The sequence below is a fragment of the Cupriavidus sp. SS-3 genome (genome assembly GCF_035818815.1).
GTDB lineage: Bacteria > Pseudomonadota > Gammaproteobacteria > Burkholderiales > Burkholderiaceae > Cupriavidus > Cupriavidus taiwanensis_C.
Window position 1 is genome coordinate 56,086 of record NZ_JAYLVT010000005.1, and the last position, 55,610, is coordinate 111,695.

Annotated in this window: 54 protein-coding genes, 1 other RNA gene and 1 pseudogene (1 of these 56 running past the window's edge); 22 read left to right on the plus strand and 34 right to left on the minus strand. The window is 68.1% G+C overall.

Going from position 1 to position 55,610, the window contains the following annotated elements; all coding sequences use genetic code 11:
- The 3 genes in view from pdxA to U9J39_RS09855 are tightly spaced (at most 49 nt apart) and all read right to left on the minus strand, a layout consistent with a single transcriptional unit that may run on beyond the window.
- Positions 1-855, minus strand: the 5' portion of a protein-coding gene (pdxA, locus tag U9J39_RS09845) for a 4-hydroxythreonine-4-phosphate dehydrogenase PdxA (protein WP_116312161.1). Its footprint begins 234 nt before the window's first position; only the first 855 of its 1,089 coding nucleotides appear in the window; the start codon lies at positions 853-855; its stop codon lies beyond the left edge, outside the window.
- 49 nt (positions 856-904) lie between these two features.
- Entirely contained in the window at positions 905-2,377 is a 1,473-nt protein-coding gene (locus U9J39_RS09850) for a peptidylprolyl isomerase (protein WP_116312160.1), read from the minus strand.
- A gap of 9 nt (positions 2,378-2,386) precedes the next feature.
- On the minus strand, positions 2,387-4,828 hold the full coding sequence (locus tag U9J39_RS09855) for an LPS-assembly protein LptD (RefSeq protein WP_116312159.1): 2,442 nt from the start codon (positions 4,826-4,828) through the stop codon (positions 2,387-2,389).
- A gap of 250 nt (positions 4,829-5,078) precedes the next feature.
- Between U9J39_RS09855 and U9J39_RS09860 the strand changes: the two genes are divergently transcribed.
- The 17 genes from U9J39_RS09860 (at position 5,079) to U9J39_RS09940 (ending at position 20,507) form a co-directional block, all read left to right on the plus strand.
- Positions 5,079-6,113 (plus strand): aminoglycoside phosphotransferase family protein, encoded by a 1,035-nt coding sequence (locus U9J39_RS09860; RefSeq protein WP_115708210.1) that lies wholly within the window; start codon positions 5,079-5,081, stop codon positions 6,111-6,113.
- Between the two features lie 4 nt (positions 6,114-6,117).
- Positions 6,118-6,921 carry an AzlC family ABC transporter permease gene (locus U9J39_RS09865; protein WP_116312158.1) on the plus strand — a complete coding sequence of 268 codons (804 nt, stop codon included), beginning with the start codon at positions 6,118-6,120 and terminating at the stop codon, positions 6,919-6,921.
- Positions 6,918-7,244 carry an AzlD domain-containing protein gene (locus U9J39_RS09870; RefSeq protein ID WP_012351792.1) on the plus strand — a complete coding sequence of 109 codons (327 nt, stop codon included), beginning with the start codon at positions 6,918-6,920 and terminating at the stop codon, positions 7,242-7,244. The genes U9J39_RS09865 and U9J39_RS09870 overlap by 4 nt, the downstream gene beginning before the upstream one ends.
- Positions 7,241-7,966 (plus strand): N-acetylmuramate alpha-1-phosphate uridylyltransferase MurU, encoded by a 726-nt coding sequence (gene murU / locus U9J39_RS09875; RefSeq protein ID WP_115679406.1) that lies wholly within the window; start codon positions 7,241-7,243, stop codon positions 7,964-7,966. The genes U9J39_RS09870 and murU overlap by 4 nt, the downstream gene beginning before the upstream one ends.
- 83 nt (positions 7,967-8,049) lie before the next feature.
- Positions 8,050-9,450, plus strand: coding sequence for an aminopeptidase P N-terminal domain-containing protein (locus tag U9J39_RS09880; RefSeq protein WP_326346986.1), 1,401 nt, complete (start codon positions 8,050-8,052; stop codon positions 9,448-9,450).
- Positions 9,447-9,926, plus strand: a complete 480-nt coding sequence (locus U9J39_RS09885) for a hypothetical protein (protein WP_326346987.1) — start codon at positions 9,447-9,449, stop codon at positions 9,924-9,926. The genes U9J39_RS09880 and U9J39_RS09885 overlap by 4 nt, the downstream gene beginning before the upstream one ends.
- Entirely contained in the window at positions 9,907-11,145 is a 1,239-nt protein-coding gene (locus tag U9J39_RS09890) for a UbiH/UbiF/VisC/COQ6 family ubiquinone biosynthesis hydroxylase (RefSeq protein WP_326346988.1), read from the plus strand. Before U9J39_RS09885 ends, U9J39_RS09890 begins: the two co-directional genes overlap by 20 nt.
- Before the next feature lie 322 nt (positions 11,146-11,467).
- Positions 11,468-12,529: a tRNA dihydrouridine synthase DusB gene (gene dusB / locus U9J39_RS09895; protein WP_115711549.1), complete on the plus strand. Its 1,062-nt coding sequence runs from the start codon at positions 11,468-11,470 to the stop codon at positions 12,527-12,529.
- Positions 12,526-12,759, plus strand: coding sequence for a Fis family transcriptional regulator (locus U9J39_RS09900; protein ID WP_010813887.1), 234 nt, complete (start codon positions 12,526-12,528; stop codon positions 12,757-12,759). Before dusB ends, U9J39_RS09900 begins: the two co-directional genes overlap by 4 nt.
- A 22-nt stretch (positions 12,760-12,781) precedes the next feature.
- Complete coding sequence (purH, locus tag U9J39_RS09905; RefSeq protein WP_116312154.1) at positions 12,782-14,356, plus strand: bifunctional phosphoribosylaminoimidazolecarboxamide formyltransferase/IMP cyclohydrolase; 1,575 nt, start codon at positions 12,782-12,784, stop codon at positions 14,354-14,356.
- A 165-nt stretch (positions 14,357-14,521) separates the two neighbouring features.
- A complete protein-coding gene (gene ruvC, locus U9J39_RS09910; protein ID WP_115663009.1) occupies positions 14,522-15,067 on the plus strand; it encodes a crossover junction endodeoxyribonuclease RuvC in 546 nt (181 codons plus the stop codon).
- Positions 15,068-15,153: 86 nt separating this feature from the next.
- Positions 15,154-16,398: a glycerophosphodiester phosphodiesterase gene (locus tag U9J39_RS09915; RefSeq protein ID WP_115708200.1), complete on the plus strand. Its 1,245-nt coding sequence runs from the start codon at positions 15,154-15,156 to the stop codon at positions 16,396-16,398.
- Positions 16,399-16,467: 69 nt separating this feature from the next.
- A complete protein-coding gene (gene ruvA, locus U9J39_RS09920) occupies positions 16,468-17,049 on the plus strand; it encodes a Holliday junction branch migration protein RuvA (RefSeq protein ID WP_018008807.1) in 582 nt (193 codons plus the stop codon).
- A 58-nt stretch (positions 17,050-17,107) separates the two neighbouring features.
- Positions 17,108-18,172, plus strand: coding sequence for a Holliday junction branch migration DNA helicase RuvB (ruvB, locus tag U9J39_RS09925; protein WP_115679399.1), 1,065 nt, complete (start codon positions 17,108-17,110; stop codon positions 18,170-18,172).
- Between the two features lie 198 nt (positions 18,173-18,370).
- Positions 18,371-18,964, plus strand: coding sequence for a hypothetical protein (locus U9J39_RS09930; RefSeq protein WP_115679398.1), 594 nt, complete (start codon positions 18,371-18,373; stop codon positions 18,962-18,964).
- Between the two features lie 44 nt (positions 18,965-19,008).
- Complete coding sequence (locus U9J39_RS09935; protein ID WP_115705914.1) at positions 19,009-19,593, plus strand: BPSL1445 family SYLF domain-containing lipoprotein; 585 nt, start codon at positions 19,009-19,011, stop codon at positions 19,591-19,593.
- 188 nt (positions 19,594-19,781) lie between these two features.
- Entirely contained in the window at positions 19,782-20,507 is a 726-nt protein-coding gene (locus U9J39_RS09940; protein ID WP_115708199.1) for a queuosine precursor transporter, read from the plus strand.
- Between the two features lie 7 nt (positions 20,508-20,514).
- Here U9J39_RS09940 and U9J39_RS09945 read toward each other — a convergent pair whose 3' ends face one another.
- The 4 genes from U9J39_RS09945 to tyrS all read right to left on the minus strand — a co-directional run bounded on the left by U9J39_RS09945 (position 20,515) and on the right by tyrS (position 23,695).
- Positions 20,515-21,189, minus strand: a complete 675-nt coding sequence (locus U9J39_RS09945) for a histidine phosphatase family protein (RefSeq protein WP_326346989.1) — start codon at positions 21,187-21,189, stop codon at positions 20,515-20,517.
- Positions 21,190-21,272: 83 nt separating this feature from the next.
- The gene (locus U9J39_RS09950; protein ID WP_115708197.1) at positions 21,273-21,932 is read right to left on the minus strand and encodes a YbhB/YbcL family Raf kinase inhibitor-like protein; all 660 of its coding nucleotides are present in this window, start codon (positions 21,930-21,932) and stop codon (positions 21,273-21,275) included.
- Between the two features lie 52 nt (positions 21,933-21,984).
- Positions 21,985-22,446, minus strand: coding sequence for a D-aminoacyl-tRNA deacylase (gene dtd, locus U9J39_RS09955; protein WP_115708196.1), 462 nt, complete (start codon positions 22,444-22,446; stop codon positions 21,985-21,987).
- A 7-nt stretch (positions 22,447-22,453) separates the two neighbouring features.
- Positions 22,454-23,695, minus strand: coding sequence for a tyrosine--tRNA ligase (gene tyrS, locus U9J39_RS09960; protein WP_116312152.1), 1,242 nt, complete (start codon positions 23,693-23,695; stop codon positions 22,454-22,456).
- A 261-nt stretch (positions 23,696-23,956) separates the two neighbouring features.
- Here tyrS and U9J39_RS09965 point away from each other — a divergent pair, with 261 nt between their 5' ends.
- On the plus strand, positions 23,957-25,348 hold the full coding sequence (locus tag U9J39_RS09965; RefSeq protein ID WP_115708194.1) for a M23 family metallopeptidase: 1,392 nt from the start codon (positions 23,957-23,959) through the stop codon (positions 25,346-25,348).
- Between the two features lie 50 nt (positions 25,349-25,398).
- The gene (locus U9J39_RS09970) at positions 25,399-26,487 is read left to right on the plus strand and encodes an anhydro-N-acetylmuramic acid kinase (protein ID WP_240991284.1); all 1,089 of its coding nucleotides are present in this window, start codon (positions 25,399-25,401) and stop codon (positions 26,485-26,487) included.
- On the opposite strand, the pseudogene U9J39_RS09975 reads toward U9J39_RS09970, so the two are convergent.
- Positions 26,475-27,387: pseudogene (locus tag U9J39_RS09975) on the minus strand (LysR substrate-binding domain-containing protein). The gene U9J39_RS09970 and the pseudogene U9J39_RS09975 overlap by 13 nt on opposite strands.
- Positions 27,388-27,477: 90 nt before the next feature.
- Here U9J39_RS09975 and U9J39_RS09980 point away from each other — a divergent pair.
- Positions 27,478-28,275: a phytanoyl-CoA dioxygenase family protein gene (locus tag U9J39_RS09980; RefSeq protein ID WP_115708189.1), complete on the plus strand. Its 798-nt coding sequence runs from the start codon at positions 27,478-27,480 to the stop codon at positions 28,273-28,275.
- A 60-nt stretch (positions 28,276-28,335) separates the two neighbouring features.
- Here U9J39_RS09980 and erpA read toward each other — a convergent pair whose 3' ends face one another.
- The 4 genes from erpA to rplM form a co-directional block, all read right to left on the minus strand.
- Positions 28,336-28,704, minus strand: coding sequence for an iron-sulfur cluster insertion protein ErpA (gene erpA / locus U9J39_RS09985; RefSeq protein WP_010813904.1), 369 nt, complete (start codon positions 28,702-28,704; stop codon positions 28,336-28,338).
- A gap of 100 nt (positions 28,705-28,804) precedes the next feature.
- Positions 28,805-29,281, minus strand: coding sequence for a bactofilin family protein (locus tag U9J39_RS09990; protein WP_115708187.1), 477 nt, complete (start codon positions 29,279-29,281; stop codon positions 28,805-28,807).
- A gap of 258 nt (positions 29,282-29,539) precedes the next feature.
- Entirely contained in the window at positions 29,540-29,932 is a 393-nt protein-coding gene (rpsI, locus tag U9J39_RS09995; RefSeq protein ID WP_012351769.1) for a 30S ribosomal protein S9, read from the minus strand.
- A gap of 12 nt (positions 29,933-29,944) precedes the next feature.
- Entirely contained in the window at positions 29,945-30,373 is a 429-nt protein-coding gene (rplM, locus tag U9J39_RS10000; protein ID WP_010813907.1) for a 50S ribosomal protein L13, read from the minus strand.
- Positions 30,374-31,090: 717 nt separating this feature from the next.
- Here rplM and U9J39_RS10005 point away from each other — a divergent pair.
- Positions 31,091-31,513 (plus strand): OsmC family protein, encoded by a 423-nt coding sequence (locus U9J39_RS10005; RefSeq protein ID WP_115679386.1) that lies wholly within the window; start codon positions 31,091-31,093, stop codon positions 31,511-31,513.
- Positions 31,514-31,568: 55 nt separating this feature from the next.
- On the opposite strand, the gene rnpB is transcribed toward U9J39_RS10005, so the two are convergent.
- The 5 genes from rnpB to U9J39_RS10030 form a co-directional block, all read right to left on the minus strand.
- Positions 31,569-31,909: RNase P RNA component class A (rnpB, locus tag U9J39_RS10010), an RNA gene on the minus strand.
- 23 nt (positions 31,910-31,932) lie between these two features.
- A complete protein-coding gene (locus U9J39_RS10015; RefSeq protein ID WP_442784895.1) occupies positions 31,933-32,778 on the minus strand; it encodes a DUF3025 domain-containing protein in 846 nt (281 codons plus the stop codon).
- A 5-nt stretch (positions 32,779-32,783) separates the two neighbouring features.
- Positions 32,784-33,818 carry a dihydroorotase gene (gene pyrC / locus U9J39_RS10020; protein WP_326346990.1) on the minus strand — a complete coding sequence of 345 codons (1,035 nt, stop codon included), beginning with the start codon at positions 33,816-33,818 and terminating at the stop codon, positions 32,784-32,786.
- 45 nt (positions 33,819-33,863) lie between these two features.
- A complete protein-coding gene (locus tag U9J39_RS10025) occupies positions 33,864-35,168 on the minus strand; it encodes a glycerate kinase type-2 family protein (protein ID WP_326346991.1) in 1,305 nt (434 codons plus the stop codon).
- Positions 35,165-36,238, minus strand: a complete 1,074-nt coding sequence (locus U9J39_RS10030; RefSeq protein WP_115708179.1) for a tartrate dehydrogenase — start codon at positions 36,236-36,238, stop codon at positions 35,165-35,167. The genes U9J39_RS10025 and U9J39_RS10030 overlap by 4 nt, the downstream gene beginning before the upstream one ends.
- Before the next feature lie 157 nt (positions 36,239-36,395).
- On the opposite strand from U9J39_RS10030, the gene U9J39_RS10035 reads away from it, so the two are divergent.
- Positions 36,396-37,226, plus strand: a complete 831-nt coding sequence (locus tag U9J39_RS10035; protein WP_115679381.1) for a class II glutamine amidotransferase — start codon at positions 36,396-36,398, stop codon at positions 37,224-37,226.
- 64 nt (positions 37,227-37,290) lie between these two features.
- Here U9J39_RS10035 and U9J39_RS10040 read toward each other — a convergent pair whose 3' ends face one another.
- From U9J39_RS10040 to U9J39_RS10120, 17 genes are all read right to left on the minus strand, one after another.
- A complete protein-coding gene (locus tag U9J39_RS10040) occupies positions 37,291-38,025 on the minus strand; it encodes an amino acid ABC transporter ATP-binding protein (protein WP_115708175.1) in 735 nt (244 codons plus the stop codon).
- Positions 38,022-38,705, minus strand: coding sequence for a glutamate/aspartate ABC transporter permease GltK (gene gltK / locus U9J39_RS10045; protein ID WP_018008787.1), 684 nt, complete (start codon positions 38,703-38,705; stop codon positions 38,022-38,024). Before gltK ends, U9J39_RS10040 begins: the two co-directional genes overlap by 4 nt.
- 9 nt (positions 38,706-38,714) lie before the next feature.
- The gene (locus U9J39_RS10050; RefSeq protein WP_112773771.1) at positions 38,715-39,443 is read right to left on the minus strand and encodes an amino acid ABC transporter permease; all 729 of its coding nucleotides are present in this window, start codon (positions 39,441-39,443) and stop codon (positions 38,715-38,717) included.
- A gap of 63 nt (positions 39,444-39,506) precedes the next feature.
- The gene (locus tag U9J39_RS10055; RefSeq protein WP_111518361.1) at positions 39,507-40,406 is read right to left on the minus strand and encodes a glutamate/aspartate ABC transporter substrate-binding protein; all 900 of its coding nucleotides are present in this window, start codon (positions 40,404-40,406) and stop codon (positions 39,507-39,509) included.
- 267 nt (positions 40,407-40,673) lie between these two features.
- Positions 40,674-41,981, minus strand: a complete 1,308-nt coding sequence (locus tag U9J39_RS10060; RefSeq protein WP_115679377.1) for a Glu/Leu/Phe/Val family dehydrogenase — start codon at positions 41,979-41,981, stop codon at positions 40,674-40,676.
- A 118-nt stretch (positions 41,982-42,099) separates the two neighbouring features.
- Entirely contained in the window at positions 42,100-43,044 is a 945-nt protein-coding gene (locus tag U9J39_RS10065) for a LysR family transcriptional regulator (RefSeq protein WP_115679376.1), read from the minus strand.
- A gap of 8 nt (positions 43,045-43,052) precedes the next feature.
- Positions 43,053-43,565 carry a nuclear transport factor 2 family protein gene (locus tag U9J39_RS10070; protein ID WP_326346992.1) on the minus strand — a complete coding sequence of 171 codons (513 nt, stop codon included), beginning with the start codon at positions 43,563-43,565 and terminating at the stop codon, positions 43,053-43,055.
- Between the two features lie 89 nt (positions 43,566-43,654).
- Positions 43,655-44,911, minus strand: coding sequence for a DUF1329 domain-containing protein (locus U9J39_RS10075; protein ID WP_326346993.1), 1,257 nt, complete (start codon positions 44,909-44,911; stop codon positions 43,655-43,657).
- Between the two features lie 25 nt (positions 44,912-44,936).
- Positions 44,937-46,544, minus strand: coding sequence for a DUF1302 family protein (locus U9J39_RS10080; RefSeq protein ID WP_326346994.1), 1,608 nt, complete (start codon positions 46,542-46,544; stop codon positions 44,937-44,939).
- 50 nt (positions 46,545-46,594) lie between these two features.
- Positions 46,595-48,988, minus strand: coding sequence for an efflux RND transporter permease subunit (locus tag U9J39_RS10085; RefSeq protein WP_116312144.1), 2,394 nt, complete (start codon positions 48,986-48,988; stop codon positions 46,595-46,597).
- Between the two features lie 44 nt (positions 48,989-49,032).
- Positions 49,033-49,959, minus strand: a complete 927-nt coding sequence (locus U9J39_RS10090) for a WD40/YVTN/BNR-like repeat-containing protein (protein ID WP_326346995.1) — start codon at positions 49,957-49,959, stop codon at positions 49,033-49,035.
- 152 nt (positions 49,960-50,111) lie between these two features.
- Positions 50,112-50,447 (minus strand): YciI family protein, encoded by a 336-nt coding sequence (locus tag U9J39_RS10095; RefSeq protein WP_326346996.1) that lies wholly within the window; start codon positions 50,445-50,447, stop codon positions 50,112-50,114.
- Positions 50,448-50,492: 45 nt separating this feature from the next.
- Positions 50,493-51,551, minus strand: a complete 1,059-nt coding sequence (locus tag U9J39_RS10100; protein ID WP_326346997.1) for a maleylacetate reductase — start codon at positions 51,549-51,551, stop codon at positions 50,493-50,495.
- A 20-nt stretch (positions 51,552-51,571) separates the two neighbouring features.
- Positions 51,572-52,231: an alpha/beta hydrolase gene (locus U9J39_RS10105; RefSeq protein WP_115708162.1), complete on the minus strand. Its 660-nt coding sequence runs from the start codon at positions 52,229-52,231 to the stop codon at positions 51,572-51,574.
- A 53-nt stretch (positions 52,232-52,284) separates the two neighbouring features.
- Positions 52,285-53,244, minus strand: coding sequence for a VOC family protein (locus U9J39_RS10110; RefSeq protein WP_115708160.1), 960 nt, complete (start codon positions 53,242-53,244; stop codon positions 52,285-52,287).
- 42 nt (positions 53,245-53,286) lie between these two features.
- Positions 53,287-54,075 carry a citryl-CoA lyase gene (locus U9J39_RS10115; protein WP_116312143.1) on the minus strand — a complete coding sequence of 263 codons (789 nt, stop codon included), beginning with the start codon at positions 54,073-54,075 and terminating at the stop codon, positions 53,287-53,289.
- Positions 54,072-55,571 carry a class I adenylate-forming enzyme family protein gene (locus U9J39_RS10120; protein WP_326346998.1) on the minus strand — a complete coding sequence of 500 codons (1,500 nt, stop codon included), beginning with the start codon at positions 55,569-55,571 and terminating at the stop codon, positions 54,072-54,074. Before U9J39_RS10120 ends, U9J39_RS10115 begins: the two co-directional genes overlap by 4 nt.
- Positions 55,572-55,610 lie beyond the last annotated feature (39 nt).

Genomic DNA, 55,610 nt, shown 5'->3' on the forward strand with positions numbered 1-55,610 from the left:
CGGCGCCAGCCCCTGGTCATGGTACATCGCCAGCACGCAGTCGGCATCGCGCAGGTGGCGCGGCTGGAACAGCGTGTCGGCCGGGAACGGCCCGCGCGCGTCGATGCCGGCATCCTTGGCCTGCGCCAGCGCGGGCGCGATGATGTCGATCTCTTCGCGGCCCATATGGCCGCTTTCGCCGGCGTGCGGGTTCAGGCCCGTGACCAGGATGCGCGGCCGCGCGATGCCGAAGCAGCGGCGCAGGTCGGCATCGATGATCGCCAGCGTCTGCACCAGCAGCGGCACCGACAGCGCATCGGGCACCGCGCGCAGCGGCAGGTGGGTGGTGGCCAGCGCCACGCGCAGCATGGCATCGTCGTGCGCCGGCTGCGGGCCGGCCAGCATCATCACCACGCGCGGCACGCCGGCGCTTTCGGCGAGGTATTCGGTATGGCCGGTGAAGGGCACGCCGGCGTCGTTGATGGTGCTCTTCTGCACCGGCGCCGTGACCATCGCGGCATACCGGGGCGCGGCGCCGCCGCGCGGCCGGCAGCCGTCGATGGCGGCATCGAGCAGCTTCAGCACATAGCGGCCGTTGCGCGCATCGAGCCGTCCGGCCTCGCACGCCACCGCCAGCGCGATGTCCTCGATCACCACGCCGCCGTCGGCAAGGCGCCGCTCCCAGGCATGGGTGACGCCAATTGCCTCGGCCCGTTCGGCCAGCAGGCGGGCATCGCCCAGCACATGGAAGCGGTAGGCTGCGCCGTCATAGCCATGGTTGGCGCCCGCCAGCTGCAGCAGCGCGCCGATGGTGATATCGGGGCCGATGCCGGCGGGTTCTCCGGTGGAAATGGCCAGGGCTAGCGGGTCGGGCATGTCGGTGGGCGCGGGTGGCGGCGCTGATGGGCGGACGGGCACCGGCGCGTCAGCGCTGCCGGTTGACCCGGTACTCCACGTACGCCTGCGAACGCAGCTGGCGCACCCAGTCATCATAGGCGGCGCGCAGCTTCTGCTCGCGGACCTCGGCGCGGGCAAAGTCGCGCTGCTTCTCCGGCGACAGCTCGGTCTCGCGGCGGTTCAGCACCTGGATCAGGTGCACGCCGAACTGCGTGACCACCGGCTCGGAGATCTCGTTCGGGCGCAGCCGGCTCATGGCCTGCTCGAACTCGGGCACCAGTTCGCCCGGCGACACCCAGCCCAGGTCGCCGCCGTTCTGCGCCGAGCCGTCCTGCGAGAAGCGCTTGGCCGCATCGGCAAAGTCGCCGCCATGGGTGATGCGGTCGCGCAGCGTGCCGAGCTGGCGGCGCGCCTCGGCCTCGGGCATGTTGGGGCCGGTGCGGATCAGGATGTGGCGCACCTGGGTCTGCGTGATCTTGCCGGCCGCGGCCGGGCCCGAGGCCGGCGCCGCGCGCTTGGCCACCAGTTTGATCACGTGGAAGCCGGCGGCGCTCTCGACCACCTGCGGCGCCACCGCGCCCGGCTGCAGGTCGACCACGGCATTGGCGAACAGCGCCGGCAGGCGGCCGATTTCGCGGAAGCCCATGGCACCGCCCTGGGCCGCTTCGGGCCCTTCGGAGCTGGCCTGCGCCAGCTGCGCGAAGTCGGCGCCCTCCAGGGCCTGCTTGAGCAGCCCGTCGGCCTTGGCGCGCAGCGCCTGCTTCTGGGCGTCCGAGGCATTCTCGGGCACGCGCACGAGGATCTGCGCCATGTTGTATTCAGTCGGGCCGCCGGCCGCGCCCTGGCCGCCGCGCGCCGCCAGGTAGTTGTCGATCTCGCCGTCGTAGACCTGCACCTTGGAGTCGACCTCGCGCTCGCGCAGGCGGATCACCTGCACCTGCTTGCGCAGCTCGTCGCGGTACTTGGTCCAGGTCATGCCGCTGCTCTCGACCCGGCGGCGCAGCTCGGCCGCGTTCATCTGGTTCTGCTGCGCCACCGATTCGATCGCGCGGTCGACTTCCTGGTCGGTGACGCGGATGCCGGCGTCTTGCGCGGCCTGGGTCTGCACGCGCTCCATCACCAGGCGCTCGAGCACCTCGCCCAGCAGGTCGGCGCGCGCGGGCACCGGACGGCCGCCGGCACGCAGCTGGCTTTCGATCTCGTCGGCGCGGTCAAGCAGTTCGCGCCGCGTGATCACGCTGTTGTTGACCACCGCCACCACTTCGTCGATCAGCTGCGAGCGCTTCTGGCCGCCGGCCTGCGGCACGCCCAGCTTGGGCTGGCTGGACGGCGCGGTGACGTCGGACGCCTGCGGCACGAAGATGCCGCTGGCGCGCGGCGTGCCGGGGGCCTTCAGTTGCGCGGCGGCGGGCATCGTCATCGCGGCCAGCACGGCCGGCAACAGCAGCCGGTGCCAGGACGTCAGCAAAAAGGAAAACACGGCGAATTCTTGACGTTTCATCGTAATCCGTCATTCATAGTGATCGAACTGGGTCGTCGGCACCGGCTTGGCCGAGACCGGCTCGTAGCCCGGCACGTTCAGGCGCAGGATGTTCAACGGGTTGGACCCGATCTTGGAAAGGCCACGGAACTCCACCTGCAGGAAGACCCGCCCGGTGTAGCCCTGCGTGGTGTTGCGGAAACGCTGGTAGACCACGCGGCCGACCCAGCAGTCCGCGGCGTACTCGACGCCGGCGAGCGCATCGACCATCTGGCTGGCGGTCAGGTCGAAGGCGAAGCGCGCGATGCCGTAGGCCCGGCGCGTGATCGGCCACTGGCTCGACAGCTCGAACTGGTCGATCGCGGTATTGTCGGTCACCGAGGTCGGCCGGCGGTAGCGGTAGCCGGCGTTGAACACCTTGCGCGACTCGGGGCGGTAGGTAAACGCCACGTTGCCGTAGCTGATCCGGTCCGAATCGGGGTTGTACTGCACCCCCGCATCCAGATAGTAGCCGCGGAACAGCTGGATGGTGGTGGCGGCGAGCAGGTCCGACGAGCCCGACTTGGGATCGGCCAGCGTGCCGTTGAGCTGCACGCGCTGCCCGGTGAAGTCATAGCGCTGGGCAATGGTGCCGCGGAAGCGTTCGATGCCGGTATCGGACTCGATCAGGCGCGTGGTCACGCCGCCGGTCAGCTTGTTGTTGTCGGCGATGCGGTCGTAGCCGGTGAACGGGTTCTCGCTGAAGATCTGCCCGTAGCCGAAGTCGGACTGCACCGTGTCGAACAGCGGGAACTGGCTCTGGTCGCGGAACGGCGTGTAGACGTAGAACAGGCGCGGCTCCAGCGTCTGCACGTAGTTGACCCCGAACAGGCGGCTGATGGTCGGCGCGTCGCGCTCGAAGGTCATGCCCGAATCCAGGCTGACGGTCGGGATCGCGCGCGACAGGTTGTTCTGCGCGGTCGGCGTATTGGTGGCCGCTTCCATCTGGTACTGCGCGGCGCTGAACGACACCTTGGGCGTGACGTACCAGCCCGCGCGCACGATCGGGTAGCTGATGCTGGGCTGGAAATACATGCGCTCGCCCTGCGGCTGCTGGAAGCCGGTGGACGTCAGCGGGATGCGGAAGCGGGTATAGTCGGCTTCCATCTGCACGTCGAAGCCGCCCAGGTCATAGCGGATGTACTTGCCGTTCAGCTGCGGCACGCGCTCGTACGAGGGCTCGCTGGGGCGCAGCGTCTGGAACTTCTGCACCCGCGCCAGCAGGGTGAAGTCCTGCCAGTTGTAGGTGACGCCGCCCTCCTGCGTGTACTGCCGCAGCGTCGATTGCGACACGCTGCGGTTGAAGTCGTCCGGGTAGCGGTCATCGGACACCCGGTTCAGGTTCAGGTACGCGGCCAGTCCCGGCGCCAGCCGCTGGGTATGCTGCAGCGAATAGGCCCAGCGGTTCGAGTTGGTCTTCCTGTCGTCCGGCAGGAACTCGGCGCGCACGCGCCCGGAGTAGGTCTCGCTCAGATAGCGGTATTCGCCGCCGAGCTGCAGCCCGCGCTCGGTCATCAGCCGCGGGTAGATGGTCAGGTCGCGGTTGGGCGCGATATTGACGTAGTACGGCGCGGTGACGTCGAAACCGGACTTCGAGCTGTAGCCCATCAGCGGCGGCAGGAAGCCGCTGCGGCGATCGTCGTTCAGCGGGAAGCTGAACGCGGGCGCGGCGGCGACCGGCACGCCGAAGAAGTTCAGCACGCCGCCGTAGGCCACGCCCACCTGGCGGTCGCTGTCCAGGTCGATCCGGTTGGCGCTGAAATACCAGTCGGCATTGTCGGGCGAGCAGGTGGTGTACGACGCCTGCCGGGCCGTGCTGCGGTTCTGGTCGAGGAAATCGATGCGCTCGGCCTTGCCGGTGCCGCCGGTCTGCTGGAAATAGTAGTCCGGCGACAGCATGTAGCCTTCGTTGGCCTCGACCTTGAGCCGCGCTTCCGGCCCCACCGCCAGCGCGCCGCCGCGCGACATGCGCACATTGCCCTGCGCGAAGGCCTCGTCGGTGTCCTGGTCGTAGGTGAGCTTGTCGCCCTTGATTACGCCGCCGTCGCGGCGCAGTTCGGCGTGGCCTTCGAGTTCGACGCCGCGCTCGCTGTAGCCGGTCATGCGGTCGGCTTCGATGAAGGTGGGGGCGTCGGGATCGGACTCGGCCCTGGCGGCGGGCTCGGCCAGGCGCGGCACCAGTTCGCCGGACTCCACCGGCAGCGGCGGCGCCGGCGGCGCGGCTTCGAACACCGGCTCGACCTGGTCGAGGTCGGGGATCGCCGAGCCGGTCATCTGCCCATGGGCCCCGGCCGACAGGCCGGCCATGGCCAGCACCAGCGGTCGCAGCGCGCCCGCGTGCAGGCTGCCGCCGCGCCGGGCTCGGGCCGGGGCGCGGGGGGAAGCAGGCGAAGGCAAGGCCCTGTTGTTCGGTGATCGTTGTGGTTCGGTCATTCGCACGGGTGGTCAGTCTCGGCACGGGCAGCGGCTCGCCTGCAGGCCGCCAGGCCCCCGCCGGGGCAGGCTGCGGGGCAACGCGGCCCCTGCCGGAGGCCACCGGCGCCCCGGTCTGGTCGGGTATTATACGGGGCAACCCGGGGTGCTCTTGCCGCTTACTTCCGGTTTCATTTCCGGTCATCGAGGGCTCTCACTTTCGTTCCGCCCCCGCGCCCCATCCCCACACGTGCCTCCGACAAGTACCTGTATGGCAGCTCTTCCCCACGACCCGCGCCTGGACCAGCTCAAGGCCTGGGTGGCCGGACTCGGACCGGCATGGTCCGCCGATCCCGATTCCTGCGTGCCGGCTTCGGCCGATGCCAGCTTCCGGCGCTATTTCCGCGTCCGCACCGGCCATCGCGCGCATCCCACCGCGATCGTGATGGACGCCCCGCCGGCGCACGAGGACTGCCGCCCGTTCATCCACGTGTGCGGGCTGTTCGGCGCCGCCGGCGTGACCGTGCCGACGGTGCTGGCGCAGGACCTGGACCAGGGTTTCCTGCTGCTGGCCGACCTTGGCAGCCAGACCTACCTGTCGAAGCTGGACGATTCCTCCGCGCACGGCCTCTACACCGACGCAGCCGCCGCGCTGGTCCGCATCCAGGCCGCCACGCGCCCCGGCGAACTGCCCGCCTACGACCGCGCGCTGCTGCAGCGCGAACTCGACCTGTTCCCGCAGTGGTACGTGGCCAGGCACCTCGGCGCCACGCTGTCCGAGGCCCAGCAGGCTGACTGGCACGAAGTGACGGAAGCGCTGCTAGCCAACAACCTCGCCCAGCCCCAGGTCTACGTGCACCGCGATTTCCACTCGCGCAACCTGATGGTGCTCGAGGGCACCGCCAACCCGGGCGTGCTGGACTTCCAGGACGCGGTGACCGGCCCGATCACCTACGATGCGGTGTCGCTGTGGCGCGATGCCTATATCGAATGGGATGAGGAGCAGCAGCTGGACTGGCTGATCCGCTACTGGGAGCGCGCGCGCAAGGCCGCGCTGCCGGTCAATTCCGACTTCGGCGAGTTCTACCGCGACTTCGAGTGGATGGGGCTGCAGCGCCATCTCAAGGTGCTGGGCATCTTTGCCCGCCTGTACCACCGCGACGGCAAGGACGGCTACCTCGCCAACCTGCCGCTGGTGATGAAGTACACGCGCCAGGTGGCCGGGCGCTATACCGAACTGCGCAAGCTGATCCGCCTGCTGGACGCGCTCGAAGGCGTGTCCAGCCCGGCTGGCTATACGTTCTGACGCCATGCGCGCCGACGCAACCGGTCCGGACGACAATGCCGTGCCCGCCATCACCGCCGCCGGCGAATGGCTGGCCGGTGCGCGCGCGCTCGCGCCGATGCTGCTGGGCGTGGTGCCGTTCGGGCTGATCTACGGCGTGCTGGCGGTCGGCGCGGGCATGCCCGCCTGGCTCGCCTGCGCCATGAGCGCGATCGTGTTCGGCGGCGCCTCGCAGATGATCCTGACCCAGCTGTGGACCGCCGGCACCCCGGCGGTGGTGATCACGCTGACGGTGGCCATGGTCAACCTGCGCCACGCGCTGTACTCGGCCACCATCGCGCCGACCCTGGCCCACCTGCCGCGGCGCTGGAAGGCGCTGATCGCCTACCTGCTGACCGACGAGGCCTTTGCCGCGATGACGCACCGGCTGGGCGACACCGGCCCGCGCGCCCGCTACCGCCACTGGTATTACTTTGGCGGCGGCTTCGCGCTGTGGGCCAGCTGGCAGCTGTCGACGCTGGCCGGCGTGCTGGTCGGGGCCCAGGTGCCGCGCCACTGGCCGCTGGATTTCTTCCTGCCGCTGACCTTTATCGGCATCATCGTGCCCGGCCTCAAACACCGCTCGCATGTCGCCGCGGCGCTGGCCGCCAGCGCGCTGGCGGTGGCCTGCTACAGCCTGCCGCACAAGCTCGGCCTGATGGTGGCGGCGCTGGGCGGCATCGCCGTCGGCATGCTGGTGCTGGGACGCGGCAACCGCCCCGGGCCCCGTGCCGCCAGCCACGCCGCCGACGGCGGCACTGCCGGCACCGCCGGCAAGGAGGCCGCATGAGCGCGCTGACGCTGCTGTGGGTGTTCCTGGCCGCGGGCCTGGCCACCTTCCTGATCCGCCTGTCGTTCATTGCCGTCGAAGGCCGGGTGCGGCTGCCGTCGTGGTTTCGCACCGCGCTGCAGTTCGTGCCGGCCGCGATGCTGTCGGCGCTGATCGCACCCGACCTGCTGATGCAGCAGGGCGAGCTCGCCCTGACCCCGACCAACGCCAGGCTGGTGGCCGGCGTGGTCGCCATCCTGATTGCCGCACGTACCCGCAGCGTGGGCTGGACCATTGCCGGCGGCATGGCCACGCTGCTTGCCCTGGAGGCCCTGTTCCGATGAAGGTGATGATCTTTGCCGCCGGCCGCGGCGACCGCATGCGTCCGCTGACCGATGCCTGCCCCAAGCCGCTGCTGGCGGTGGGCGGCAAGCCGCTGATCGTCTGGAAGATCGAAGCGCTGGCGCGCGCCGGGCTGCGCGACATCGTCATCAACCACGCCTGGCTGGGCGCGCAGATCGAAGCGGCGCTGGGCGACGGCAGCCGCTTCGGCGTGCGCATCGCCTATTCGGCCGAGGGCGAGGCGCTGGAAACCGCCGGCGGCATCGCCAAGGCCCTGCCGCTGCTGTCGCACGACCCGGTCCGCGGCGAGATCTTCCTGGCGGTGTCCGGCGACATCTTCTGCGACTACGATTTCCGCGCGCTGCTGCCGCGCGCGCAGGCGCTGGCCGGCGCGGCCGCGCCGCACATGCACCTGGTGATGGTGCCGAACCCGCCGTTCCATCCGCGCGGGGATTTCGCGCTGGACGACCACGGCCGGCTCTCGCTCGAGGCCGAGCCGGCCACCGGCGCGCGCCTCACCTTCGGCAATATCGGGCTGTACGACACCCGGCTGTTTACCGATATCGTGCCGGGCACGCGGCTGGCGATGACGCCGATCTACCATGCCGGCATCGCCGCCGGCACCGCCACCGGCGAGCGCTTCGACGGTCGCTGGGAGAACGTCGGCACGCCGGCGCAGCTGACCGAGCTGGACGCGATGCTGTCGGCCGCACCGGGGCGCTAGCGCGCGCGACTTTGGCGCCACTGGCGCAGCGGCGCCGCCAGCGGCGGTAGAATCGGCCTGATCCTCCTTATCAGGCCAGACCAATGTCCGCACCCGACACCGCCCTCCTCGCCGCCTGCCGCGAACGCCGCGCCCGAGTGCTGCAGCACCTGCGCGCCGGCGGCGGCGGCGTGGCGATCCTGCCCACGGCGCCGGAAGCCATGCGCAACCGCGACAGCGACTATCCGTACCGGCACGACAGCTATTTCTATTACCTGAGCGGCTTCACCGAGCCCGAAGCGGTGCTGGTGCTGGTGGCCGGCGCGCCCGGCGAGCCGGCCGAGGCCGACCGCAGCATCCTGTTCTGCCGCCCCAAGCATGAAGAACGCGAGATCTGGGACGGCTTCCGCTTTGGCCCGGAAGGCGCGCGCGCCGCGTTCGGCTTCGACGAAGCGCATTCGGTCGAAGAGATCGACGCCACGCTGCCGCCGCTACTGGCCAACCGCGCGCAGGTGGCCTACCCGCTGGCCGATTCGATCCGCACCGACATGCAGATGCGCCGCTGGCTCGACGCGGTGCGCGTGCAGGGCCGCGCCGGCGTGGCCGCGCCGTCGGTGGCGCTCGACATCCGCACCCTGCTCGACGAAATGCGGCTGTTCAAGGATGCCGGCGAGCTGGCCATCATGCGCCGCGCCGCGGCGATTTCCGCCGGCGCCCATGTGCGCGCGATGCAGGCCACCCGCGCCGGCCTGCGCGAATACCACCTCGAGGCCGAGCTGCTCTATGAATTCCGCCGCCATGGCGCGCAGAGCGTGGCCTACAACTCGATCGTCGCCGCCGGCCCCAACGCCTGCGTGCTGCACTACCGCGCCGGCCCGACCGAACTGAAGGACGGCGACCTGTGCATGATCGACGCCGGCTGCGAGCTCGACGGCTACGCCTCGGACATCACCCGCACCTTCCCGGTCTCGGGCCGCTTCTCGCCGGCACAGCGCGAGCTGTATGACCTGGTGGTGGCCGCGCAGCAGGCCGCCATCGACGAGACCCGCGCCGGCGTGCCCTACAACGTGCCGCATGACGCCGCCGTGCGCGTGCTGGCCCAGGGCATGCTCGACACCGGCCTGCTCGACCGCAACAAGGAAGGCACGCTCGACGACGTGCTGGCCAGCGGCAGCTACCGCCGCTTCTACATGCACCGCACCGGCCACTGGCTCGGCATGGATGTCCATGACGTGGGCGAGTACCGCGTGGCAAGCCACAGCGGCGAGGGCGAGCGGCCGTGGCGGCCGCTGCAGCCCGGCATGGTGCTGACCATCGAGCCCGGCATCTACGTGCGCCCGGCCGAGGACGTGCCCGAGCACTACTGGCATATCGGCATCCGCATCGAGGATGACGCCGTGGTCACCGAGGGCGACTGCGAGCTGATCACGCGCGGCGTGCCGGTGCTGGCCGACGAGATCGAAGCGCTGATGCGCGACCGCGCCAGCGCCGGGGGGCAGCGATGATCAGCTGGCTGCGCAGGATCCTGCCGGGCCAGGGCGGCGCCCGCGACCAGGCCGGCAGGGCCCGGCGACCCGACCCATCCGAACCGTTCATCGTCAACCTGTATGACGACCGCGTGGTGGTGCACCGCCCCGACGGCCAGCGCGAGGAGCTCGCCTGGAACGTGCTCGAGCGCGTGGTGGTGCGGGTGTCCGAGCGCGCGCCCTGGGCCGGCCGGGCCTGGCTGATCCTGATCGGCGCGCCGGACTCGGGCCAGGGCTGCGTGGTGCCGTTCGATGCCGCCAACCATGCCGCGCTGCTGGAGCAGCTGCGTGCGCTGCCGGGCTTCAACCAGCAAAAGCTCGACAATGCGCTGCGCGACGCCGCGGCCGGCAAGTCGCGCTCGGACGCAATCTGCTGGAAGCGCGGCGCCGAAGCCCAGCCCGGAACCGACGCAGACCCTGCAGGAGGCAGCGACCATGCCGGCCCCGCAGCCTGATTTCGACGGCCCGGCCGATATCGCCATCGTCGGCGGCGGCCCGGTCGGGCTGGCGCTGGCCTGCCAGCTGTTGCGCACCACCGGCTGGCGCATCGTGCTGGCAGACGCCGCCACGCCGGCGCGCGCGGCGCGCGACCCGCGCGCGATCGCCTTGTCGCACGGCAGCCGTCAGCTGCTCGAGCAGATCGGCGCATGGCCGGTGCCGGGCAGCCCGATCGAGCATATCCATGTGTCGCAGCGCGGCCGCTTCGGTCATGTCCGCCTGCACCATGACGACTATGGCGTGCCCGCGCTCGGCTACGTGGTGCGCTACGGCGAGCTGTGCAACGTGCTGGAGCGGGCGCTGGCGCAGGCATCGCAGGCGGCCGGCGAAGGCCAGCTGCGGCGGGTCTTCGAAACCCGCATCGAGCGGATCGAGCAGGATCCGGTGCCGCGTGGCGCGGACGTGGCCGACGCCGGCATCGTGCATCTGCAGGGAACTGGCCACGACGGCCAGGCGGCACGGTTTGCCGCGCGCGTGGCGGTCCAGGCCGAGGGCGGGCTGTTCCATGAACAGGCCGCGCACCAGGGCCGCGGCGCACGCACGCGCGACTACCGCCAGACCGCGGTGATCGCCCATGTGGCCTGCTCGCGCCCGCAGCCCGGCTGGGCCTGGGAGCGCTTCACCGAGGAAGGCCCGCTGGCGCTGCTGCCGCACGAGGAACACGGCACGCCCGGCTACGCGCTGGTGTGGTGCTGCCCGCCGGAACGGGCTGCGCGCCGCATCGCGCTGCCGGAGGCGCAGTTTGCCGCGGAGCTGGGCCAGGCCTTCGGCGACCGCATGGGCCAGTTCACGCTCGCGGGCAAGCGCCATGCCTTCCCGCTGGGGCTGAATGCCGCGCCGGTCACGGTCAACGGGCGCGTGGTCGCGGTCGGCAATGCCGCGCAAACGCTGCATCCGGTAGCCGGCCAGGGGCTGAACCTGGGCCTGCGCGATGCGTTTGCGCTGGCCGACTCGCTGCGCGGCGCCTGCAGCCCGCAAGCGCTGCAGGCGTTTGCCGCCCGCCACCGCCTTGACCGCGCCGTCACCATCGGCGTGACCGACCTGCTGCCGCGCGTGTTCGGCGTGGCCTACCCGCTCGCGGCCCATGCCCGCGGCGCGTCGCTGGCGGCACTGGCATGCCTGCCACCGCTGCGGCACGCGCTGGCGCGCCACATGATGTTCGGCATGCGCCGTTAAAACGGTTGGCCGGACGCTGCCAGTGGCGCTTGCGCCACTGGCGATGTGGCATGGCGCCACGGTCCCCGCCGCGCTGCGCCGCGGATGCTCAAATCTTGGGCAACCGCGACCGATTGGCGGTAGAATCCTGCCCTCGCACATGTCCCGATCCACCGCCGGCAGCAATTTCGGCAGGGGCATGTTTTTCCGTTTCGTCTCTGTTTCCTTCCCGCCCCGCACAGACTGTCCCGATCCGTCGCGGCGCATGTCGTGCGGCGACGCCGGGGCCACCGGGACGGGCCACCAGAATCGCCGCTTCACCGCCATAACCGCCACCACCGCCGTGCAGATCGGACCTCACCAACTCCGCAACAACCTGTTTGTCGCCCCGATGGCGGGCGTGACGGACCGGCCCTTCCGCCAGCTGTGCAAGCAGCTGGGCGCGGGCTACGCGGTGTCGGAAATGGTCGCCTCCAACGCGCAGCTGTGGAAGAGCGAGAAGACCATGCGCCGCGCCAACCACGCCGGCGAGGTCGAACCGATCGCCGTGCAGATTGCCGGCGCCGAGCCGTCGATGATGGCCGAGGCGGCGCGCTACAACGTCGACCGCGGCGCGCAGATCATCGACATCAACATGGGCTGCCCGGCCAAGAAGGTGTGCAACGTCGCCGCCGGCTCGGCCCTGCTGCAGAACGAGCCGCTGGTGGTGCGCATCGTCGAGGCGGTGGTCGCCGCGGTCGGCGAGCGCGTGCCGGTGACGCTGAAGATCCGAACCGGCTGGAACCGCGAAAACCGCAATGCGCTGCGCATCGCGCGCATGGTCGAGGACGCCGGCATCAGCATGCTGACCATCCACGGCCGCACCCGCGCCGACCTGTACCACGGCGACGCCGAGTACGAGACTATTGCCGCTGTCAAGGCGGAGCTGTCGATCCCGGTGGTCGCCAACGGCGACATCACCACGCCGCAGAAGGCCAGGCAGGTGCTGGCGCTGACCGGCGCCGACGCGCTCATGATCGGCCGCGCGGCGCAGGGCCGGCCCTGGCTGTTCCGCGAGATCGAGCACTTCCTGAAGACCGGCGAGATGCTGCCGTCGCCGGAAGTGGCCGAGATCCGCGCCATCATGAACGCACACCTGGAAGACCACTACGCCTTCTATGGCGAGTTCACCGGCGTGCGCACCGCGCGCAAGCACATTGCCTGGTACACGCGCGGGCTGCGGGGCGCCAACCTGTTCCGCCACCGCATGAACACGCTGGAAAGCACCGCCGAGCAGCTGGCGGCGGTCAATGCGTTCTTCGACGAGCAGGCGCAGTTCTCGGACCGGCTGGTGTATGTCGACGACGCGGCGCAAGACAAAGACGAAGCGAACAACAACAAAAACGGGGAGTTGCTTGCCGCATGAGCCGCAACGCTATCGACCAGTGCATCCGGGAAAGCCTGGATACGTACTTTCGCGACCTGGACGGCGAAGAGCCGTCGAACATGTACAACATGGTGCTCGAGGCGGTCGAACGGCCGCTGCTGGAAGCCGTGATGGTGCGCGCCGAGCGCAACCAGTCGCTGGCGGCCGCCTACCTGGGCATCAATCGCAATACGCTGCGCAAGAAGCTGCAGCAGCACGGTTTACTTTGAATTTGAAGCGTTTCCCACTGCCATGATCAAGCAAGCCCTACTCTCCGTTTCCGACAAGACCGGCATCGTCGAATTCGCGCGCGAACTGAACGCGCTCGGCGTCACGCTGCTTTCCACCGGCGGCACCGCCAAGCTGCTGGCCGACAGCGGCCTGCCCGTGACGGAGGTGGCCGACTACACCGGCTTCCCGGAAATGCTCGACGGCCGCGTCAAGACGCTGCACCCGAAGGTCCACGGCGGCATCCTGGCGCGCCGCGACCTGCCCGAGCACATGGCCGCGCTGGCCGAGCACAACATCCCCACCATCGACCTGCTGGTGGTGAACCTGTACCCGTTCCAGCAGACCGTGGCCAAGGATGACTGCACGCTGCCGGACGCGATCGAGAACATCGACATCGGCGGCCCGACCATGCTGCGCTCGGCGGCCAAGAACCACCGCGACGTGACCGTGATCGTCGACCCGGCCGACTACGCCGTGGTGCTCGGTGAAATGCGCGCCAACGGCAACAGCGTCGGCTACGACACCAACTTCCGCCTGGCCACCAAGGTGTTCGCGCACACCGCGCAGTACGACGGCGCCATCACCAACTACCTGACCAGCCTCGGCGCCGACAAGTCGCACCAGGCCCGCAGCGCCTACCCGCAAACCCTGAACCTGGCTTTCGACAAGGTGCAGGAAATGCGCTACGGCGAGAACCCGCACCAGTCGGCGGCGTTCTACCGCGACCTGAAGGCGGTCGACGGCGCGCTCGCCAACTATGTGCAGCTGCAGGGCAAGGAGCTGTCGTACAACAACATCGCCGACGCCGATGCCGCGTGGGAGTGCGTAAAGTCGTTCGACGCTGCCGCGGGCGCAGCCTGCGTCATCATCAAGCACGCCAACCCGTGCGGCGTGGCGCTGGGCGCCAGCGCGCTGGAAGCGTATGACAAGGCCTTCAAGACCGACTCGACCTCGGCCTTCGGCGGCATCATCGCCTTCAACGTGGAACTGGACGAAGCCGCCGCGCAGGCGGTGGCCAGGCAGTTCGTCGAGGTGCTGATCGCGCCGTCGTTCAGCGCCGCCGCGCGCGCGGTGTTCGCGGCCAAGCAGAACGTGCGCCTGCTCGAGATCCCGCTGGGCAAGGGCATCAACCAGTTCGACTTCAAGCGCGTTGGCGGCGGCCTGCTGGTGCAGGGCCCGGACGCCAAGAACGTGCAGCCGTCCGAACTGCGCGTGGTGACGCGCCGCCACCCGACGCCGAAGGAAATGGACGACCTGATGTTCGCCTGGCGCGTGGCCAAGTTCGTCAAGTCCAACGCCATCGTGTTCTGCGGCGGCGGCATGACGCTGGGCGTGGGCGCCGGCCAGATGAGCCGCGTCGATTCGGCCCGCATCGCCAGCATCAAGGCGCAGAACGCCGGCCTGACCCTGGCCGGCTCGGCGGTGGCATCGGACGCGTTCTTCCCGTTCCGCGACGGCCTCGACGTGGTGGTCGACGCGGGCGCGACCTGCGTGATCCAGCCGGGCGGCTCGGTGCGCGACGACGAAGTGATCGCCGCCGCAGACGAGCGCGGCATTGCCATGGTGCTGACCGGCACGCGCCACTTCCGCCACTAAGCACGGCACGCTCGCGGTCTTGCGTTGCAAGACCGCCGGCAATCGAAGCGGTTTCGCTCCCATGCGGGCAGCGAGACCGCTTTTTGCTTGGTGCGCCAGCAATGCCGGCACGAACGCCCCGGCAAAAAGCAATACACTAGCACCGGCATCCACCCTACCCACCCAATGCGAATCCTAGGCATCGACCCCGGCCTGCGCACCACCGGCTTCGGCGTGATCGAGAAGCACGGCAACAAGCTTGCCTACGTGGCCTCGGGCACGATCAAGAGCGACGGCAACTCGACCCTGCCGGAACGGCTGAAAACGCTGTACGACGGCATCAGCGAGGTGTCGCGCACCTATGCGCCCGACTGCGCGGCGATCGAGAAAGTCTTCGTCAACGTCAACCCGCAATCCACGCTGCTGCTCGGCCAGGCCCGCGGCGCTGCGATCTGCGGGCTGGTCGGCTATGGCCTGCCGGTGTTCGAATACACCGCGCTGCAGCTCAAGGTGGCGGTGGTCGGCTATGGCCGCGCCAACAAGGCGCAGGTGCAGGAAATGGTGACGCGGCTGCTGATGCTGCCCGGCCAGCCGGGCAGCGACGCCGCCGATGCGCTGGGCGTGGCGATCTGCCATGCCAACGGCGGCGATACCCTGGGCACGCTCGCCGGCCTGGCGCCCGAGCTGGTGCGCAAGGGCATGCGCGTGCGGCGCGGCCGCCTGGTCGGCTGAACACGCCGGCCGCAGTGCTTGCCGCTGCCGCCTCACGCTTGCGCGTCTTTTACAATCGGGGCTTGGTCCCACCTCAGGAACGCTGCATGCCTAGCCAGTCCCGACTGCGCGCGCCGCGCCCGCGCGCCAGCCTTGCCCGTGTTGTTGCCGCCTGCCGCCGCTGGCTGTTGCCGACCGTTGCCGCCGCGACGTGCGCGGTGCTGGCCGCAGGCTGCGCCACCGCGCCGCGCCCCAAGCGCGCCGCAGCGCCGGCTGCGCCGGCGCCGGCGCCGGCCGCGAGTGCTCCTGCCGCGGTGGCGGCGCCGCCGTCCAAGCCGCTGGTGATCGCGCACCGCGGTGCCAGCGCGCTGCGCCCGGAACATACGCTGGCCGCCTACGCCAGGGCGATCGAGGATGGTGCCGACGCGATCGAGCCCGACCTCGTCATGACCCGCGACGGCGTGCTGGTGGCGCGCCACGAGAACGACATCACCGGCACCACCAACGTCGCCGAACTGCCGCAGTTCGCCGAGCGCAAGCGCACCAAGGTGATCGACGGCGAGCGCCTGACCGGCTGGTTCACCGAGGACTTCACGCTGGCCGAGCTGAAGACGCTGCGCGCGCGCGAGCGCATTCCGCGCCTGCGCCCGGCCAATGCACGGTTGAACGACCAGTTCGAAGTACCGACCTTCGACGAGATCGTGCGCCTGGCCGAGCAGGCCGCGCTGCGCACCGGCAAACCCGTCGGCATCTATGCCGAGCTGAAGCACCCCAGCTACTTCCGCGGCATCGGCCTGCCGCTCGAGGACAAGCTCGCCGCGGCGGTGCGGGCGCAGCCGTACCTGCGCAATGCGCCGGTGTTCATCCAGTGTTTCGAGAGCGGCAGCCTGCGCACGCTGCGGCGCACGCTGGGCAACGGCTTGCCCAACGTCAGGCTGGTCCAGCTGATCGGCAACCCGCGCAAGGGCCCGGCCGACTGGAAGCTGGCCGGCGACGGCCGCACCTATGGCGACATGCTGAGTACGACCGGCCTGCGCGAAGTCGCGGCCTACGCCGACGGCATCGGCCCCGAGAAAAGCAGCGTGGTGCCCCGCGATGCGCAGGGTGCGCTGGGCGCGCCGACCGCGGTGGTGCAGCAGGCCCATGCCGCCGGCCTGTTCGTGCATCCGTACACCTTCCGCCCGGAAAACAGCTTCCTGCCCAAGGCGCTGCAGAGCGGCGGCGACGAGGCCACGCGCAGCCCGGCCGGCATGGAGCGCGAGGTGCAGGCCTTCGTCGCGGCCGGCATCGACGGCTTCTTCACCGACGACCCGGCGCTGGGCCGGCGCGCCGTCGATACACCGGCACGCTGAGCCGGCCGGGCGGCCGCCGCGCTACACTGGCGGCCGCCTCTTTCCTGACCTCCTGTTTTTTCCCGCACCATGATCGGACGCATCGCCGGCACCCTTATCGAGAAGAATCCCCCGCACCTGCTGGTCGACTGCCACGGCGTCGGCTACGAGGTCGACGTGCCGATGAGCACCTTCTACAACCTGCCGGCGGTGGGCCAGCCGGTGACCCTGCTGACGCAGCTGATCGTGCGCGAGGATGCGCACCTGCTGTACGGCTTCGGCAGCGCGGCCGAGCGCAACACCTTTCGCGAGCTGATCAAGATCACCGGCATCGGCGCGCGCATGGCGCTGGCGGTGCTGTCGGGCATGTCCGTGCCCGAGCTGGCGCAGGCGATCACGCTGCAGGAAGCCGGGCGCCTGACGCGCATCCCCGGCATCGGCAAGAAGACCGCCGAGCGCCTGCTGCTGGAGCTCAAGGGCAAGCTGGGCGCGGAACTGGGCCACGCGCCCGGCGCGCCGGCGGTGCCCGACAGTGCCGTCGACGTGCTCAATGCGCTGCTGGCGCTGGGCTACTCGGAAAAAGAAGCCGCTGCCGCGATCAAGCAGGTGCCGGCAGGCACCGGGGTGTCCGAGGGCATCAAGCTGGCGCTGAAGGCGCTGTCTAAGGGTTGAGCTTCGGATTGGCGCGTAGAATGGCGCTTTGTTGCCGCAGTCCGGGCCCCTGACCACCATGATCGAAACAGACAAGCTTGCCGCTCCCTCCCGCGTGATCGCCGCCACCCCCGCCTCGTCGCAGGAGGAGGCGTTCGAGCGCGCACTGCGGCCCAAGCTGCTGGACGAGTATGTCGGCCAGGAAAAGGTGCGCGGCCAGCTGGACATCTTCATGCATGCGGCGCGCAAGCGCCGCGAGGCGCTCGACCACGTGCTGCTGTTCGGCCCGCCCGGGCTGGGCAAGACCACGCTGGCCCACATCATCGCGCGCGAGATGGGGGTCAACCTGCGCCAGACCTCCGGTCCGGTGCTGGAGCGACCCGGCGACCTCGCCGCGCTGCTGACCAACCTCGAAGCCAACGACGTCCTCTTCATCGACGAGATCCACCGGCTCTCGCCGGTGGTCGAGGAAATCCTGTACCCGGCGCTCGAGGACTACCAGATCGACATCATGATCGGCGAGGGCCCAGCGGCGCGCTCGGTCAAGCTGGACCTGCAGCCGTTCACGCTGGTGGGCGCGACCACGCGCGCCGGCATGCTGACCAACCCGCTGCGCGACCGCTTCGGCATCGTCGCGCGGCTGGAGTTCTACACCGCCGAGGAGCTGGCCCGCATCGTCAGCCGCTCGGCCCAGCTGCTGCATGCCCGCATCGATCCGCAAGGCGCGCTGGAAATCGCCCGGCGCGCGCGCGGCACGCCCCGCATCGCCAACCGGCTGCTGCGCCGCGTGCGCGACTATGCCGAGGTCAAGGGCGACGGCACCATCACGCGCGAGATGGCGGATGCCGCACTGGCCATGCTCGACGTCGACCGCGTCGGCTTCGACCTGATGGACCGCAAGCTGCTCGAGGCGGTGCTGCACAAGTTTGGCGGCGGCCCGGTCGGCGTGGACAACCTCGCCGCCGCGATCGGCGAAGAGCGCGACACCATCGAGGACGTGCTCGAACCCTACCTGATCCAGCAGGGCTACCTGCAGCGCACCCCGCGCGGGCGCGTCGCCACCGCGGCGGCCTACCGGCATTTCGGCCTGGCCAGCCCGCAAGGCATGGCCGGCGAAGGCGGCGAACTGTTCGGCGACGCCTGAACCGGTGCCCAGGCGAGGTGTGCCATGGCGCACACGTCGCGCTCAATTAAATGTTTTAAATTCGCGCCCCAAATTTTTTCGAAGTGGATTGCTGGCCGGTGGCCGATTGTCCACAATGGCTTCATCGGCACCTGCCCGGGGCCATGACGGCTGTGTCCGCCGGGGCACGGCGCCTTTGCAAACCTGTCAAGGAAAGCCATGATCCGCCAGTGTTCCAGCCTGCTAGCCGCACTTCTCGCCGTGGCCGCGTTCAGCGCCGGCAGTGCCAACGCCCAGCGCCCGCCGGCGCCCGTCGGCGTGGCCGAAGAAGCGGTCATCAGCGGCAAGATCGTCGATATCGATCCAGAAACCAAGGCGGTGCTGGTGCAGGGCCCGCGCGGCAACGTGGTCGAGCTGGTGGGCGGCGACGAGGTCCGCAATTTCGGCCAGATCCGCAAGGGCGACATCCTGACCGTGGCGCGCGGCGCCGCGCTGGTCGCGGCGCTGGAGCCGGTCGACAGCAAGGCGACGGCACTGGCCGAATCGGTCGACCGCACCACGCGCGCGGCCGAGGGCGGCAAGCCCGGCATCATGCGCGAGATCACCACCACGGTGACCGCCCAGATCACCAAGGTCGACCCGGCCAAGCGCCTGCTCACCTTCCGCGGCCCGCGCGAGACGCTGCGCACGGTCAAGGTCCAGGACCCCGCCATCGATCTGAATGGCATCAAGCAAGGCCAGATGGCCAAGATCGTCTACCGTGAAGTCGTGGCCATTACGGTCAGGGCGCCAGCGGCAGCCGCAGCAAACTGAGCCACTGAATCAGGCGCGGTACTTTTCCCATCAGGAGGTTACCTATGAATCGTCGCCACTTTGTTACCCGGGTTGCCGGATCGGGCCTGCTCGTTGCGACCGCGATGGCCGCGGGCTGTACCACCACCGGCACCGGGGCGTCCAAAGACCCGGTCGCCAAGAAGCAAGAGATCGATGCGGGCGTCGATGGCGCGCTGAACCGGCTGTACTCCTCGGCCAACGGCTCCCGCGAGCTTGCCCAGCGCGCGCAGGGCATCCTGGTGTTCCCGCGCGTACTGGCAGGCGGCTTTATCGTAGGCGCCGAATACGGCGAAGGCGCGTTGCGATCGAAGGGCGCGACGGTCGGCTACTACAGCACGACGCAGGCCTCGGTCGGGCTGACCGCCGGCGGGCAGTCCAAGGCCGTCATCATCATGTTCATGACGCCGGAGGCTTACAACAAGTTCGTATCCAGCAAGGGCTGGACCGCGGGTGCGGATGCCAACGTGGCGGTGGCGAAGATCGGCGCGGACGGCAGGCTCGACACGCTGACCAGCCAGCAGCCGGTGATCGCCTTCGTGCAGACCAACGCCGGCCTGATGTTCGACGTCTCGGTGAACGGGTCCAAGATCAGCAAGCTGGATATCTGACCTAACGGCGATGCCGCTCCGGCAGCGGCCGCCCTCTCTGACACGATTCCCGGCCCAGGCCGGGAATTTGTTTTTTGGGCACCCGTGGCTGCGCCATGCCGGGGCTTGCTGCATGCGCGAACGCGCCGCGTGCTGGCATAATCGCGCCCAACTCACTGCGCCAGCGCGCACGCGACCGGGAGCCCACAATGACTGCCACCACCGCCAGCCCGCCCCAGGCCGGCCGCGTCTACCGCTACTACGACTTCGTCATGGTGGCCTTCGTCACCGTGCTGCTGTGCTCGAACCTCATCGGCGCGGCCAAGGCGGCGCAGGTCACGCTGCCACTGATCGGCACGGTGACTTTCGGTGCGGGGGTGCTGTTTTTCCCGATCTCATACATCTTCGGCGACGTGCTGACCGAGGTCTACGGCTACGGCCGTGACCGGCGCGTGGTCTGGGCGGGTTTTGCCGCGCTGGCCTTCGCCACCTTCATGAGCGTGGTGGTGCTGAACATGCCGGTCGCGCCGTTCATGGCGGACTACCAGCAGAGCCTGCAGGACGTGTTCGGCAATACCTGGCGCATCGCGCTCGGTTCCCTGATCGCATTCTGCTGCGGCAGCTTTACCAACAGCTATGTGCTGGCCAAGATGAAGCTGTGGACCGCTGGCCGCTGGCTGTGGACGCGCACCATCGGCTCGACGCTGGCGGGCGAGCTGGTGGACTCGTCACTGTTCTACGTGATCGCCTTCTACGGCATCTGGCCGCTGGAGCAGGTGGTCCAGGTGGCGGTGGCGCAGTACGTGCTGAAGACCGGCTGGGAAGTGGTGATGACGCCGGTCACGTACAAGGTGGTGGGCTTCCTCAAGCGCGCCGAGAACGAAGATTACTTCGACCGGCATACCAACTTCACGCCGTTCCGCGTCCGGGTCTAGCGCCGCGCTACGGCACGCGCCGGTCCACCTCGTCCAGCGCCAGGTTTTCCAGGTGGCTGACGTCGCCCCATTGGGCCAGCGTCAGGTGGGTGCTGTCGCTGCGCAGGCGGTTGACGCTGGCATTGAGCAACTCGTGCTGGCGTGGCGCTTCCAGCGTCATGCCGGTGGCCTCGCGGTAGAGGCAGTCGAGCACGCCGCCGTGGGCGACCAGCGCGATGCGCTCGCCCGGATGCCGGCGCGACAGCGCCAGCACCGCGTCCACGGTGCGTTCGTGGAAGCCCAGCAGCGACTCGCCCTCGGGCGGCGCGTAATCGGGCACGCGCGCCTGCCAGCGGGCAAAGTCTTCCGGCAGGTGCTCGGCCACCTCGGCGTAGGTCTTGCCCTGCAGCGAGCCGTAGCTGCGCTCGCGCAGGCGCGCGTCGGCGCGCACCTGCAGCCCCAGCGCCTCGGCCAGCGGCGCGGCGGTTTCCAGCGCGCGCGACAGGTCGCTGGAATACACCGCATCGATCGGCTCGCCCGCCAGCGCACTTGCCAGCGCGCGTGCCTGGGCATGGCCGGTCTCGTTCAGCGGAATATCGAGCTGGCCCTGCAGCCGGCGCTCCCGGTTCCAGGCCGTTTCGCCGTGGCGGATCACGATCAGGTGGGTAAAGGCCAGCGAATGCGGCCCGGGGCTTTGCGACATGCCGTTTCCTTCGGGGTTGCTGCGGGTGCTTGCTTGGGGCCGTGCGGGCCCGGCACCGCGCGGAACGCGGCACCGGTCCGGCTTCAGGCCGCCGATGACTTGGCCAGCTTCGGGTTCAGCGTATAGGTGCCGGTCAGGCTGGCCTGCGCCAGCACGTGGCCCTGGATCGCTTCGCGCACCTGGGTGCCGGTAAAGGTACCTTCCAGCGGCAGCCGGTCGAGGTCCAGCGCATACAGCGTGAACACGTAGTGGTGCAGCAGCGCGTCGTTCCACGGCGGGCACGGGCCGTCATAGCCGTAGTAGTCGCCCTTCATGTCGGCATCGCCGGCAAACCAGCCGGTGTAGTCGTTGATGCCGTGGCGCAGGCCGCCGGCGGTGGCGGTGCCGCCGGTGGCTTCCGGCCCCGGCTTGCCGCGCGCGATCACGCCGTCGCTGTGCGAGCCGGCGGCGATCGAGGTCAGGCCGGGCGGGATGTCTACCAGCACCCAGTGGAAGAAGTCCACGCGCGGCAGCGCGGCCGGCACTTCGCGGCCTTCCTGGTTGACGTCGTCGCCCTTGCTGGGGACGTCGCGGTCGTGGCAGATCAGCACGAACGAGCGCGTCTCGGCCGGCGCGTCTTCCCAGTGCAGGTCGGGATTGCGGTTGTTCGACAGGGCCACGTGGGCGGCGGCGTCGGGCACGCAGAAGGCGAACTCGCCGGGGATCGGCGCGTTGTCGTTGAAGGACTTGCTCCAGAGTTTCATTTGTCTCTCCTGTCTTGATGCCGCGCCGGGGACGCGGCAGCTTCGAATCGGTTCAGGCCGGCGCCACGCGCAGCCAGAAGGTGACCGGACCGTCGTTGACCAGGCTGACCTGCATCATCGCGCCGAACTCGCCGGTCTGCACCTGCGGATGCGCCGCGCGCGCCCGCGCGACGAAATGCTCGTACAGGCGCCGGCCGTCCTCGGGCGAGGCCGCGGGGGTAAAGCTGGGCCGCGTGCCGCTGTTGGTGTCGGCCGCCAGCGTGAACTGCGACACCACCAGCAGCCCGCCCGGATTGCCGTTGCCGTCCATGTTCTGCACCGGCAGGTTCATCTTGCCGTCCGCATCGGAAAACACCCGGTACGACAACATCTTGGCCAGCAGCCGCTCGGCCTGCGCCTCGGTGTCGCCACGCTCGGCGCAGACCAGTGCCAGCAGGCCGGCGCCGATCTCGCCGGTGGTGCGGCCTGCAACCGTGACGCGGGCCTGGGCCACCCGCTGGATCAGCGCGATCATCGCCGCCTCAGGCCAGCGTCACGCGCGCGAAGCGGCGCTTGCCGACCTGCACGACGTAGGTGCCCGCGGCCACCTTGGTAGCCTTGTCGCTCACGGTGGCGCCGTCGATCTTGACGCCGCCCTGCTCGATATTGCGATTGGCCTCCGAGGTCGACGGCACCAGGTTGGCCTGCTTGAGCAGCTGCGCGATGCCCAGCGGCGCACCTTCCAGGCTGACCGCGGGGATATCGTCCGGCACGCCGCCGCGCGCGCGATGATTGAAGTCTTCCAGCGCCTTCTCGGCATCGGCCTGGCTGTGGAAGCGCGCCACGATCTCCTGCGCCAGCAGCACCTTGCAGTCGCGCGGATTGCGTCCCGCGGCGATCTCCTGCTTCATCAGGTCGATCTCGCTCATCGGGCGGAACGACAGCAGCGTGAAGTACTGCCACATCAGGTCGTCCGAGATGCTCATCAGCTTGCCGAACATCTCGTTGGGCGCCTCGGTCACGCCCACGTAGTTGCCCTTGGACTTGGACATCTTCTCGACGCCGTCCAGGCCCACCAGCAGCGGCATGGTCAGGATGCACTGCGGCTCCTGGCCGTATTCCTTCTGCAGCTCGCGCCCCACCAGCAGGTTGAACTTCTGGTCGGTGCCGCCCAGTTCCAGGTCGGACTTCAGCGCCACCGAGTCGTAGCCCTGCATCAGCGGGTAGAGGAACTCGTGCACGGAAATCGGGATCCCGGAGCGGAAGCGCTTGGTGAAGTCGTCGCGCTCCATCATGCGGGCCACGGTGTACTTGGCCGCCAGCTGGATCATGCCGCGCGCGCCGAGCGGATCGCACCATTCGCTGTTGTAGCGGATCTCGGTACGGGCCGGGTCGAGCACCAGGCTGGCCTGGCGGTAGTAGGTCTGGGCATTGGCCTCGATCTGCTCGCGCGTGAGCGGCGGGCGCGTGCTGTTGCGGCCGGACGGGTCGCCGATGGTCGAGGTGAAGTCGCCGATCAGGAAGATCACCTGGTGGCCGAGGTCCTGCAGCTGGCGCAGCTTGTTCAGCACCACGGTGTGGCCGATATGGATGTCGGGCGCGGTCGGGTCCAGGCCCAGCTTGATGCGCAGCGGCACGCCGGTGGCCTCGCTGCGCGCCAGCTTCTGCGCCCACTCCGCTTCGATCAGCAGCTCGTCGCAGCCGCGCCTGGAGATCTCCAGGGCCTGCATCACCGAGGGCGTCAGGGGGTATTTGGCCGGTGCGGCCGAGGCAACTTCAGTCATCACGTAAGTCTTTGAAATACTTGAAATTTTAGGAAATCTGCCGACAGCCGCCAGGGCCGGATTTTGGTATAATCCGCGTTTCCAGGCGCCAGCGGAAGCCTTTCCGGTGCGCCACCCGTCACTTTGCACGGCACTTTGCACAGCAAGGCAGGCGGCCAAAATTACTGAATACTGACAGCACGCGCCGCACCTCGGGGGAGGAAGGCAGACGAGAAACATCGTCCCCGGCAGCGGGCTCAGACCAAGGTTGAATTTTACGTGATGTGGTCCAGACTCCGCGAAGTTTTCGCGCGTGAGCTGGTGGTACTGGTCGATCCGACCAACCCCCAGCATGCGCGGCGGCGCAAACAACTGACGGCCTCGGTCGGCGCGATCTTCACGCTCGGCATGGCCGCGGCCATGGGTGTCGCGCCGCGCAGCGCCTACGACGATCCGCGCGCGCCCCGCACCCAGCAGGCCCTGCGCATGCCCGACGTGCGCGAACAGCTCGAACAGCTTACCGACAGCCAGGCCGTGTACGTGCGCGAAGAGCGCATGCAGCGCGGCGACACCATTGCCAGCCTGCTCAAGCGCCTGGGCGTGGACGATGCCGACGCGCAGGCGTTCATCGTCAAGAACCCCACCGCGCGCGGCCTGTTCAACCTGAACCCGGGCCAGGCGGTGCAGGCGGAAATCGACGAGAGCAACACGCTGGTGTCGCTGCAGGCCAACCTCGGCGGCGACGCCGCGGCCTCGCGCGAGCTGGTGATCGAGCGCGTGCGCGCCGCCAGCGGCGACAGCGCCGCCGCCTACAAGGCCAAGGTGCAGCGCGTCGACAACGACGTGCACTACGAGATGGCCTCGGGCGCGATTTCCTCTGGCGGCTTCTTCAAGGCCATGGACGCGGCCAACGTGCCCGACGAAGTGGTGCAGCAGATGCTGTCGATCTTCTCCGGCGTGATCGACTTCCACCACGACATCGCCGCCGGCGACCGCTTCCGCATCATCTATGAAGCGGGCTTCCGCGACGGCACCTTCGTGCGCAACGGCCGCGTGGTCGCGCTCGAGCTGATCAACCGCAACCAGCTGCACCAGGCGCTGTGGTTCGCGCCCGAAGGCAGCAAGGACGGCGGCGCCTACTACACCTTCGACGGGCGCAGCATGAAGCGGCCGTTCCTGCGTTCGCCGGTGGAGTTCTCGCGCGTGTCGTCGGGCTTCGGCGGCCGCGAGCATCCGCTGCATCATGACTGGGCCCAGCACAAGGGCGTGGACTTCGCCGCCCCCACCGGCACCAAGGTGCTGGCCACCGGCGACGGCATGGTCGAGTTCGTCGGCCAGCAGAACGGCTACGGCAACATCGTCATCCTGTCGCACCCCAACGGCTACTCCACCTATTACGCGCACCTGTCCGGTTTTGCCGGCATGCGCCAGGGGCAGGTGGTGCGCCAGGGCCAGCTGATCGGCTATGTCGGCGCAACCGGCTGGGCCACCGGCCCGCACCTGCACTACGAGTTCCGCTTCAACGACGTGCCGCAGAACCCGCTGACCGTCACGCTGATGGAATCGCCGCCGCTGACCGGCAAGTCGCGCCAGGAATTCCTGACCTACACCAGCGGGCTGCTCAGCCGCATCAACGCGCTGCGCACCTATAACGTGCTGACCGCCGCCAACTGACCGCGTCCATCGTGATCCCCGCGCCCGGCAGCGAACGCTATATCGGCATCATGTCCGGCACCAGCATGGACGGTGCCGATGCGGTACTGGTCGATTTCAGCGGTGCGCGGCCGGCAGTGCTGGCGGCCGCCAGCCAACCCTTCCCCGACACCTTGCGCGCCGCGTTCGGCGCCCTGCAGCAGCCGGGCGAGGACGAGATCCACCGCGAGGCCCTGGCGGCCAACGCGCTGGCGCAGGTGTACGCAGACTGCGTCGGCGCGCTGCTGCGCGAGGCACGTGTCGATGCCGCCTCGGTGGCCGCCATCGGCGCCCACGGGCAGACCATCCGCCACCGGCCCGGCCTCTACGACGGCATCGGCTATACCCGCCAGAGCCAGCATCCGGCGCGGCTGGCAGAGCTGGCCGGCATCGACGTGGTGGCGGACTTCCGCAGCCGCGACCTCGCCGCCGGCGGGCAGGGCGCGCCGCTGGTGCCGGCGCTGCATCACGCGCTGTTCGGCAGCGAGGCCGAGACCCGCGTGGCCTGCAATATCGGCGGCATCTCCAACATCAGCATCCTCCCGGCGGCAGGCGGCCCCATCAGCGGCTTCGACTGCGGACCGGGCAATGCGCTGCTCGACTACTGGATCGGCCGCCACCGCGGCCTGGCCTTCGACCACAACGGCGACTGGGCCGCCAGCGGGCGGGTCGACGCCGCGCTGCTGGCGCAGTGCCTGGCCGAGCCCTATTTCAGCGCGGCGCCGCCCAAGAGCACCGGGCGCGACCTGTTCCATCCCGGCTGGCTTGAAACGCGGCTGGCGGCGTTCCCGCAGCTCGCGCCGGCCGACGTGCAGGCCACCCTGGCGGCGCTGACTGCCGAGGCCATCGCGCGCGACGTGCGCGCCAGCGCGCCCGCTGCACGGCGGCTGATTGTCTGCGGCGGCGGCGCCCGCAATGCCTTCGTGATGGCGCGGCTGGCGCAGGCCCTGCCGGGCGTGGCGATCGAGACCTCCGACGACTACGGCGTGCCGGTGTCGCAGGTCGAAGCCATCGCCTTTGCCTGGCTCGCGCGCCAGTGCCTGTTGCGCCTGCCGGGCAACGTCCCCACCGTGACCGGCGCCGCCGGGCCGCGCGTGCTGGGCGCGATCTACCCGCGCTGAACCCCGGCGCCGCCCTCCCCTGCATCGACCCAATCCATGAACGCCTGCGCCAGCGGCGACGCGCGCATGGCCGGCGAGTGCGCCAGCACCACGCGCTGCGGCGTCACCGGCTCGCGCAGCGGCCGGCAGGCGATCGGCATGCCGTCGTAGCTGGTCGCCCGCGGGCCGCGTGCACGACAGCGCCACCCCATAGCCGTGCGCCACCAGCCCGCGCTGCATCTCGAAGGTCTGGGTGTACTGGTGCAGCGCCGGGCGCAGCCCGTGGGCCCAGAACAATGACAGGAAGTATTCGCGGGTCTGCGGGATGTCCTCGAGGATCAACCGCTCGGCGGCCAGGTCAGCCAGGCTGATCTCGGCGCTGCTTGCCAGTGGATGGTTGGCCGGAAGCAGCGCGTAGGGCGCCAGCTCCGCAAGCGTGCGGCGCTCGGTGCGGGCGTCGAGTCCCAGTTCATAGGTCACCGCCAGCTCCGCCTTGCCGGCCTGCAAGGTGCGATGGACGGTGGCGAGGTCGGCCTCGAACAGCGTCACCGCGATGCCGGGATGGCGCTCGCGCAGTCCCGCCAGCAGGCGCGGCACGAAGTACGGGCCCAGGTCCTGGAAGCAGGTCAGCGACAACTGGCCGCTCAGGCCGCGGCCGGCGCCATCGTCGGCGGCAAGCCCCGCGGCCAGCGCCAGCACGTCGCGGGCCTTGCCCAGCAGGCGCTGCCCGGCCGGGGTCAGCGACAGCCCGCGACTGACCTGCCGCCTGAACAGTGGCTCGCCCAGCGTGTCCTCCAGCTGTGCGATCGCGGTCGATACCGACGGCTGCGACACATGGCGCGCCCGCGCGGCGGCGCTGATGCTGCCGTGCTCGGCGGCGGCGACGAAGTACTCGAGCTGGCGGAAGGAGAAAGGGATCATGATTTCCTATATCGCAACATAGGAAATATATGCTTTTCCTATCCCTCGCGCTTAGTGATACTGGGTCCATCGCCCCCAACACCTATCGCCATGGACATCACCCCGGAACAGATCGGCACCTACCAGCGCGACGGCGTGCTGGTCTTGCGCGGCGCCTTTACCGAGTGGGTCGAGCGCCTGCGCGAAGGCTTCGCGCAGAACCTGGCCGAGCCCGGCCCCTTTGCCATCGAGAACGTGCGCGCCGGCGAGGGCGGGCGCTTCTTCGAGGACTATTGCAACTGGCAGCGCATCGCCCCGTTCGCCGCGTTTATCCGCGAGTCGGCCGCGGCCGGCATCGCCGGGCGGATCATGCAGTCGCAGGCGGTGCAGGTGTTCCATGAGCACATCCTGGTCAAGGAGCCGGGCACCGCCAAGCCCACGCCATGGCACCAGGACCTGCCCTACTACTGCGTCGACGGCACCCAGACCGCGAGCTACTGGATTCCGCTGGACCCGGTCACCCGGGCCAACACGCTGCGCGTGGTGGCCGGCTCGCATCGCTGGCCACGCCTGGTGCGGCCCAAGCGCTGGGCCAGCAACGAAAACTTCTACGGCGGCGACGATGCCTTCATGGAAATGCCGGACGTGGAGGACGGCAGCCACACCCTGCTTGCGCCGGAACTGGAACCGGGCGATGCGGTGGTGTTCGACTTCCGCACCGTGCACGGTGCCGCGGGCAACACCGGCACCGGGCGGCGTCGGGCGTTCTCGGCCCGCTTCCTCGGCGACGACGTGCGCTTCATGCAGCGCCCAGGGCGAACCTCGCCGCCGTTCCCCGGCATCGGCCAGCAGACCGGCGAGCGCCTGCGTGAAGACTGGTTCCCGGTGGTCTGGCGCGCCCCGCAGTAGGGCGGCGCGGCAAAGAAAAAACGCACCCGAAGGTGCGTTTTTTTGTGCAAGCGGGATCGCTCAGACCGAGAACGACGAGCCGCAACCGCAGGTGGTCGAAGCATTCGGGTTCTTGATCACGAACTGCGCGCCGTTGATGTCTTCCTTGTAGTCGATCTCGGCGCCGACCAGGTACTGGTAGCTCATCGAGTCGATCAGCAGGGTGACGCCGTTCTTGACCATGGTGGTGTCGTCTTCGTTGACTTCCTCGTCGAAGGTGAAGCCGTACTGGAAGCCCGAGCAGCCGCCGCCCTGCACGAACACGCGCAGTTTCAGCTCGGCATTGCCCTCTTCCTCGATCAACTGCTTGACCTTGTCGGCGGCGCTGTCGGTAAAGACGAACGGTGCCGGCACGTCCTCGGTAACGGGTGCCTCTGCGACTGCGTTCATGGGGTGTTCTCCTGTTTAGATACGCCTGTATTCTAAGCGCTACTGGGAAATCGTGCCGAAACCTTGTGTTTTCAAGGGGTTCCCGGCATCGAAGTCGCCGCTACGCGGCCTTTTCAGTGGGACTGGCCTCGGCTGCCGGAGTTTCGCCGTCAGCAGCGGCCGCTTCGGTCACTTCGGCCACCGGCGGCGCCTCGACCAGGTTCGGCAACGCCTTGACCTCGGCCTGCACCAGCGGCATCAGCCGGCCCTCGACCAGCGCGCCCTGGTGCATTTCGAGCGCGGCATAGCGCACGTCGCCCAGCACCCGCGCCTGCGGCTGCAACTCCAGCAGGTCGCCGGCGTGCACCGGGCCCTTGACGGTGCCGTTCAACACCAGGTGGCCGACGCTGATCTCGCCTTCGACCACGCCCTTCTCGCTGACCACCAGCATGCTGGGCTTGCCCGGCGCCGCGGTCACGTTGCCGCGTACCCGTCCGTCCAGGCGCAGGCCGCCGGCAAACACCAGGTCGCCGTCGATGGCGGTGTCTTCGCCGATCAGCGTGTCGATCGAAAGGCCCTTCTTCTTGGAAAACAGCATGACTTTCACTCCTCTCTCGTTCGTGCCAGGCTGGCCTGCCCATGGCGCAGGCGCGCCGGCAAGCCGGACTTGCTGTCGGCGACAGGGCGAGATTGTAGCCGCGTACGGCCGGATACCCCACAAAAGTATGGCGGCCTGCTCACTATGACGGCAGCACAGCGCCGGTTCCGTAGCCCGCGGGCGAAAAAAAACCGCACGGCCAGCGTGCGGTTTTTCTGGTTTCGCAAGATCCGGCAGGGCCGGACCCGCGAAAACGCATCAGCGCTTCGAGAACTGCTTGCGACGACGCGCCTTGTGGAAGCCGACCTTCTTACGCTCGACTTCACGTGCATCGCGCGTGACGTAGCCAGCCTTCGACAGGGCCGACTTCAGGGTCGCATCGTAGTCGATCAGGGCGCGGGTGATGCCGTGGCGCACAGCGCCGGCCTGGCCGGTTTCGCCGCCGCCGGTGACGTTGACCTTGATGTCGAACGTTTCAGCGTGAGCGGTCAGTTCCAGCGGCTGGCGCACGATCATCAGCGAGGTTTCGCGAGCGAAATACTCTTTGATGGGCTTGCCGTTGACGACGATGTCGCCCTTGCCCGACTTGATGAAGACACGTGCCACAGCGCTCTTGCGGCGGCCAGTACCGTAATTCCAGTTACCGATCATGGATTGGCCTCCTTAGATTTCCAGCGCCTTGGGCTGCTGCGCTTCGTGCGGATGCTCGGCTTCGGCGTAAACCTTCAGCTTCTTGATCATCGCGTAGCCCAGCGGACCCTTCGGCAGCATGCCCTTCACAGCCTTTTCCAGGGCACGGCCCGGGAAACGCTGCTGCATCTTGCCGAACGTCGTTTCGTAGATACCGCCCGGGTAGCCCGAATGGCGATAGTACTTCTTGTCCGTTTCCTTGGTACCCGTGACACGCAGCTTGGCTGCGTTGACGATGATGATGTAATCACCGGTGTCGACGTGCGGAGTGAATTCCGGCTTGTGCTTGCCGCGCAGACGGCGTGCCACTTCGCTGGCAACACGGCCGAGGACTTTGTCCGTCGCGTCAATCACGTACCAGTCGCGCTTTACCTCATGAGGCTTGGCGGAAAAGGTCTTCATGATTTTTCCTGACTATTGGTTCGTGCCCGTAATCCGACTCGCGAAGGCTTGTGCTCGCCCCTGCAAGTCTTGTGGCCGCCGCGGGGGTGGCCGGGTGCTTCTGTCTTCTTCCGCGGGCATGACGGAAAAGCCCTCGATTATACTGGCGGCCGTAGCGAGCGCACAAGCAAAGACTGAAGTTTTCGTCAAGATCGACGCCAATCGCCGCGGCTCCAGGTCGCCCAATGCACTTGGAGTACCAACGGCCTTTGTTCAGGCGAAAAAAAACCCAAGCTTTTGAGCTTGGGTTTGAATCCACCAAAGGAGGAGGGTGGAGGAGACACTTGGAGATCGACGGAGGGACTGCGGGCGGGGCGGAGGGCTTGGCCGGAGGCTTCGCTTTCGCACTCTGGCGCGCTGTCTGCGCCGTCGTTCAATGATTGGAATTATACCTAGGGTTTGCCCGGATGCAAGGGAAATTTGCACTGCGAAACGTGATTTCGTATTACGAAACGTTACCAAGCCCTGTCCGCCTTGAATTTAAACCTTAAAAATCAACAACTTAACGAATCAAGGAAGGTGTCATCGCAACGACACACTAGAGGAAACCCTCAGGTTTTCTAAGGTTATCGGCATCGATGCCCCGAACTTGACCTTGCCATATACTGGGAAAAGCAAGATTCGAGATCACGCGCTTGTGATCGGAAACCGACAATATAGAGCACAGGAACGAACAAAATGGAATGCAAAGTAACATGGATGGGCACCGACGGCATGAGCTTCGTTGCCCAGACCGGCAGCGGCCACATCGTTGCCATGGACGGCGCTCCCGAAGGTGGCGGCCATAACCTGGCTCCGCGGCCCATGGAAATGGTGCTGCTCGGCACCGGCGGCTGCACCGCCTATGACGTGGTGCTGATCCTCAAGCGCGGCCGCCAGGACGTTACCGGCTGCAGCGTGCAGCTGCAGGCGGAGCGCGCCGGCGAAGACCCCAAGGTATTCACCCGCATCAACTTCCATTTTGTGGTGACCGGCAAGAATCTCAACCCCGCCACGGTCGAGCGCGCCATCAAGCTGTCGCACGAGAAGTACTGCTCGGCGTCGATCATGCTGGCCAAGACGGCCGAGATCACGCACACGCTGGAAATCGTCGAAGGCTGATGGAGGTTTGGCCGGCCCGGTGCGCCGCGCGGGCGCCGGGTCGTGCCGATGACTGAAGCAAAGCAGGCCGATAAGCCGGATTCTGTGCGCCCCACCCGCCTTGCGGCGCGCGGCGCGTGACAACCATTCCTCTAGGCCGGCTGTTACCAGCCGGCTCCAGCTCCCTACCCGCAGACTCAGCGGGCCGCTTCATCGCCTGCCTATTTGGGATTGCTCCAGGTGGAGGTTACCGCGTTTCACCCTTCCCGCCGGGCGAACCCGGCGGCAAGACTCGTCTCTGTGGCCCTATTCCGCACGTTGCCGTGGATGGCTGTTAGCCAACACCCTGCCCTGTGGAGTCCGGACTTTCCTCCCCCTGCACCTTGCGGTACAGGCAGCGGTTGCCTGGCCTGCTTTGCGGGCCGCAGTCTAACACCGATTCAATCGGGTTGCCGGTGTAAATCCCGCATGCGCCCGGGCCGGAACACCGCGGTGTCGGCATAGAAGTCAGGGGATGCGTTGTCGCCGCACCATCCCGGGATCCCCATGACCGGCAGCGGCGCAAAGCAATGGCCGCCGCGCAGCCTGCCGGCTGCCGCCGATTCTTGCAGCGACAACGCCACCGCCTTGTCCAGCTCGCCCTGCGCCACCAGCGGCAGCGTCCAGGCATGTGCGGTCACGGCCTTGTACGGCCGCACCAGCTTTTCCAGCAGAGCATGGCCGAACGGCACCACCCTGCAGGTGGTGCCCCACGCGTGCCGGCGCCCGACAAAGAGCCGCTGCCAGGCAAACCCGCGCAGCGCTTGGGCATGTTCGTCGTCTTCGCTCAGGAACAGTACCGCGTTCTCGTCGAACAGCGTGGCGGCGTCGCGTACACCGCCGCGCGCAGTCCGCACGCCTTCGCGCGCGATCACCGTGGCCTGGATCTGGTTGAGCACGCGCTTGGCCTGGGGGAAATGCAGCCAGACCAGGGCGTTGAAGAAATCATGGAGATTGTCGCGCGTCGGGACCTCGCCCGTGGCGTCGATATGCGCTTCGTAGGCGCGGCCCTCGGGCAGGGCCAGTTGCGGGACAAAGCGCAGCGGGAGGTCGCGCGCGTTGTGCAGGCCCAGCGCTACGGACTCGGCATCGAGCAGTCCGCGCAGGTCGGCCCCGCCCTGCACTGCCGCGGCAAGGGCTGCGCCGCGCGGGGCAAAGGGTTGGAACCATGGCCGGGACCAGTCCACCCCGGCCAGCGCGGCGGCGAAGGATTCGCTCTCCGCGGTCGTCCCGTCTTGCAACGTCAAGTCGATCAGCGTGCCTTCCAGCGCAGCGTTTCGCCGCCGCGCAGCGGCACCAGCGTGGTGTCGCCGTAGGGCAGCTCGGCCGGCAGTTCCCAGTCCTCGCGCTCCAGCGTCAGCGTGCCGGCGTTGCGCGGCAGGCCGTAGAAGGCCGGGCCGTTGAAGCTGGCGAAGGCTTCCAGCTTGTCCAGTGCGCCGGCGGCGTCGAAGGCTTCGGCATACAGCTCCATCGCGTGCAGCGCGGTATAGCAGCCGGCGCAGCCGCAGGCATGTTCCTTCAGGCCGCGTGCGTGCGGCGCGCTGTCCGTGCCCAGGAAGAAGCGCTCGCTGCCCGAGGTGGCGGCCGCCACCAGTGCCTCGCGGTGGGTTTCGCGCTTGAGCACCGGCAGGCAGTAATAGTGCGGGCGGATGCCGCCGGTGAAGATGGCATTGCGGTTGTAGAGCAGATGGTGCGCGGTGATGGTGGCTCCGACCGGGCCGCTCGCGTCGAGCACGTACTGTGCCGCATCCCTGGTGGTGATGTGTTCGAACACCACCTTCAGTTCAGGCATGTCGCGGCGCAGCGGCGTCATCACCCGATCGATGAACACGGCCTCGCGGTCGAAGATATCGATGGCCGGGTCGGTCACTTCGCCGTGCACCAGCAGCGGCACGCCGGCGCGCTGCATCGCTTCCAGCGCCGGATAGCAGCGGCGGATATCGGTCACGCCGGCGTCGCTGTTGGTGGTGGCGCCCGCCGGGTACAGCTTGACGCCGTGCACGAAGCCGCTGGCTTTGGCCGCCGCGATTTCCTCGGGGCTGGTGTTGTCGGTCAGGTACAGCGTCATCAGCGGCTCGAACTGCATGCCGGCCGGCAGCGCCGCCAGGATGCGGGCGCGATAGGCTTGTGCCTGCGCCACCGTGGTTACCGGCGGCTTCAGGTTGGGCATGATGATGGCGCGGGCAAACTGGCGCGCGGTGTCGGGCAGCACGGCGGCCAGCGCCGCGCCGTCGCGCAGGTGCAGGTGCCAGTCGTCCGGGCGGGTGATGGTGAGCTTCTGGGTCATGGCTAGCTTGGGCCTGCCGCGGGCGGCGGCTGGCGTTCGTCGAAATCAGAGAATCAGGATGGCGCGGTAGTCGTTGACGTTGGTGCGCGTGGGGCCGGTGACCACGAGGTCGCCGATGGCATCGAACAGGCCCCAGGCGTCGTGCGCGTCCAACTGGCGCTGGCCCGGCAGCCCGGCGGCCTCGGCACGCGCCAGCGTGGTCGGGTCGGCCAGCGCACCGGCGTTGTCCTCGGAGCCGTCGATGCCGTCGGTGTCGGCGGCGATCGCGTGCACATCGGGCATGCCTGCCAGTTCGACCGCCAGCGACAGCAGGAACTCCGAGCAGCGCCCCCCGCGCGCCTTGCCGGCGCTGCCGGCCGGCAAAGTGACCGTGCACTCACCTCCGGAAATCAGCGCCACGGGCGTGGCGAACGGGGCATTGTACGCGCGAATCTCGCGCACCAGCGCGGCATAGACGCGGGCTACTTCGCGCGCCTCGCCGGTCACGGTATCGCCCAGCACCACCGGCGTGATGCCGCGCTGGCGGAACAGCGCGGCGGCGGCCTCGAGGCTGCCATGCGCGGTGGCGATCATGATGTTGTCGACCCGATCGAACAAGGGGTCGCCGGGCTTGGGCGTCTCCGCCGCCTCGCCACGCGCGCCGCGTTCCAGGTGCGACTGCACGCTGGCCGGCACCTGCGCGCCATAGCGGCGCAGGATCTGCAGTGCGTCATCGAACGTGCTCGGGTCGGCCACGGTCGGGCCCGAGGCGATCGCGCTGGGATCGTCGCCGGCCACGTCCGAGACGATCAGCGTGGTCACCGGCGCCTGGCTCGCCTGCGCCAGCCGGCCGCCCTGGATGCGCGAGATATGCTTGCGCACGATGTTCATGTCGGTGATCGGCGCGCCACAGCGCAGCAATTCCCGGGTGGTCGCCTTCAGGTCGGCCATCGGGATGCCCTCGGCCGGCAGCGACAGCAGGCTCGAGCCGCCGCCCGAGACCAGCACCAGCAGCCGGTCCTGCGGCGTCAGCGATTGCACCGCGGCCAGGATCTCCGCCGCGGCCTGCTCGCCCGCCTCGTCCGGCACCGGATGGCCGGCCTCGATCACGCGGATATGGTCGGTCGGCATGCCATGCGCGTAGCGCGTGACCACCAGCCCCTCCAGCGTGGCCTTGCCGGCATAGGCGCGCTCGACCGCCGCGGCCATCGACGCAGCCGCCTTGCCCGCGCCCACCACCAGCGTGCGGCCACCGGCGTGCGGCGGCGGCAGGTGCTGCGCGACGATCTGCAGCGGATCGGCCGCCGCCACGGCGGCCTGGAAGGTCTCGAGCAGCAGTGCGCGGGCGTCCCCCGCGAACGCGGCGCTCACAGCGCCTCCGCGATGGCACGGCCCAGGTCGGCGGTACCGGCCTTGCCGCCGATATCGCGCGTCAGCGGTGCGTGCTCCGGCCCGGCCGCCAGCACCTGCTCGATCGCGCCCAGCACGGCGGCGCCAGCATCGTCATGGCCGAGGTGTTCCAGCATCATGGCGCCGCACCAGATCTGACCGATCGGGTTGGCCACGCCGCGCCCGGCAATGTCCGGGGCCGAGCCGTGCACCGGCTCGAACAGGCTGGGGAAGGTGCGGTCCGGATTGATATTGCCCGACGGCGCAATGCCGATGGTGCCGGTGCAGGCCGGGCCGAGATCGGACAGGATGTCGCCGAACAGGTTGCTCGCCACCACCACGTCGAACCAGTCCGGATGCTGGACGAAATGCGCGGTCAGGATGTCGATGTGGTACTTGTCGACCTTCAGGCCGGGGTAGTTCGCCGCCATCGCCTCGACCCGCTCGTCCCAGTACGGCATCGTGATCGAAATGCCGTTGGACTTGGTCGCCGACGTCAGGTGCTTCTTGGGGCGCTTTTGGGCCAGTTCAAAGGCGAACTTCAGGATGCGGTCGACCCCGGTGCGGCTCATCACCGTTTCCTGCACCACGATCTCGCGCTCGGTGCCGGGGAACATGCGGCCGCCAATGCTGGAGTATTCGCCCTCGGTGTTCTCGCGCACCACGTAGAAATCGATGTCGCCGGGCTGGCGGCCGGCCAGCGGGCTGCGGATGCCCGGCATCAGCCGCACCGGGCGCAGGTTCACGTACTGGTCGAACGAACGGCGGAACTGCAGCAGCGAACCCCACAGCGAAACATGGTCGGGCACCGTGTCCGGCCAGCCGACCGCGCCGAAATAGATGGCGTCGTACTTGACCAGCGTGTCGAACCAGTCGTCCGGCAGCATCTTGCCGTGGCGGGCGTAGTAGTCGCAGCTGGAAAAATCGAAGTGATCCCACTGGAAGTCGATGCCGAAGCGGCGCGCCGCGGCGTCCATCACGCGGATGCCCTCGGGCATGACTTCCGTGCCGATTCCGTCTCCGGGAATCACGGCAATCTTGTATTGGCTCATCGTTCTCGGGATTGCTAGCAGGTATGTCGGCGCCATGGCTGGCGACATTGGCACCGCGGGGGGAGCGTCCGCGGTTGCTTGGCAGCGGCGCGGGCGCGCGGGATAATGCCTGCATTCTATTGCAAAGCGGCAGCCCCCTGCCGTCCGGTGCCCCGACATGTGCCAGCTGCTAGGCATGAACTGCGCCACGCCGACCGACGTGACGTTCTCCTTCACCGGCTTTGCCGCGCGCGGAGGCCTGACCGACCACCACGCCGACGGCTTCGGTGTCGCCTTCTTCGAAGACAAGGCCTGCCGCCTGTTCATCGACAACCAGTCCGCCGGCACCTCGCCGGTGGCGGACCTGATCAAGCGCTATCCGATCAAGTCCAAGAACGTCATCTCGCATATCCGCAAGGCCACGCAGGGCACCGTGCTGCTGGAAAACTGCCACCCCTTCATGCGCGAGCTGTGGGGCCGGCACTGGATTTTCGCCCACAACGGCGACCTGCACGGCTTCACCCCGTTCCTGTCCGGCGTCTACCAGCCGGTGGGAGACACCGACAGCGAACTGGCCTTCTGCACGCTGATGCAGGGCCTGCGCAAGCGCTTCCCGGGCTCGCAGCCGCCGCTGAACGAGCTGGGGCACGCGCTGGCCGACATCACGCGCGACATCACGCTGCACGGCGTGTTCAACTACCTGCTGTGCAACGGGCAGGCGCTGTTCGCGCACTGCTCGACCCGCCTCTACTACATCGTGCGGCAATGGCCGTTCTCGACCGCGCACCTGATCGACGCCGACCTGTCGATCGACTTCGCGCAGGTCACCACGCCGGACGACCGTGTCGCCGTGATCGCCACCGCGCCGCTGACCGACAACGAGACCTGGACCCAGTTCGCCCCCGGCGAGCTGATCATGTTCGAGGACGGGCGCCCGACCATGACGCTGACCGTGCCGATCCCGCCCGAAGTCCAGGCCAAGAACGCCGCCAATACGGCTTGTACCTGAGCCATCCGGCACAAGGGAAAAAGGGACGCCGAGGCGTCCCTTTTTCATAAGGCTGGCAGTCCGTTCAGTGATGCAGGATCTTCGACAGGAACTGCCTGGCGCGCTCCGAACGGTGCTCGATATCGCCGAAGAACTCTTCCTTGTCGGCGTCCTCGACGATCTTGCCCTGGTCCATGAAGATCACGCGGTTGGCCACCTTGCGTGCAAAGCCCATTTCGTGGGTCACGCACATCATGGTCATGCCTTCCTGCGCCAGCTGCACCATCACGTCCAGCACTTCGTTGACCATTTCCGGGTCCAGCGCCGAGGTGGGCTCGTCGAACAGCATGCAGATCGGGTCCATCGACAGCGCGCGCGCGATCGCGACGCGCTGCTGCTGGCCGCCCGACAACTGGCCAGGGTACTTCTCGGCCTGGCTCTTCAGGCCCACGCGCTCCAGGTATTTCATGCCCTTGGCCATGGATTCGTCCTTGGAGCGGCCGAGCACCTTCATCTGCGCGATGGTCAGGTTCTCGGTGATCGACAGGTGCGGGAACAGCTCGAAGTTCTGGAACACCATGCCGACGCGCGAGCGCAGCTTGGGCAGGTTGGTCTTGGGATTGCCCACCGAGGTGCCGTCGACCAGGATGTCGCCCTTCTGGAACGGCTCCAGCGCGTTGACGGTCTTGATCAGCGTCGATTTGCCCGAGCCCGACGGGCCGCACACCACCACCACTTCACCCTTGGCAACCTTGGTGGTGCAGTCGGTCAGCACCTGGAAGGAGCCGTACCACTTGGAAACGTTATTAATCTCGATCATACGGCCACCTTTTTCTGATAACGCTTGACCAGCAGCGAAGCGGAGAAACAAATGATGAAGTACACCAGGCCGGCGAACAGCAGCATCTCGACGATCCGGCCGTCGCGCTCGCCGATGCCGTAGGCCTGGCCGAAGAAGTCCGCCAGCGCGCTCACGTACACCAGCGACGTATCCTGGAACAGGATGATGCCCTGGGTCAGCAGCAGCGGCACCATGTTGCGGAACGCCTGCGGCAGGATCACCAGCCGCATCGACTGCCCGTAGGTCATGCCCAGCGCCTGCGCCGCGAACATCTGCCCGCGCGACACGCTCTGGATCCCCGCGCGGATGATCTCGGAGTAGTACGCCGCCTCGAACAGCGCGAATGCCACCAGCGCCGAGGTCATGCGCAGGTCGGTCGCCGGCGACAGGTTGAAGATCCCCTGCAAGACCTGCGGGATGATCAGGAAGAACCACAACAGCACCATCACCAGCGGGATCGAGCGGAAGATGGTGACGTACCCCTGCGCGAACCAGTTCAGCAGCCGGAACGACGACAGCCGCATCATCGCCAGGATGGTGCCCCAGATGATGCCGACCACCACCGCGGTGACGGTGATCTTCAGCGAGACCATCATGCCCTCGCCCAGCACGTGCAGCGTGGCCGGGTTGATCGAGGTGAAATCGAAGGAATAAGCCATGGCGCCCCCTTACTTGCCGCCGATGAAGCCGGGCACGCGCGTGCGGGCTTCGACCCAGCGCATCACCAGCATCACGGTGACGTTGATCAGCGCGTACATCAGCGTGACCGCGATGAACGATTCATACGGGCGCGCGGTGTAGTCCACCAGCTGGCGCCCCTGCGCGGCCAGTTCGAGCAGGCCGATGGTCGAGGCCACCGCCGAGTTCTTGAAGATATTCAGGAACTCGGAGGTCAGCGGCGGCACGATCACGCGGAACGCCATCGGCAGCAGCACGTGGCGGTACGTCTGCGGCAGCGTGAAGCCCATCGCCAGGCCGGCATTCTTCTGTCCGCGTGCCAGCGAGTTGATGCCCGAGCGCACCTGCTCGCACACCCGCGCGGCGGTAAACGTTCCCAGGCACAGCATGGCGGCCAGGAACTGCTGCGCGAACGGGTTCATCTGCTTGATCGCCTCGCCGCCGGGCAGCAGCTCGGGCGCGACAAAGTACCAGATGAACAGCTGCACCAGCAGCGGGATGTTGCGGAAAATCTCGACATAGGTGGCGGCAATGCCGGCCAGCCATTTGTTCGGCACCGTGCGCAGCACGCCGAGCACCGAGCCGATGGCCAGGGCAATGACCCAGGACGAGAGCCCCAGCGCGAGCGTGACCTTCAGGCCGGAGATCATCCAGTCCAGGTAGGTCTCGTTCTGGGCGGCCTGTTCGAGGAAAACTCCCCAATGCCAGTTGTAGTTCATGTTGCGTCCTCAAAAAGAAACGGAAGGACATGCCTTCCGTTTCGCAGTGCTGTCAACGGCAGGTCAGTCCAGCGCCTTGTCGTTAGGCGCCTTGATCAGCGTCTTCATGTCTTCGGACAGCGGGAAGTCCAGGTTCAGGCCCTTGGGCGGAACCGGTTGCATGAACCACTTGGTGTACAGCGTGTTGATCGAGCCGTCCTTCATCATGCCGGAGATGACGTTGTCGGACAGCTTCTTGAACTGCGGGTCGTCCTTGCGGATCATGCAGCCGTAGGACTCGCGCGATTGCGGCTTGCCGACGACGATCCAGTCGGCCGGGTTCTTGGCCTTGGCGCGTTCGCCATACAGCAGCGCGTCGTCCATCATGAAGGCGACCGCGCGGCCCGATTCCAGCGTCAGGAACGACTGGCCGTGGTCCTTGGTGCTGATGATGTTCACGCCCAGCTTCTGGTCGTCGTTCATCTTGCGCAGCAGGCGCTCCGACGTGGTGCCGGCGGTGGTGACGACGTTCTTGCCCTTCAGGTCGGCCCAGTCCTTGATGCCGGCATCCTTCTTCACCATGATGCGCGTGCCGATGATGAAGATGGAATTGGTGAAGGCGACCTGCTTCTGGCGTTCCAGGTTATTGGTGGTCGAGCCGCACTCGATATCGATGGTGCCGTTCTGCAGCAGCGTGATACGGTTCTGCGAGGTGATCGGGATTTCCTTGACCTGCAGGTTCGGCAGCTTCAGCTGGTCCTTGATGGCTTCCACGATCTTCATGTTGATATCGTAGGAATAGCCGACCTGGCGCACGCCGCCCAGGTTGTAGTTGAACGGAATCGACGATTCGCGCACGCCGAGCGTGATGACGCCGGTGTCCTTGATTTTCTTCAGCGTGCCCGTCAGTTGTTCGGCTGCCTGTGCCGTCCCGCACATTACGCCCCCGGCAATCATCAGGGCAGCCAACTTGGCGAAATTCATAACATCTCCTTGACCATGAAGAGAAAGCGGGATTCTAAGAATAAAACCCCCACTGGTGAAACAGTATTGCGCAGCATCCGGCGCAATACAACTGGGTTTTCTCCTAGAACCTCACTTCGGGGCAATCCGTGCGCAGCGCGTCCGGATACGACAACGCGGCCTCCGGCGCTTGCCGGAGACCGCGTCTGGCGGTCATGAAGCCGGGGCCCGGGGACGATTATTGCACTGCACCATGCCAGTGCCTCGCCCCGGGCCCGCCTGCCCCGATCAGGGGTACAGGCCGCGCATTTCACGCGCTTGCAGGATCCGCGTACAGGCCACGATGAACGCCGCCGTGCGCAGCGTCACCTTGTTTTCCTGTGCCACTTGCCAGATTGCCCGGAAGGCTTCTTGCATGATCCGTACCAGGCGCTGGTTGATCTCTTCCTCGGTCCAGAAGAAGCTGGAGAAATCCTGCACCCATTCGAAGTAGGACACGGTCACGCCGCCGGCGTTGGCGATAACGTCCGGGCAGACCAGGATATTGCGCTCGCGCAGGATGTCATCGGCCTGCGGCGTGGTCGGGCCGTTGGCACCCTCGATCACCAGCTTTGCCGTGATCTTCGGCGCGTTTTCGGCGGTAATCTGGCCTTCCAGCGCGGCCGGGATCAGGATGTCGCAGTCGACTTCCCAGAACTGCTCGGTACGCAGGACTTCGCCGCGGAAGCCGTCGATGGTGCCGCTGTGCGACGCGTATTCCATCATCGCCGGCACGTCCAGGCCGGCCGGGTCGAACAGCGTGGTGCGGTGGTCCTGCACCGCCACCACCTTGGCGCCGGCCTCATGGAACAGCTTGGCGGCGACCGCGCCGACGTTGCCGAAGCCCTGCACCGCCACGCGCGCGCCCTTGACCTCGAGGCCGATATTGCGCGCGGCCTCGGAGCCGACCACGAACACGCCCCGGCCGGTGGCCTCGTGGCGGCCCAGCGAGCCGCCCAGCGAGATCGGCTTGCCGGTCACGACGCCGGTCGAGGTGCTGCCCGAGTTCATCGAATAGGTGTCCATCATCCACGCCATCACCTGTGCATTGGTGTTGACGTCGGGCGCCGGGATGTCCTTGCTCGGCCCGATGATGATGTTGATTTCACTGGTGTAGCGGCGCGTCAGGCGTTCCAGTTCCGCGTGCGACAGCGTGCGCGGGTCGACGCGGATGCCGCCCTTGGCACCGCCGTAAGGCACGTTGACCGCCGCGTTCTTCACCGACATCCAGGCCGACAGCGCCATCACCTCGGACAGCGTCACGTCCTGGTGGAAGCGCACGCCGCCCTTGCCCGGGCCGCGCGACAGGTTGTGCTGCACCCGGTAGCCCTCGAAATGGGCGATGGTGCCGTTGTCGAGCTCGATCGGCACGTCGACGATCAGGGCGCGCTTGGGACGCTTGAGGGTCTCGACCCAGCGCGCCAGCGAACCCAGGTAGGGCGTGACGCGGTCGACTTGCTGCAGGTAGATGCCCCAGGGGCCGAGGTTGTCGGCGTTGAGGTAGGACGGGAGTGCGTGCTTTTGGCCAGCAGTGTTGGTCGGTGCTGCGGAAGACATCGGGGTGGGTTCCGGGGTGGAAGATGGGCGCAAGCTTAGGCTTGGCGGCGGCCCGGAATCCAATGCCGTTTGCTCATCGGGTTATGCAGGACGCGCATAACCTTGGGGCAAACCGTCGCTACGCCGAGGTCAGGGTCCCCCACACCTGGTCCACCAGCTGCCGCTTGCGCCGCGCCCCGGCGCGCCGCTCGCCGCCGTTCTCGCCCGGCTTCTCCCGATACAAGCGGATCTCCATGTCGATCGACAGCGGCAGCCCGCGGGCCGACTCGGCCCGCACCAGCCGCCCCGCCGCGACGTCGTCGCGCACCGCGCTTTCGGGCAGAAAGGCCATGCCGTGGCCGGACAGCGCCATCACCTTGAGCGCCTCGGCCATGTCGGTCTCGTAGCATTTGTCCAGCTTGAGCGCCTCGGCGGTTTCAGCCAGCAGCAGGTCGACCATGCGGCCGAGGAAGGCGTTGGGCGTATAGCTGAGGAACGGCACCGGCTTCTTGTCGGTGCCCGGCAGCCGGAACAGAGGCTTGCCGGCGGGGTCCGGCACGCTGTAGGGCGATAGCCGTTCGGTCCCGAGCACCAGCATGTCGTACCGCGCCGGATCCAGCTGGATGGCCTGGCGCGCGTGGTGGTAGACCATCACCAGGTCGCAGCCGCCCTCGACCAGCATCAGCACCGCGTCATGGACATTGAGTGCGCGCAGCCGGCACGGCAGCGTGCCGAGCTTGCGCTCCAGCGCCTTGAGCCATTCCGGGAAGAAGGTCAGCGACAGCGTGTGCGGCACCGCGAATTCCAGCACCTGCGCGTTGGCCGAGCGCTGGCCGCGCATCAGCGCGCGGGTCTCGCTGACCTGCGCCAGCATCGCCAGCGCCTGCTCGTAGAACACCTTGCCGGCCGGCGTCAGGCTGGTGGGATAGCTCGAGCGGTCGATCAGCTCGGTGCCAACCCACGCCTCGAGCGACTGGATCCGGCGCGAAAACGCCGGCTGCGTGACGTGGCGCAGTTCGGCCGAGCGCGAGAAGCTGTGCGTCTCGGCCAGGCTGACGAAGTCTTCAAGCCATTTGATTTCCATGACGCGGATTATCCACCGGCGCGCGGGTGTCCGTCACCTGACACCGGTGCGTTGCGGCCGCTACGCCGGCCGCCCTTGCCCTGGTGCCGCTGGCGCAGCCAGGGATAGCGCCCGACATCCTGCCCGCCATAGTCGGGGTCCAGGTAGACGTAGCAGCGCTGGATGCGGAAGTTGCGGATCTCGAACACGTCGCACCAGCGCCCCCCGGCATGGCCGACGTCCGCGCGCCAGGTTTCGCCGCTGACGAGGCTGCCGGCAGACGTGCCTTCCACCACCATCAGGTCCCCCTGCTGGATAAAGTTGGCGTAGGCGACATCGTGGCGCACCGATGCCACGATCCCCATCAGGTCACCGAACAGTTGCTCGATCTGCGCGCGCCCGCGTGCCACACCCCATTTGGGAAAACAGAATTCCGCGTGCTCGTCGAAGAGATCGATCACGCCCTCGCCCCGGTCCATGCGTCTGAAGTACTCCAGCGCCACCGCCTTGCGCTGTTCATCCGTCATTGTCTTGATTTCCATGATCCCGTCTCCTGGGCCGCCGGGCTGGCGGCCGCCTGTCAGATCCGGCGCGGCCGCCCGTGCCCCCCGGGGGCCGCGCCAGGCCCGGCCTACTTTGCGATCGACTCGAGCGCGCTGTAGTTCATGTCGGCTTCCTTGATCTTCGCCTCGTTGAGCTTGTAGCCGCGGAACAGATAGATCGAGGCGTGGCGCGCCTTGAAGTCGATGATGTCGCCCTGGATCGAGGACGAGTATTTGGTGCCGTCCTCGCCGGTCGACGGCGTCATATGGAAGTTGATGAATTTCCAGAACTCGCCCTTCTTGTCATAGGCCTCGCCCATGTAGACGCGCGGATAGTTCACGTCCATGTAGACCACCTTCCTGCCATAAGGGTGTTCGGCGGGCGGCGTGCCTTCGATCACCCACACCTCGCGCGGCTGCCAGGTCTGCACCGGATTCCAGTACGGCGCGTTCTTCAAGTCCACCGTCTTCCATTCTTCGGGCGTGCCCTTCTTGGACGGCGTGTAGCCCAGCTTCGCGTCCGAGATCGCCAGGATCCAGCGCTTGCCCACCAGCCTGATCTTCGGATACCAGGAAGGCCTGGCGTTCCAGACATAGATGTCGTCGTTGAGCACATCCAGCCCGCCCACCGGGTCCATCCATGCGCCGCCCGACAGCCGCCGCGTGCGCCGGGCCGACTTGATATAGGCCCAGCTGTCTTCCAGCTTGGGGCTGTCGTAGCGGATGGTGAAGGTGCCCAGCCCGCGGATGTCCTCCGGCGCGGTCGCGGCGAACAGTGTCTTGCTCAGCACGCTGCCGTCGCCCAGCACGGGCTTGTCGCCGCTGAGCCGCCCCTTCAGGTAATAGCGCTGGAACACCCAGTCCTGCGTCGACTCCAGGCCCTTGTCGCCGCTGATCATCAGGAAGGTGACCTTGTTGTTGATGACGTCGCCTTCCGGGGAGGCGTAATAGAAGTTCCAGATCAGCTTGTCGCCGGCAAAGGGGTCGTTCTGGCTCACCTGCGGGAACGGAATGCCGGCTTCCCAGCCGGTCACCTCGCGGGTCTTCTCGTCGAACTGCGCCTTGCCGGCGTTCTTGCGCGTCGCCTCCAGGTACTTGGGATCGAGCTGCACCGGCTTGGCGTGGGCCAGCGGGATCCTCAGGCCGGTATTGCGGATCTGCCATTCCAGCTTCTCGGTAAGCAGGCTGGCAATGGTGTGGCCGTCGAAGGTGTCGCCTTTGACCTTGTCGAGGTTGTCCTTGTCGATCACGGTGCCGGCCGGCAACTCGGCCGCCTGGCTGGCGGCGCTGGCGCTGGCGAGCACCGCCAGCAGGCACAGCGCGATGGTCTTGCGGATGCGAATCATGTTGTGTCTCCTCACTCGGGATGCATCAGAACTGGCGCGTCAGCCGCGCCAGGAACTGACTGTTGTTGGCAAAGGTGCCGAACAGGCGCGTGGACCCTTCCACCTGGCCGGGGTTGCGCTTGTTCTTGGCAAAGAACAGGTCCGCCTCCAGCACCAGGCGCCAGTGGTCGCCGTAGACGAATTCCACGCTCGGGATCAGGAAGCCGCCGCGGCCTTGCAGGTCCACGCCCGCGGCCAGCTGCGGATTGATCTTGTCGTTGCGGTAGTTCAGCCCGAGGATCACCGTGGCGATGGTGGAATGCTCCTTGGCCGCGGCGCCGTAGCCGACGAGATTGACGATGTCGTCGGAACGCCTGAAGTTCTGGATCCACTTGTCGAACACCTGCACCGAGAAGAACGACGGGCGGCTGGTCCCCAGCAGGCGGCTCAGGTTCAGGTTCTTGTCCATGCGGAACATGGTGGTGACAACGTCCTTCCTGATAATGCCGCCGAAGCCCGGCAACGCCCCGCCAAAGAAATTGGTGCCGATGTTGTAGGGCGCGTTGCGCGTGTAGACCAGTTCGGTGCTCAGCACGGCATCGATGGCGGGGACATAGCCGCTGGCGGTCGCGCCGAACAGGTCGATCTTGGGGAAGATGAAGTCCCCCAGCGTGCCGGTCGGAGCCTGTCCCGACGGCGCGAAGGCCGAGTTGACCACCGGGTCGTTGCTGAACGTCTTCAGGTAGGCCAGCGAATAGTTGACCGGGCCGGCGATGCCCTCCCAGCGCACGCCGCCGGTCTGGTCGCTGACATTGGCGCCGGGCTGCCGGTAGTTGTAGTTGAGCCCGCCGGGCGCGAGGAAGTCGACGCCCTTGTATGGCTGACCCGCCCAGCGGCCGCCGTACAGGTCGTAGCTGTTGCCGATGTCGCGGTTGCGGTCCAGGCCCGGCCGGTACAGCAGCTGCAGGCTGCCGTCGGCTTCGGGCACGTTGACCTTGGCCTTGACCAGGAACAGCGGCTTGCGCAACTCGTCGCCCTCGCGCTCCAGGAACGAGCGCCAGCGGTAATCGAAGCCGTGCACCAGGTCGAGGGCGCGGAAGAAGTCGGTCTCGCCCCAGACCACCTGCTGCTTGCCGATGCGCAGGTTGACCCGCTCCACCGGCGAGAAGTCCATGTAGTACTCGCGCAGGTCGGCGTTGTCGTACTGGTCCATCAGCCGGCTGCCCGGACCGCCGGGCGAGCTGGTGCGGTTCAGTTGCTCGAGGTCCTTCAGGTAGCGCGTCTTGTATTCGCCGTCGGCCCGGCCGACCACCTTCCATGTCACCGGCCCGGTCTTGGCGTCGGCATTGAGCAGCAGCGAGCCGCGCAGCATGGACGGCGCGAACCTGTCGTCGCGGCCGGTCTCCGGCGGATTCTGCAGGTTGAACGAGGCCCACGTGCGCGCATAGCCGCCCACGCGGAAGCTGTAGTCCTCTCCTTTGGCGTCGCTGCCGGCGTCCTGCGCGGCGGGCGCCGCCGGCTCCCGGGTCTCTGCGGTCTCTGCGCTCTCTGCGGCCTCCGCGGCCAGCAGCTGCGGCGCCACCGCCAGCAGCGCCAGCGCCAGGCCCGCGGCGCTGGTGCCCCGGCGCCGCCCCTTCCAGCAATGCATTGTCATGGTCTCCTCCTGTTGGTCTTGTATCTCTGGCTCTTGTCGATACCTGGCCGCTATGCCTCCGGCACCGGATGCATCGAGATGTCGCGCTCGCCGGCGGCATTGCCTGCGCCCGCTCGCTTCACGATGAACGCCGGCCGGAACACCAGCACCATCGCGGGCATGATGAACAGCGCACTGAGCGCCGAGACGAACAGCCAGATCGCCATCAGCACGCCCATGTCGGCCTGGAAGCGCAGCGACGAGGCGCACCACAGCACCACGCTGGTGGTCAGCGTCAGCGCCGTCACCACCACGCCGCGGCCCGCGCCCAGCAGCGAGGCCACCGTGGCCGTGCGCAGGTCTTTGCCTTCGGCGATCTTTTCCTTGATGCCGTCGACGATGTAGAAGGCGTAGTCGACACCGAGGCCGATGCCCAGCGCCGCCACCGGCAGCGTGCTGAGGTTCATGCCGATGCCCTTCCACGCCATGTAGCTGAAGGTGATGGTGTTGGACAGGATCACCGGCACCATGAAGAAGATGCCGGCCGTGACCGAGCGGTACGCGACCGCGCAGCACAGCACCAGCACCAGCAGCGCCAGCGCGATGCTCTCGATCTGGCCGGCGAGGATCACCTCGTTGACCGCGGCCAGCACGCCGACCAGCCCGCCGGCCAGCTGGTACGTGCCCTGTGCCAGCGGATGGGCGTCGACATATTCCTTGAGGCGCGCCATCGCGGTACGGATGCTGTCGCCCTGGTGGTCGCGGAAGTAGAACGTCACCGAGGCATTGCGCGCCTGCGCATCGGTGAAGCGGGCCATGTCGCCGGGATCGGAGCCCGACACGAACATGTACATCAGCTCGCCGTTCTCCTGCGCGGTGCCGCCGAGCTCCTGGTAGCGCGGGTTGTTCTCGTTGAGCACGCGCCGGACCATCGGGATGACGTCGGCGATCGAGGCGCTGCCGCCGATCTCCGGCTGCGCCGCCATATAGCGCTGCATCCCCGCCATGCTCGCCAGCACCTCGGGCGACTTCACTGCATTGGGCTGGTGTCCCGCAAACACCGCATAGAGACGGTCGGCACCCTGGAACTGGCGGTTGATGGCGGCGGCATCCTGGTTGTAAGTCGAATCGGGCCAGAGGATGGGCGAGCCCGGCTGCGCATCGCCGACCTGGATCCGGGTCGCGTACCAGGCCGAGACGGCGAACACGGCCACCGCGCCGGCCAGCACGGCGTAGCGCCAGCGCGACGTCGCGCTGCGCACGCACACGCCGAGGATTCGGTCGAGCGCCGGGCCCAGGTCCAGCCGATGCGCGTGGCCGCGCGGATCGCGCACCCACGACAGCAGCACCGGCGTCATCACGCATGCGCTCAGCGCGATGGTCATCACCCATATCGTGCCGATGATCGACACCTTGTGCATCAGCGGGATCGGCGTCAGCACCACCACCACCATGCAGCCGGCGTCGGCAACCACGCCCAGCATGCCGGGCTTGAACAACTGCAGCATGCTGGCCCGCGCCGCCGCGCGCGGGGTGTCGGCGCCCGCGGCCAGCTCCTCGTCGAAGCGCGACACCAGCTGCACCGAATGCGAGATCGCGCGCGCCGTGATCAGGAACGCAATCACGATCACCAGCGGGTCGAGGTTGTAGCCGAGCAGCCGCGCGGCGCCGAGCGCCCAGATCGCGCTGCTCAGCCCCGCCAGCAAGGGCAGCAGCGTGCCGCGCCAGGTGCGCGCGACGATAAACAGCAGCAGCACCAGGCAGCCTACCGTCAGCATGAAGATGTGCAGCGTCTCGGGCAGGAAGTGGCTGACCCAGCCATACAGCATGGGCTCGCCGGTCACGCGCACGCGCACGCCGTCGCCACGCGCCGCATCGGCAATGGCCTGCACCTGCGGGAAGATCTTGTTGTAGTCGGCCGAGCCCTCGTAGAAATCGACGGTCACCAGCGCGGCGCGCAGGTCCTTCGAGACATAGGCGCCATAGACCAGCGGGTTGTTGAGCACGGCCTGCTTCAGCGCGTTCAGCCCGGCCGCGTCCTGGGGCACGTCCGGCCACATCAGCGGCGACGAATCGATGGCCTCGGTGGAGCCGCGGATCTCCTTGAGCTTGCGCGACGCCAGCGAGACGATCTGGAACTGGTTGGCGCCATCGACGCGCTGCAGCGCCGCCGTGACCGTCTTGACCTTGGTCAGGAAGGCCGTGTTGAAGATGTCGCCCTGCTCGGCCTCTAGCACGAGGCTGACCACGTTGGAGCCGCCGAAGGCGTGCTTGTACTGCTCGTGGACCTGGATATACGGATGGCTGCGCGGCAGCAGGTCGTCGAAGACGGTCCTGACCTCCACCCGCAGCGCGGCCACCAGCATCAATGCGGTGACCAGCAGGAACAGGCCCGCGACATAGGCCCGCCGCCGGATGCAGGCCTCGGCAAAGCGTTCGAGCCTGCCCGGTTGTGTTGTGTTCATGATCTCCTCCAGATTCTTTGCGCGCCGCCGGGCCGTCCCGGTGCTTACAGCGCCTTGGCCGCGCCGGCCGCCAGCCGCGAACCCGCGGCGTAATACTTGCCGCCATGCGCGAGCACGCGCGTGTACCAGCCGCGGTCCATCGCGTCGAAGCGCGTCGCGCGCCAGGCGGCGCCATCGGCGCCGCCCAGCAGCACCACTCCCTTGTCGCCCACGGCGACCCACTGGCTGCCATCCCAGGCCACGTCGAACAGGTCTTCCTGCGTGGCGCCGGCGACGGATTTCCAGCTGGTGCCCGCATCGCTGCTGACCAGCACGGTGCCGCGCAAGCCCACCGCCACCGCGTGGCCGTCGTCGCGCATGCGCACCGACATCAGGCTTTGCCGCGCCGGGCTGGTGACGGTGGTCCAGTGTTCGCCGGCATCGCGCGTGACGCGGATGCGGCCGAACTCGCCCACCACGCAGCCACGGGCGCCATCGAAGGCAACGCCGTTCCAGGCGGTGTCCTCGACGGGCGCGGCGGACTCCCAACTGTTGCCGTAATCGAGCGAACGCAGCAGCACGCCGCCGCTGCCCACCGCCCAGGCACGTCCATCCTGGCTCGCCTGCACCCGCATCAGCTTGTTGCTGATCGAGGAGCGCGGCGCGCGCGCGGCCTGCCAGTTCATGCCGCCGTCGGCGGTGGCCAGGATGACGCCGTCGTTGCCGACCGCAACGGCACGGCGCGCATCCCAGGCGGCGATGTCCTGCAGGGTTGCGCGCTGCGTGGTGCGCTGCAGGCGCCAGGCCTGTCCGGCGTCATCGCTGTGCAGGATCTTGCCGTTGGTGCCGACGGCCCACATGTGCCCGTCGGGCAGCACGGCCATACCGTAGAAGGCGTCGCCGCGTTCCACCAGTGGCTGCGGCAGCGCCTTGCCGGCCGGCTTCGGCTTGATGAACAGGCCCGCGTAGAGCAGGCCGCCGATCACTGCCACGGCCGAACCGGACAGCAGTAGCGTTTGATGCGTTGCATGTTGTGGTCTTCCTCGGAATGTCGCGCTGCGCCGGCAGCAGGCGCACGGCGCCCTGCAGGGTTTCACTGCGAGACAGGTTCAGGCTGGCTTGCCGGCTGCCGCCGGCGGCGGCTTTATGTGGCGGCGGCGCTCTGCAGCGCGCGCTCCAGTTCCTCGTCGAGAAGGCGTGGATTGGCGTGCGGAACGAACTGCAGGAAAGGCTCGGTCTCGACGCGCTCGAACAGGCCGGCGCGGTGGTACGGATCCGATTCGATCAGCGCCCGCGCCTGCGCGCTGTCGCCCTGCACGGCAAGGAACAGCCCCCGCGGCGCCTGTGCTTCGTCGCACAGGGCGCCGGCACAGACGATCTCCGGCAGGTGCGCGGCGATGTGGCGGATATGGTCCGGTCGGTGCTGCAAGCGCGCGGCGGCGATGTCGGTGCGGAAGTAGGCGCGAATGACTGTTGGCATGATGGGGGCCTCATTTGGCGGAAGCGCTACCGTTGCGGCGCGCGCTCAGGCGGGAGCGGCACCGTCGTAGGCGCGCTGCAGCAGGTCGCGGACCGCTGCGCGCTCGAGCGGGCGCGGATTCGGGTACGGCGCCGCGACCACCAGGTCGGCCGCCTGATCGAGGCCATGCGCCGGCATGCCGATCTCGCGCAGCGAGCGCGGCACGCCGAGCGCGGCGCCGAGCTCGCGCAGTCCTGCGGGCGCGGTGGCAGTGCCCAGCGCGCGCGCAATGCGCACCATCGCCTGCGGCGCCGCTGCGGCGTTGTAGGCCATGGCATAGGGCAGCACCACGGTGTGGACTTCCGCATGCGGCAGGTTGAAGCTGCCGCCCAGGGTATGGCACAGCTTGTGGTGGATGCCCATCTGCAGGTTACCCAGCACCATGCCGCACAGCCAGGCGCCGTACAGCGCATCGCCGCGCGCCCCGGCGTTGCAGGCATCGCGCTTCAGGCATTGCAGCGCGCCGGCCAGCGCGCGGATGCCTTCTTCGGCCATCAGCGCGTAGACCGGGTTGCCGTCGCCGGCGTAAAGGCCCTCCGCCGCGTGCGCGATCGCATTCATGCCGCTGGTCATGGCCAGGCCCGGCGGCAGGGACAGCGTCAGCTCGGGGTCGTAGATCACGGTGCGCGGCGCCACGCGCCAGTCGCGGCCGGTATGCTTGAGGCCGCCTTCGGTGATGGCGTACAGCGGCGTCATCTCGGAGCCGGCGTAAGTGGTCGGCACGGCGATGAACGGCAGCCCGGCCTCGAGCGCGATGGCCTTGGCCAGGCCCATGGTCGAGCCGCCGCCGGCCGCCACGCAGCCATCGGCGTTGGCACGCCGCACCGCGTCGACGGCGTTCTTCACCACATCGACCGGTACATGCATCACGGCATGGCCGTAGACGCCGACGCTGCGCGCGCCGATCAGCTCGGCCATCTGCCGGCCCAGCGCGAACTGCTCCGGCGAGGTCAGCACCAGCACGCGCCGCACGCCGAGCAGTTCCACCTCGCGCAGCAGGTGCTCGCGCGCACCGTTGCCGAACACGATGCGGGATTGGCGCGTTTCATGGATAAAAGATTGCATGCCGCAAGGCTCCTTGGCGTTCAACTGGCATCTGGCACGCAGGCGGCCAGGAAGTAATTGGCGTAAGCGATTTCGCGGTCGCGGATGCCGTGCTCGGTGCCCGGCTCGACCCGGATGCTGACGTCGGCGCCGGCGGCACGGAACCACTGCGCCGACTCGCGCACGCTGTCGGCAGGCACATGCGGATCCTCGTCCCATGTCGACAGCAGCACCGGCATGCCTGCCAGCCACGGCCGCGCGCACTCGCGCGGCGCGCCCGGGGGGCCGATCAGCCCGCCGGTCAGGGCGATCAGGCCCGCATACCGGCGCCGCTGGCGCCAGAGGAATTCACTGCACAGGCAGGCGCCCTGCGAGAACCCCACCAGCACCTGCGAGGTGTAGGGAAAGCCCATCGCCAGCAACGCCTCGGACAGCACCTCGATGCGCGCCAGCGCCTGTGACAGGCGCGGCTCGTTGGCCTCGAGCGGAGCGATGAAGCGCTCCGGATACCAGGTGTTTTCCGCGGCCAGCGGCGCGAACCATGCCACCTGGGGGCAGTCGAGCCGGTCGACCAGCAGTTCGCGCATCAGCGCCGGCGACTGGCCGCGGCCATGGACCAGGATCGCCGCCAGCCGGGCATTGCCCGCCGGCGCGTCGAACACGCTCAGCGGCGTGTGCAGGTGAGGATTGAGGACAGGCATGATGTTTCCGGCTTCGGGCCATGCACGGCCACACAGCGCGACGAGGGTCCGCTTCAGTAGTGCAGGCTTTCCAGCGATTGCAGGATGGTTGCGCGCTGGCTCTCGAACTGCGGCGCGATCTGCAGCGTCGAGCCCATGCTTTCATAGGGCTCGTCGATCAGGAACGCCTGGGGCTTCGACACGGTGGCCTCGAACATCGCGCCGCTGGGGGTACGCACGTAGATCGATTCGAAGTAGCCGCGGTCCTTGCGTTCGGAGGTGTCGGTCAAACCCAGGCCCTCGAGCCGCGCCTTCACCATGTCCTGCACCACGCGGTCTTCGACCTGGAATGCGCAGTGGTGCACGGTGCCCTCGCCGTAGGTCCAGCTGGCCTGGGGCAGGTCGGGCTCGAGCGAGAAATCGACCAGTTTTCCGGAGGCACCGTCGCCGAAGGCATAGCGCAGGTACTTGCCATCGCGCCCGACTTCGCGCCCCGACCATCCTTCCTGCATGAATTGCTGCGACGACTCCATTTCGCGCACGTTCACCGCGATGGTATGCAGGCCGCGGATCGCGAACTCGGCCGGCACCTCGCCGTTGGAGTAAGGCGTACGCGCGTCATCGGCGATGCCGATCAGCTCGTACTCGACCCCGCACGGGTGGGCGAAGGCCAGCACGACCTCGCCAAAGCGTTCGGTACGGCGCACCTCGAAGCCGTGGTCGAGCAGGCGCTGGTGCCAGAACGGAATCGCCGAGCCTGGCACCGACAGCGCCAGGCTGCCGATCTGGCCCGTGCCCCGCGTGCCCTTGCGGCCGAAGTGCGCGACCGGGAAGCAGGTGATCAGCGTGCTTTCCTCACCCAGGTCGTTGCCGTAGTACAGGTGATAGAACGGCGTGCCGCCGTCGTAGATCAGGGTCTTCTTGACGCTCTTCAGCGAAAGCACCCTGGTATGGAAATCATAGTCCTGCTGCGCGGTCCCCACGCTGAGGGTGATGTGGTGGTGCCGCTGGATGGCTCGGTCGGCTGCTGTCATGGCGTCTCCTTCTGATTTCTGTTTGTCGATTTGCGGCGGTGGTCAGTCTGGCCCGCCCGCGCTGCGGGCGGGTGTCATGGCCTCGTCAACGAGGCTCCACACAAAGCGTCCCGAGGGTTCGCGCTGTTCCTCGGCGATATGGGCGATCAGCCCCGCGGCGCGGCTCAGCACGGCAAAGCCCCGCATCAGCCGCGCCGGGATGCCGATGTCGCCCAGCACCGCCGCCACGGCGCCGGTGGCATTGATGGTGATATGGCGGCCGGCGGCGGCATCGACTTCGGCGGCCAGTCGTTCCAGCGCGGCGCAGCGTTCCCCATAGGTGCCCAGCTCGCGCGCCAGCGCCAGCAGCGCCAGCGCGCGCGGATCGTCGGGACGGTGCAGGTGATGGCCGAAGCCGGGCACGGGCTCGCGCCGCGCACGGTATGCGCGCGCGATGCGCCGGGCCTCCGCTGCGCCGTCGGCACCGGCCGCCGCGATCTGGTCGAGCAGCCCCGCGGCGGGTTCCATGGTGCCGATGAACTGGCTGGCCACCGCCAGCAGGCCCGCCGCAACGCCGGCCTGCAGGTTTTCCGGCGAACTCGAATAGATCATGCGCGTGGCAATCGCGCTCGGCGTCATGCCATGTTCCATCAGCGTCACCAGCACCGCCTCGGCGATGCGGCGCTGCGCCGGGCCGGGCGCGCTGCCGAAGGTCTGCTTCATGAAGACGTCGATGAAGCTGGCCTGGCCGAGCAGGTCCGCAACCAGGTCGTCCTCGCCGTAATAGACCGCTTGCTCGGTGTAGCGACAGAGCCGCGTGCGCGGCGCAGCGCAGGCCTTGGGCGAAGTCATGTCGCGCTCCAGGTGGACAGGATCGACTCGCGCACCGCCGGCTTCAGCACCTTGCCGACCGCGCTGCGCGGCAATGCGTCGAACACGTGGATGTGCTTGGGCGTCTTGACCGAACCCAGCTCGCGCTTGACCAGCGCGATCAGTTCGTCTGCGGCAACCTGCATGCCGGGGCGCAACTGCACCGCGGCGTGCACGGCCTCGCCCCACTTGGCGTCGGGGATGCCGACCACCGAGCAGTCGGCCACCGCGGGGTGGGCGGACAGCACCACCTCGACGTCGCCGGGATAGACGTTGAAGCCGCCGGTGATGATCACATCGCGGATGCGGTCGCGCAGGAACAGGAAGCCGTGCTCGTCGAAGACGCCGGCATCGCCGGTGCGCAGCCAGCCGTCGACCAGCGTCTTGCGGGTTTCCTGCTCCGCTTTCAGGTAGCCGCTCATGACCAGGTCGCCGCGCACTGCGATCTCGCCCTCTTCCCCGGCGCCGAGCACGTTGCCGGCCTTGTCGACGATGGCCACCCGGGTCAGCAGCGACGGCCTGCCGACCGAAGCGAGCCGCTCGCCGTGCATCTCGCCCGGCGGCAGGAAGGTGATGATCTGCGGCGCTTCGGTCTGGCCAAACGACGTGCACAGCACCGGGCCGAACACCGCCTGCGCGTCGCGGATCTGTTCCGGGCGCATCGGCGCGCCGCCGTAGACCAGATAGCGCAGCGCCGGCAACGCGCGCGGCGCGCGCCGCTGCTCTTCGACCAGTGCCAGGATCAGCGTCGGCGGCGCGAAGAACAGCGTCGCGCCGTGGGCCTGGGCCGCATCGAGCAGGCCGGCCGGCTTGGCCGATTCCGGGAACACCAGCGCCCCGCCGGCACCGAGCAGCGGCAGCATGTAGGTGGAGGTTCCATGCGTGATCGGCGCCGCCACCAGGTAGCGGTCTGCCGGCGTCAGGCCAAGTTCGTGGATCTGGGTTGCGATATTGGCGTTCCATGCCCGCAGCGGCTGGATCACGCCCTTGGGAAAACCGGTTGAACCGCCGGTGAACTTGACCGCCTGCGCCGCTTCCAGCGGCACGCCGCCGCGGCCACGAGGGCCCATCACCACCGCAGCGAAATCGCCACCGTCTGCGCCGAGGTCGGACAACAGGCGCAACGGCGCCGCGATGCCGGCGAGGCGCCCGGCCATGCCGGCATCGGCCAGCACCAGCGAGGGCTCGACGAAATCGACAATGCGGCGCAGCTCGGGATCGCCGTTGCGCGGATTCAGCGGCACCCATACCTTGCCGGCGGCCAGTATCGCCAGGATCGCCACCAGGTGATCGACCGTGTTGGCGGCGCCGACGCAGACGCGGCTGCGGGGCAACGGATCGAGCGCCACCAGGGCCGCGGCGCGACGCAGCACCGCGTCGGCAAGCACCCGGTATGACAACTGGCCATCGGCACTGAAGATGGCGGTCCGCTCGGGGTGGCGGTGGGCGGCGCGCCACAGGAAATCAATGGGATACATGCGGGAAGCTTCTCCGAAATCGAGGAATGGATGCGTGGT

Excerpts from the sequence above, each read along its gene's own strand:
- U9J39_RS10005 (WP_115679386.1), top strand. The coding sequence starts at position 31,091 with ATGGAATGCAAAGTAACATGGATGGGCACCGACGGCATGAGCTTCGTT.
- pyrC (WP_326346990.1), bottom strand. The coding sequence starts at position 33,818 with ATGACCCAGAAGCTCACCATCACCCGCCCGGACGACTGGCACCTGCAC.
- U9J39_RS10035 (WP_115679381.1), top strand. The coding sequence starts at position 36,396 with ATGTGCCAGCTGCTAGGCATGAACTGCGCCACGCCGACCGACGTGACG.
- U9J39_RS10065 (WP_115679376.1), bottom strand. The coding sequence starts at position 43,044 with ATGGAAATCAAATGGCTTGAAGACTTCGTCAGCCTGGCCGAGACGCAC.
- U9J39_RS09915 (WP_115708200.1), top strand. The coding sequence starts at position 15,154 with ATGCCTAGCCAGTCCCGACTGCGCGCGCCGCGCCCGCGCGCCAGCCTT.
- ruvC (WP_115663009.1), top strand. The coding sequence starts at position 14,522 with ATGCGAATCCTAGGCATCGACCCCGGCCTGCGCACCACCGGCTTCGGC.
- U9J39_RS09860 (WP_115708210.1), top strand. The coding sequence starts at position 5,079 with ATGGCAGCTCTTCCCCACGACCCGCGCCTGGACCAGCTCAAGGCCTGG.
- U9J39_RS09900 (WP_010813887.1), top strand. The coding sequence starts at position 12,526 with ATGAGCCGCAACGCTATCGACCAGTGCATCCGGGAAAGCCTGGATACG.
- murU (WP_115679406.1), top strand. The coding sequence starts at position 7,241 with ATGAAGGTGATGATCTTTGCCGCCGGCCGCGGCGACCGCATGCGTCCG.
- U9J39_RS10105 (WP_115708162.1), bottom strand. The coding sequence starts at position 52,231 with ATGCCTGTCCTCAATCCTCACCTGCACACGCCGCTGAGCGTGTTCGAC.
- U9J39_RS09850 (WP_116312160.1), bottom strand. The coding sequence starts at position 2,377 with ATGAAACGTCAAGAATTCGCCGTGTTTTCCTTTTTGCTGACGTCCTGG.
- U9J39_RS10095 (WP_326346996.1), bottom strand. The coding sequence starts at position 50,447 with ATGCCAACAGTCATTCGCGCCTACTTCCGCACCGACATCGCCGCCGCG.
- U9J39_RS10055 (WP_111518361.1), bottom strand. The coding sequence starts at position 40,406 with ATGAATTTCGCCAAGTTGGCTGCCCTGATGATTGCCGGGGGCGTAATG.
- U9J39_RS10040 (WP_115708175.1), bottom strand. The coding sequence starts at position 38,025 with ATGATCGAGATTAATAACGTTTCCAAGTGGTACGGCTCCTTCCAGGTG.
- U9J39_RS10120 (WP_326346998.1), bottom strand. The coding sequence starts at position 55,571 with ATGTATCCCATTGATTTCCTGTGGCGCGCCGCCCACCGCCACCCCGAG.
- U9J39_RS10085 (WP_116312144.1), bottom strand. The coding sequence starts at position 48,988 with ATGAACACAACACAACCGGGCAGGCTCGAACGCTTTGCCGAGGCCTGC.
- U9J39_RS09935 (WP_115705914.1), top strand. The coding sequence starts at position 19,009 with ATGAATCGTCGCCACTTTGTTACCCGGGTTGCCGGATCGGGCCTGCTC.
- ruvA (WP_018008807.1), top strand. The coding sequence starts at position 16,468 with ATGATCGGACGCATCGCCGGCACCCTTATCGAGAAGAATCCCCCGCAC.
- gltK (WP_018008787.1), bottom strand. The coding sequence starts at position 38,705 with ATGGCTTATTCCTTCGATTTCACCTCGATCAACCCGGCCACGCTGCAC.
- U9J39_RS09855 (WP_116312159.1), bottom strand. The coding sequence starts at position 4,828 with ATGACCGAACCACAACGATCACCGAACAACAGGGCCTTGCCTTCGCCT.
- U9J39_RS09940 (WP_115708199.1), top strand. The coding sequence starts at position 19,782 with ATGACTGCCACCACCGCCAGCCCGCCCCAGGCCGGCCGCGTCTACCGC.
- U9J39_RS09885 (WP_326346987.1), top strand. The coding sequence starts at position 9,447 with ATGATCAGCTGGCTGCGCAGGATCCTGCCGGGCCAGGGCGGCGCCCGC.
- U9J39_RS09865 (WP_116312158.1), top strand. The coding sequence starts at position 6,118 with ATGCGCGCCGACGCAACCGGTCCGGACGACAATGCCGTGCCCGCCATC.
- U9J39_RS09990 (WP_115708187.1), bottom strand. The coding sequence starts at position 29,281 with ATGCTGTTTTCCAAGAAGAAGGGCCTTTCGATCGACACGCTGATCGGC.
- dtd (WP_115708196.1), bottom strand. The coding sequence starts at position 22,446 with ATGATCGCGCTGATCCAGCGGGTGGCCCAGGCCCGCGTCACGGTTGCA.
- U9J39_RS10080 (WP_326346994.1), bottom strand. The coding sequence starts at position 46,544 with ATGACAATGCATTGCTGGAAGGGGCGGCGCCGGGGCACCAGCGCCGCG.
- U9J39_RS10060 (WP_115679377.1), bottom strand. The coding sequence starts at position 41,981 with ATGTCTTCCGCAGCACCGACCAACACTGCTGGCCAAAAGCACGCACTC.
- U9J39_RS10030 (WP_115708179.1), bottom strand. The coding sequence starts at position 36,238 with ATGAGCCAATACAAGATTGCCGTGATTCCCGGAGACGGAATCGGCACG.
- U9J39_RS09970 (WP_240991284.1), top strand. The coding sequence starts at position 25,399 with ATGTCCGGCACCAGCATGGACGGTGCCGATGCGGTACTGGTCGATTTC.
- rpsI (WP_012351769.1), bottom strand. The coding sequence starts at position 29,932 with ATGATCGGTAACTGGAATTACGGTACTGGCCGCCGCAAGAGCGCTGTG.
- U9J39_RS09880 (WP_326346986.1), top strand. The coding sequence starts at position 8,050 with ATGTCCGCACCCGACACCGCCCTCCTCGCCGCCTGCCGCGAACGCCGC.
- erpA (WP_010813904.1), bottom strand. The coding sequence starts at position 28,704 with ATGAACGCAGTCGCAGAGGCACCCGTTACCGAGGACGTGCCGGCACCG.
- U9J39_RS10110 (WP_115708160.1), bottom strand. The coding sequence starts at position 53,244 with ATGACAGCAGCCGACCGAGCCATCCAGCGGCACCACCACATCACCCTC.
- U9J39_RS09945 (WP_326346989.1), bottom strand. The coding sequence starts at position 21,189 with ATGTCGCAAAGCCCCGGGCCGCATTCGCTGGCCTTTACCCACCTGATC.
- U9J39_RS10075 (WP_326346993.1), bottom strand. The coding sequence starts at position 44,911 with ATGATTCGCATCCGCAAGACCATCGCGCTGTGCCTGCTGGCGGTGCTC.
- U9J39_RS09930 (WP_115679398.1), top strand. The coding sequence starts at position 18,371 with ATGATCCGCCAGTGTTCCAGCCTGCTAGCCGCACTTCTCGCCGTGGCC.
- ruvB (WP_115679399.1), top strand. The coding sequence starts at position 17,108 with ATGATCGAAACAGACAAGCTTGCCGCTCCCTCCCGCGTGATCGCCGCC.
- U9J39_RS10115 (WP_116312143.1), bottom strand. The coding sequence starts at position 54,075 with ATGACTTCGCCCAAGGCCTGCGCTGCGCCGCGCACGCGGCTCTGTCGC.
- U9J39_RS09890 (WP_326346988.1), top strand. The coding sequence starts at position 9,907 with ATGCCGGCCCCGCAGCCTGATTTCGACGGCCCGGCCGATATCGCCATC.
- U9J39_RS10100 (WP_326346997.1), bottom strand. The coding sequence starts at position 51,551 with ATGCAATCTTTTATCCATGAAACGCGCCAATCCCGCATCGTGTTCGGC.
- tyrS (WP_116312152.1), bottom strand. The coding sequence starts at position 23,695 with ATGACTGAAGTTGCCTCGGCCGCACCGGCCAAATACCCCCTGACGCCC.
- U9J39_RS10050 (WP_112773771.1), bottom strand. The coding sequence starts at position 39,443 with ATGAACTACAACTGGCATTGGGGAGTTTTCCTCGAACAGGCCGCCCAG.
- U9J39_RS09950 (WP_115708197.1), bottom strand. The coding sequence starts at position 21,932 with ATGAAACTCTGGAGCAAGTCCTTCAACGACAACGCGCCGATCCCCGGC.
- U9J39_RS09980 (WP_115708189.1), top strand. The coding sequence starts at position 27,478 with ATGGACATCACCCCGGAACAGATCGGCACCTACCAGCGCGACGGCGTG.
- U9J39_RS10070 (WP_326346992.1), bottom strand. The coding sequence starts at position 43,565 with ATGGAAATCAAGACAATGACGGATGAACAGCGCAAGGCGGTGGCGCTG.
- rplM (WP_010813907.1), bottom strand. The coding sequence starts at position 30,373 with ATGAAGACCTTTTCCGCCAAGCCTCATGAGGTAAAGCGCGACTGGTAC.
- U9J39_RS09965 (WP_115708194.1), top strand. The coding sequence starts at position 23,957 with ATGTGGTCCAGACTCCGCGAAGTTTTCGCGCGTGAGCTGGTGGTACTG.
- U9J39_RS09870 (WP_012351792.1), top strand. The coding sequence starts at position 6,918 with ATGAGCGCGCTGACGCTGCTGTGGGTGTTCCTGGCCGCGGGCCTGGCC.
- purH (WP_116312154.1), top strand. The coding sequence starts at position 12,782 with ATGATCAAGCAAGCCCTACTCTCCGTTTCCGACAAGACCGGCATCGTC.